Here is a 57289-nt window from a genome sequence, read left to right as displayed (position 1 = left end):
GATCAGCGCAGGAGCTGGAGCACGCCCTGGTTGGCCTGGTTGGCCTGGGCCAGCATGGCCGTGCCTGCCTGCGACAGGATGTTCGCCGACGTGAACTTGACCATCTCGGACGCCATGTCGGTGTCGCGGATACGGCTCTCGGCGGCGGACAGGTTCTCCGCAGACACGTTGAGGCTGTTGATGGTCGACTCGAAGCGGTTCTGCAGCGCACCGTACCCGGCACGTGCGGTCGAGACCGCCTGGATCTCGGTGTCGATGTCGGCGAGTGCGGCGCCGTACGTCGCCGCATTCGTCATCGTCGCCGCGTAACCCTTGATGTCCGCGCCGAGGTCGGCGAAGTCGGTCAGGGCCACCGAGATCTGGTCCTCGGCGGCGACCGCGCCCGCACCGACCTGGAACGTCAGCGTCGTGCCGCCCGAGAGCAGCTTGATGCCGTTGAAGTTCGTGCTCTCGGCGATCCGGGTGAGCTCATCACCGAGGGTGTTGATCTCCTTCTGGATCGCGTCGCGCGACTTCGCGTTGTTCGAGTCGTTCGCGCCCTGAGCGGTCAGGTCGCGAACGCGCTGCAGGATCGAGTGGACCTCGGTCAGGGCGCCTTCCGCGGTCTGGATGACCGAGATGCCGTCCTGGGCGTTGCGGGCCGCGACGTTCAGGCCGTTGACCTGCGAGCGCAGGCCCTCGGAGATCGCGAGGCCGGCGGCGTCGTCCGCTGCACGGTTGATGCGCAGACCGCTCGAGAGCTTCTCGAGCGACTTCGACAGGTCGTTCTGCGTGCTGGACAGGTTGCGGTAGGCGTTGAGCGCCGACACATTGGTGTTGATCTGCATACCCATGAGGGTTTCCTCCGTGAATTTCGTTGAACGGGGGACCATCCGTGGTCTCCCGCTCACACCTATCGGCGGAGGCGGATCGTCCGTTAGGGGAGCGGAGGAGGGACGCTCAAGCCGGCGCCGTCTTGCGGAAGACCTCCGCGATCCGGGCGCCGCTCGCCTCGGCGATCCTGCTGAAGTACGCGTCGCGCGCCCCGGCTGACACGCGCGTGGTCGTGGTGGGGGATGCGCCTTCGGCGTAGAACCTGTCGACGGCGTCGCGCAGGAGGCGGATCGCCTCCGACCGCTGCTGCGACACGGCGGAGTGCGTGACGCCCAGCTCCTCGGCGATCTCCTTGACGGACCGTTCCTCGAAGTAGACGGCCTGCACGATCCGCCGCATGCGTTCGGGCAGCGCGGAGACCGCCTGCTCGAGCACCTCGCGCCGCTCGCCGACCAGCGCCGATTCCTCGGGGAGCGGGATCTCGGCGGCCACGTCGCGGGCCGACGGGTCATCGAGCGTCGTCACCGTGCGTGCGGCATCGCCGAGCGCCTCCACGACCACGTCCTTCGCGACACCCATGGCGGTGGCCACCTCGGCGGGCGTCGCGGTTCGGCCGAGACCTGCGGTGAGCGTCTCGCGGACCTCGACGGTCTCCTTGATGCGCTTGCGGATCCCGCGGGAGGCCCAGTCCATGGAGCGCATCTCGTCGGCGAAGGCGCCGAGGATGCGTCGACGCGCGTATGCGCCGAACGGGACGCCCAGTTCGGGATCGAAGGCCTCTGCGGCAGTCACGAGCGCGAGCGCGCCGACGGCTGCCAACTCGTCACGGGGGATGTGGGTGGCACGGGAGTGGGTCTCGGCGGCGAGGTATCCGACCAGGGGGAGGTTGCTCTCGATGAGCAGATTGCGCTCAGCGCGCGACGACATGGGGGATGATCCACCTCTCTGGATGCACTCCGGAAGCTCTGAGGAGATGAATAGATGCACATATCACACTGGACATGATTTGTACATGGGGAGAACTACCCATCGCCGTTCCACATAGTAACCTTAGGGGCGCGGCAGCCGATAGTGACCTTTGGCCGCGTTGACAGGCGGGGCGATCACTGGGGAAAAGGGGATCATGGGAGCCAACGAACTATCGATACAGCTGTGGCGCGAACGCGAACTGCTCGAGATGCTGCTCTTCAAGCTCGACGAACAGCAGCTGCTCCTCGCCGCGGGGCGATCCCAATGGATCCAGTTTGCCGCCCGCGAGGTCGATCAGGTGCTCGACCGGCTGCGCGGCGCGGGACTCGCCCGCACCGTCGAGGCCGAGAGCGTCGCGGAGGAGTGGGGCGCCCCCGAGGGTGCGACCATCCGCGAACTGATCGAGCACGCGCCGGAAGGGGCGTGGCGTGAGGTGTTCGCCGATCACCTGCGAGCCTTGACCAAGCTGACCGCAGAGGTCGAGCAGATGCGGGACGCCAATGCGGAGCAACTCAGCGGAGTGCTCCGCGCGACACAGGAGACGATCGCCGCGCTGGGGCACGATACCGGCGAATACACCACGACCGGTGATCGCGCGCGCGACGACGCGGCGCGCATCATCGACACCGAGATGTGACCGGAAGGGGATCATGTCGACCTTCAGCGGATTGAACACGGCGGCCAGCGGGCTGGCGGCGGCGCGGCGCGGGATGGATGTCGTCGGACAGAACATCGCGAACCAGAAGACCGAGGGGTACACGCGTCAGCGCGTGCAGACCTCGGCGATCGCGGCCGTCGCGCACACAGGACGGTTCAGCACGGGCGCCGTGCCGGGCAACGGCGTCTCGGTCGACGGCGTCGCCCGGCTCGGGGACGCCCTGCTCGATGCCAGGGTGCGCGACGCGCTCGCGGCCTCGGGGTACTGGTCGACACGGGCGGTCGCCGCGACCACCATCGAAGCCTCGCTCGCCGAACCCACCGAGAACGGACTCGCGGCCCGGCTGTCGAAGTTCTGGTCGGGGTGGCAGGACCTCGCGAACACCCCCGACTCCGGAGCCGCAGCCTCCAGCATCCTCGAGTCGGCGAAGGAGCTCGCCTCCCACATCGCCGGCGGATACCGCTCTGTGGCGTCGAAGTGGAGCGACGCCCGGGAGGCGGCGGACCGCAGCGTGACGCAGGTGAACGCCGCCGCCGACCAGATCGCCGTGCTCAACGGACAGATCCGCGACGCTCTCGCATCCGCCCGATCGGCGAATGAACTCCTCGACCAGCGCAGCGTCCTCGCGCAGACCGTCTCGCGGATGTCCGGAGCATCGGCCACGGTCGAGGGCGACGGCACGATGACCCTGCGCATCGGCGGCAATGCGCTCGTCGCGGGGTCCGACGCCCGTCACCTCGTCCTCTCCGGGCCGACGTCGATCGACGGCGGCCAGCGTCTGTCGGTGTCGTGGGCGTCGGCGCCCGATCTCCCGGTGTCGATTGACGGAGGTGAGCTCGGTGCATCGTTGGCGATCCTCGCCCCTGCGGAAGAGGGAGGGATGCTCGCGCAACTCGCATCGACCTATGACGCGGTCGCGACCGCACTGGCGGCCGCGCTGAACACCCAGCATCGCGCCGGAGTCACCTCGTCCGGTCAGCAGGGCGGGGACTTCTTCACCCTGGCGACGACCGGGTCGGCTGCTCTCGGACTCCGCGTCGCGATCACGGCGCCGTCGGAACTCGCCCTCGCTGCTCCGGGCGCGGGGGCATGGGACGCGTCCAACGCCGATCTGATCTCGCAGATCGGCCGGAGCGCGACCGCTCCCGACGCGCTCTGGTCGGACCACGTCACCCGATTCGGCGTGGCCACCGCCGCCGACGTGCAGCGCGCGAAGGTCTCCGATTCGGCAGCCGTCGCGGCGGTCGGCGCGCAACAGTCCGTCGCCGCCGTCGACGGCGACGAGGAGACCATCAGCCTGCTCACCTATCAGACCGCCTATCAGGCCGCAGCCCGCGTGATGACCGCGGTCGATGAGGCGCTCGACGTCCTCATCAACCGCACGGGTCTCGTCGGACGTTGAGCGAAGGAGCACCGTGATCTCTCGAGTGACATCGTCAGCCATGACGCAGACGGCGATGCGCCAACTGCAGTCCAACCTCTTCGAGTTGGCGCGCCTGCACGAGCAGGCGACCTCGCAGCGGGCCTTCGCCGCCCCGTCGGACGATCCCGCGGCTGCCGCGGCCGCTCTCGCACTGCACGCCGAGCAGCGACGAACCGAGCAGTACGCGCGCAACATCGACGACGGGCTCGCCTGGGTCACCGCGGCCGACGGTGCGATCACCGCGAGCACGTCCCTGCTCGGGCGGGTCCGCGACCTCACGGCGCAGGGCGCGAACGACGGGGCACTCGACGCCGTGGCCAAAGAAGCCCTGGCCGTCGAGCTCGAGGGCCTGCGCAAGGAACTCCTCGCACAGGCGAACACCCGTCTCCTCGGACGTTCCGTGTTCGCCGGCACCTCCGACACCGCCGCTTTCACCGCGGACTACGCTCACAGCGGGGTGCCGGGAGCGGAGGTCACCCGGCGGGTGTCCGACGGTGCGGCCGTGCGCGTCGACACGGACGGGGCCACGGTCTTCGGCACGGGGGAGGATTCGGTGTTCGCGCTCGTCGACAAGATCGTCGCCGACCTGCGCTCGGGGACGAATGTCGGACCGCGACTCGCGGAGATCGACTCCCGCCGCACGGCGATGCTCGGAGTCCAGGGCTCGGTCGGCACCCGACAGGCTCAGATCGAACGCGCCAAGGAGGCGGCTGTGCAGAATTCCGTGTCCCTCGAGTCCCGCCGTGCCGCGGTCGAGGACGTCGACTCGATCGAAGTGCTCGTGCGCCTGCAGGCCCAGGAGCTCGTGTACCGCTCCGCCCTCGCCGTCAACGCCCGCGTGCTCCAGCCCTCGCTCATGGACTTCCTCCGATGACCGCGGCGCTCACCTTCGTCTCGCCGCCGCCGGGGCTCGCCCCTCACGTCGAGTTCGTGCTCGCACCGGTCGAGGGCGCCGACGGCCTGTTCGCGATGCGGGCCGTGCAGGATGCGGAGCTTCGTCTGTACCTCGTCGACCCCCGATCGGTGTTGACCGACTACGCGCCGATCCTCACCGACGAGCAGGCGGAAGGGCTCGGACTCGGCTCGGCCGACGATGCGCTGGTCCTGGTGGTCGCGCACCCTTCTGCCGAGGGTGTGAGCGTGAACCTCCTGGCGCCCGTGATCGTCAATCGCACGACCGGAGCCGCCTCGCAGGTGATCCTCGAAGATCAGGACCACCCGCTGCGCGCCCCGCTGGGCTGAGGCGCGTCCCCCGCAGGCGCGGCCGCTCTCCCAGCGGAACCACGGCTACCCTGGACATGTGATCCTTGCCGTCGACACCTCTCTGGGCACGGCTGTCGCCCTCATCGATGCGGACGGGGCGCGACGAGCCGATGTGAGCGCCGCCGACCCCCTCGGGCATGCCGAGGTCATCGGCGACCTGCTCGTGAACGTGCTCGACGAGGCGGGCGCCGGCGAGGTGACGCACGTCGTCGCCGGCATGGGGCCGGGACCGTTCACCGGTCTGCGGATCGGCATCGCCGCGGCGCGCGCCTTCGCCCTCGGACGCGGCATCCCCGTGATTCCGGTCCCCAGTCATCTCGCGGCCGCGCGCACAGCGCTCGAGACCGAGACGCAGCCGTTCGCGATCGTCACCGACGCGCGGCGACGCGAGGTCGCGATCACCGTGTTCGACGGCGTCGACGCCGACGGCATCCCGCAGGTGATCGCCGATACGGTCCTGGTCAAGGCGGTCGATGCGGATGCGCACCTCGACGGCATCCGTCGCATCGACGTCGCCACGCTCTCCGCATCCGACCTGGCCAGGGTGGGAGCACGAGCACTGGCGGCCGGACGCGCGCTCGCGGACGACGAACCCCTGTACCTGCGACACCCCGACGTCACGCTTCCCGGCGCTCCGAAGAAGGTCGGGTCATGACGCTCCGCGACGCGACACCCGCCGACCTCGCTGCGATCATGGCCATCGAAGACCGCTCTTTCCCCACCGACGCCTGGAGCAGCGAGACCATGGCGGCCGAGCTCGCCAGCCCGCACGGCCGGTACCTGGTCGATGAGCACGACGGCGCCATCATCGGCTACGGCGGGGTGCGGGCCCTGCAGGGCAGCGCGGACGCCGACATCCAGACCATCGCCCTGCTCGCGGAGCACCGCGGTCAGGGGCGCGGTCGCGCGCTCCTGCATCGCCTCCTCGCCGTCGCGGCCGAGCGCGGGGCGCGCGAGGTGTTCCTCGAGGTCAGGGCCGACAACCCCGTCGCCGAGGGCCTGTACCGAGCCGAGGGTTTCGAGGAGATCGGACGTCGACCCCGCTACTATCAGCCGGACGACGTGGATGCGATCGTGATGCGTCTGGAACTGCGTCGCCACCCGGCGTCCGGACATACGGCCGAGGAGGCGAAGGCATGAGCGAGCCGCTGGTCCTCGGCATCGAGACGAGCTGCGACGAGACCGGCATCGGCATCGTCCGGGGTCGCACCCTGCTCTCGAACACCATCGCCTCGAGCATGGACGAGCACGCCAGGTACGGCGGAGTCGTGCCGGAGGTCGCTGCACGGGCGCACCTCGAGGCGTTGCAGCCGGCGATCGATGCCGCGCTCGCCGAAGCGGGTGTGAGCCTCGCCGAACTCGACGCGGTCGCCGTCACGAGCGGTCCCGGTCTCGCCGGTGCGCTGATGGTCGGAGTCGGGGCCGCGAAGGGCCTGGCGGTCTCCCTCGACAAGCCGCTGTACGCGGTCAATCACCTGGTCGGACACATCGCGGCCGACATCCTCACGCCCGACTCCGCACCGCTGGAGTACCCGACCATCGCCCTGCTCGTCTCGGGCGGTCACACCTCGCTGCTGCACGTCCGCGACCTCACCACCGACGTCGAACTGCTCGGCGAGACGATGGACGATGCCGCGGGCGAGGCGTTCGACAAGGTCGCCCGACTGCTCTCGCTGCCCTACCCCGGCGGCCCTGAGATCGACCGCGCTGCGCTCGACGGCGACCCTGACGCGATCCGGTTCCCTCGCGGACTCTCCCGCGCATCCGACATGGCGAAGCATCGGTACGACTTCTCCTTCTCGGGGTTGAAGACCGCCGTGGCGCGCTGGGTCGAGCGCTGCGAGGCCGACGGCGTCGACGTGCCGGTGGCCGACGTGGCCGCGAGCTTCCGGGAGGCGGTCGTCGACGTGCTCGTGACGAAGGCGCTCGCCGCCTGCACCGACCTCGGTGTCCCGCGACTGCTGCTCGGCGGAGGCGTGATCGCGAATCGGCGCCTGCGCGAGGTGGCTCTTCGACGCGCGGAGGAGGCCGGCGTCACCGTGCGCATCCCGCCACTCTCGCTGTGCACCGACAACGGCGCGATGATCGCGGCGCTGGCCGCTGAGCTGATCTCGTCCGGGCGCCGCCCGTCGACTCTCGCGTTCGGGGCGGACTCGACGCTCCCGGTCACCGAGATCCAGATCGCGGAGGCGGTGCTCACATGAGTGACGGCTCCGACGCGCCCGACGCGCGGCTTTCCGCGGCTCCGGCTGCGCGCATCGAGAGTGCCAGCGACGAGGTCGTCCAGCATCCCGCCAGACCAGCACGGCTGCCGGGTGCGCGACGGGACGGGTACACGAAGCTCCCAACCGGACCGGTCGGCATCGAGCCGGTCGTGGTGACGGGACCCGACATCGATGCCCCTGACGAGTCCGAGTGGGAGCCCTCCACCGGGGCGATCCCCGCGGATGACACGCGACTGGCCCCCTGGGCCCTGCTGGCCGCGATCGTCGCTCTCGGTGCGTCGTTCTTCGTCGGTTGGGGGATCCCCGTGGCCGTCGTCGCGGTCATCGCTGCGATCATGTCGCTGCGTCGTCCCGTCGAGAGCAGGGCGATCGCGCGCTGGGCCCTCGTCCTCGGCCTCTGCGCGACGGTCTACAGCCTGGGGTGGCTGGTCTGGGCCGGCATGCAGTTCGAGAGACTGGGCTGACGGATGCTGGGGTCGGAGGAGTCCGCGGAGCTGCGCTCCCTGCAGGAACGTGCGTACGGCCGCGATGCTGCGCTCACTCCGGACGATGCCGCGAGGTTGCGGGAGCTCGAGGAGCGTCGGGTCGAGCGCGTCGCCCACCTTCCGGAGCCGCCCTCCGCCGCGCTCGCTGCCCCCTCGGATGCGGACGGCACTGCCTCTCGCGCGGATCATGTCGACCCGACCCTCGAGATCGATCCCGCGCAGGAGCAGGGCGTCGCGCAGGAGCAGCGGACGGCCCGTGAGCGGGACCCGCTCGACATCGCCGATGGTGCGAACCTCGACGCGGAGGAGGCCTCGCGGGGGAGGACGGCCTGGCGCTCGGTGCTCTCCCTGCTCCGGGGTCACTGGCGGCCGGTCGCCCTCGCGACCGCGGCCATGCTCGCGATCGGCGTGGGCGTTGGCTGGCTCGCGTTTCGGGCTCCCGATCCCGCTTCCGTCGAACTGACCGCCGAGCAGCAGGCCTGGCAGGACGAGCTGGTCGCTGGCGGCGTGTACGACGCGGGGTCGGTCCGTGCCCTCGCGGTCGAAGAGGGCGCGGTCATCTGGGCCGCGACGAAGGACGCGCGAGAGCGCACCTGCGTCATCCTGGGCACGGGCGACGTGACCGTGCCCAACTGCGAGCGCACCGAGACGGTCGCCGAGACCGGGGTGTACGGGTCCATCACGGTGCAGGCGTCGGACGACCTCCAGCGACAGGTCGGGGTGCAGATGCTCTTCACGGCGTCGGGTGAGCCGGCGGTCGCCGTGAGCTCGTACGACTACGACCCGGGGCAGAGCGGCATCACCTACGCGAACGACCGCGAGGCGGACACCGCGAAGCGTCTCGCCGACGACGGCTTCGACGCCAGCTCTCTCTGGGTGGTCGGATACGACCGCGACGTGCCGGTCTGGACCGCCGTGCAGACCGAGTCCCAGAACCCGTGCCTGATCTACGACGGCTCGACCGCGGAGTCCCCGATGACGTGCGCGGATCCGCAGACGATGCAGGAGCAGTCGTCGAGTCTGGTGCTCAGCGTCGTCGACACCGAGACCGGCGGTCAGACTCACCTCGAACTGGCATCGAACCGGGGACCCGGCTACCTCGTCATCACCCGCGAGGGAGGCGTCTCCGGTGCCGGTGGGAACTGACGCCCAAGAGCTCAGGGCGCTGCAGCAGAAGGCTTATGGGCGCGGCGGCGCCCTCACCCCGGACGAGGCTGATCGCCTCCGCGACCTCGAGGAGGCGCACCGCAATCTCGTGCACAGGGCGGCCGAGCCGCCGGCAGGCGCGGAGTCCTCGGGTGGTGTCCGACCCCCGGCGGACCCGTCCGCGACGGACTCGCTCGGGATCGCCGGCTCGCCAGGGGCCACCGACTTCCTCGGGACGGATTCGCTCGGGACGGACTCGCTCGGGACCGACGCACCCGCCGTGACGGCGGAAGGCGAGGCCCACCAGGCCGTTCCCACCGACACTTCCGGCGGTGTGCGGCGGCGGTCCGCGATGGTCGTGGTCGCGGCGGCTGCGGTGGTGCTCGCGATCGGCGTGGGCGCCGGATGGGCGCTGTTCTCTCCGCGGCTGGCGAGCGTCCCGCTGACCGACGCACAGCAACAACGCCGTGTCGAGCTCGTCGCCGAGGAGTACGATGCCGGCTCCGTCCGCGCCATCGCCCAGACCGCCGACGCACTGGCCTGGTACGCGACCAGGGGCGACGGCGAGTCGGTCTGCCTGATCCTCGATGTGGGTGACCAGTCGCAGGCGGACTGCCGTCCACCGGAGGAGCGCGAGCGCGGGCTGATGGCTTCGTTGCCGCTGCCCGCGGATGACGGCGAGGACCCCGGGGGTTCGGACTTCGTGCAGGCGACGATGTTCCTCACCGATGCGGGCGAGCCGATGGTCGGGATGCAACGGTGGGGTGTGCAGTCGGGGGTGCTCGATCTGTTCGAGGGGACGGAACGTGATCGCGCGGCGGCTCTCGTCGAGGAGGGATACGAGCTGGGCCTCTCGATCATGGGGTACTTCCGCGGCGCCCCCGTCTGGCTCGGCGACCGCGTGACCGAGCAGGGTGCGACGGAGCGGTGCCTGATCGTCGACGCCGGCGGTGCTACGGCCTGCGAGCCGTTCGAGCGGGCGCTGTCATCGGGCCTCGGCGTGCATGTGGTCGATGTCGATCCCACCGGGGGCGTCGTCGCCGCGTCGGTGCTGGACCTGCGTTTCACCACGCAGCAGACCCCCTACCTCACCGTCACCGCAGATGCCTCCTCCGCGGTCGAGGCCACCCCCGGCGATTCGCTCATCATCCAGTCGCCGCTTGGCGACCCCATCGAGGTCGAGCCCCCCGGCCACGACCCGCGCGGTTGACCCCCACCCCACCCTCGCCCCCTCCCCACCCTCGCCCCGCCGAGTGCACGGTTTGCTGCCGAACGCACGGCCTCGTGGCGTCGACATCCCGTGCTCTCGACGACAAGCCGTGCGCTCGACGGAGCAGGAGGGAGCAGGGGAGGGAGCAGAGGAGGGCTCAGGCGGCGGGGATCCGGTCGGCGAGGATGGCGCGGCGCTGATCGCCGACGCGAGCGAGGATCAGCGTCGCCTCCTGGTCGCCGCGCAGCGTGAGCTTCTTGCGGAACGCGGCAGGGTCGACGTCGACGCCGCGCTTCTTGATCTCGAGACGCCCGATGCCGTGCGCCGTGAGTGCGGCGCTGATCGCCTTCGGGTTCGCCGGCAGGGTCTCGCGCACCCGGAACGACTGCACGAACGGACTCGTCAGTGCCGCGTCCGAGGTCAGGTACGCGATGTGCTCGTCGAGCATCCCGGCATCGAGGCTCCTGGCCACCTCGCCGATGAGGCGTGCGCGGATCACGGCACCATCGGGCTCGTGCAGGAACGCACCGAGCTCGCGCACGGGTTCGTCGGGGGCGTCCGCGGGGGCGGTGAGTTCGTGCGATCGGTCGTCACGGATCACGAGAGCCGCCCGACGGACGCCTTCTCGTGCGAGGGCGCCACTCCACACGACGAGCTCGACGACGCTGCCGTCGGCGCTCACCCACTGTGCTTCGGCGTCGAAGGGCAGTGCCTCGCGGTCGTGGGCCGGACCGAGCTTGATGCCGGTGGGCACACGTGAGGCGACGTCGAACGCCCAGTCCAGGGAGGGGGAGTAATCGTCGGCGGACACTCGTCGGGTCTCGCCGTGTCCCGCGGTCCGCCGTGCCGGATCCAGCCAGACCGCGCCGGAGCCGGTGACGGGCGTCGCCTCGAAGGCGTCCTCCGCTGTGCTGTGCCGCACGACCGCGCTCTCGCCGAACGGTGCGAGGTTGTAGGCGGCGATGGCGGCCGTGACCTCGTCGGCGTCGACCGCGAGCACATCCAGACCAGCACCGGTGAAGGCGAGGGCATCCCCGCCGATCCCGCAGCCGAGGTCGGAGACGGCCGTGAGGCCCGCACCGCGGATCCGCTGGGCATGCCGCGCGGCGACGCCGAGCCGGGTCGCCTGCTCGAGTCCGGCACGGGTGAACAGCATGCGCGCAGCGAACGGTCCGAATTTGGCCGTCGCCCTGGCTCGCAGCCGAGCTTGCCCGACCACCGCCGAGACGAGCTCGGGGGAGTGGCCGGCGGCGCGGAGCCGAGAGACCGCACGGGCCACGTCGGCCGTGGACTCGATCGGTCCCACCGCATCGAGCAGTTCGAGACCGGCGGGGGTCAGCAGGGCGCGCAGCTCGGACATCTCCACGCCCTCAGCCTAATTCCCGTCCGAGCCGGTGAGCGGTGACGAGCGTGTTGGCACTCGCATTGCATGAGTGCCAGCCGACCGCCTACACTGGCATTAGCACTCTCGGGTTGAGAGTGCGAACAAGTCTTTCGTGTCAGCGTCAAGAAAGAAGAGGTAGACCGTGTCGGTTTCCATCAAGCCGCTCGAGGACCGCATCGTCATCAAGCAGGTCGAGGCCGAGCAGACCACCGCGAGTGGCCTGGTCATCCCCGACACCGCCAAGGAGAAGCCCCAGGAGGGCGAGGTCGTGGCGGTCGGCCCCGGCCGCATCGACGACAACGGCAACCGTGTTCCGATCGACGTCGCCGTCGGCGACCGCGTGCTCTACAGCAAGTACGGCGGAACCGAGGTCAAGTTCGGTGCAGACGAGTTCCTCGTCCTGTCCGCTCGCGACGTCCTCGCGGTCGTCGTCCGCTGATCAGCTGAACCCGGTTCCGTGCCTCTCAGAGGCGCAGGAACATGGTCCTCGAAAGGGGCCCGGATGCTCCGGCATCCGGGCCCCTTTCTGCGTTCGGTCATACGGCATCCGTTTCCTGCCAAACTGCGCCGCGGCCGTGCTTCGGCGCGCTCGGCACCACGCAGGCGGGCATAGGGTTGTGCGGTGACCCCCGAGACGACCCGCGCCACTCAGACTGCGGGAGTCGCGTACGCCGGAGCCGCCTACCTCCTGTGGGGAGTGCTCCCGCTCTACTTCGTGCTCCTCATCCCGACCGGGCCGTGGGAAGTCGTCGCGTGGCGGGTCCTGCTGTCGTTCGTCTTCTGCGTCCTCCTGCTCACGGTCACGCGAGGATGGGCGGCATTCGGCGTCATCCTGCGGCAGCCGAAGCTGTTGGGCTGGACCGCCCTGGCGGGCCTGCTGATCTACCTCAACTGGCAGGTGTTCCTGATCGGGACGCTCAGCGGCAACGTGATCGAGACGAGTCTCGGCTACTTCATCAACCCGATCACCACCGTGCTCCTCGGCGTGTTCGTGCTCAAGGAGCGCATCCGCAGGCTGCAATGGGCGGCTATCGCGATCGCCGCGATCGCGGTCGTCGTGATCGTGGTCGCCTACGGCGAATTCCCGTGGATCGCGCTCTCGCTCACCGCGTCGTTCGGGATCTACGGACTCATCAAGAAGAAGATCGGCCCGGCGGTCGACGCGGTCAGCGGCCTGACGCTGGAGTCGTTCTGGCTGATCCCCATCGCGGTGGTGCAGCTGATCGTCGTGGCGCAGACGCCCCCGGGTATCACGATGGGCGCGAACGGCGGGGTGCACGCCCTGCTCCTGGCATTCGCCGGGATCGCCACCGCCGTCCCGCTGCTGCTGTTCGCCGCGGGCGCCCGGCGCATCGACCTCACGGTGATCGGGATGATCCAGTTCATCACCCCGGTACTGCAGTTCCTGATCGGCGTGGTCATCCTGCACGAGCCGATGCCCGTCGAGCGCTGGGCCGGGTTCGTCATCGTCTGGATCGCGATCGGTGTCTTCGTCGCCGATCTGCTGCTCGCGGGTCGCCGAGCCCGCATGATGCCGCGCCCCGAACCCGTGTGAGCCCCCGGTTCGCGCGCCGGGGAACCCAGTGCCGGATCGTTAACGCACCGAGATACTTGCACCTCCTGCGCGTGGGCCTCACGGCCTAGTGTTAGAGCACCCGACCGTGGTCACAATCCACGTTCAGTTACGCAAGGGAGCATCATGAACGCACTGAAGGGCTCGCGCAGCGCGAGGGTCTTCGCAGGGATCGCCTTGATCAGCGCATCCGCCATCGTCATCGCGGGCTGCAGCAGCACGCCGAACGCCGAGCCCAGCGAGGGTGGTGAGAAGCCGGCCGTCGACCTGACGCTCAAGCTCGGCTCGCTGCTCCCCGCGACCGGTTCGCTCGCCTTCCTCGGTGCTCCGATGGAAGCCGGTGTCCAGCTGGCTGTCAACGAGATCAACGAGGCAGACGCCGGTGTGACCATCGACCTCACCACCGCCGACGAGGGCGACCTCGACAACAAGGCGTACGAGACCTCCATCACGAACCTGCAGAACGCCGGCATCACCGCCATGGTCGGCGCCGCATCCTCGAGCGTCACCAAGCTCATCCTCGACGGCAACGCCGGTGCAGGCATCCTCACCGTCTCCCCGTCGAACACGTCGCCGGACTTCACGGGGATCAACCCGCTGTACTTCCGCACGGCGCCGAGCGACAACCTCCAGGGCGAGGTGCTGGGCAACCAGATCGCCGAAGACGGCCACAAGACACTCGGCATCATCTACCAGAACGACCCCTACGGCACGGGCCTGTTCGAGGCCATCAAGGCCACGTTCGAGGGCACGGGCGGCGAGGTCGTCGCCGAGTCGTCCTACAACCAGGGCGACGGCCAGTTCAACGCTCAGGTGGCGGAGATCGCCGCAGCCAAGCCCGACGCGGTCGCGGTCGTCTCGTACGACCAGTTCGCGACCATCGCTCCGCTGCTCGGCAACGCGGGCATCGACACCGGTGCGCTGTACCTGGTCGACGGCAACCTGAAGGACTGGGGCACCGACATCCCGGTCAGCCTCGAGGGCTCGAAGGGCACCCGCGCCGGCGCCGAGCTGCCGCAGGACTTCCTCGACCAGCTGAACGAGGTCTGGACCGCCGACGGCAACGACCCGATCGATGCCGTCACCTACTCGGCCGAGGCGTACGACGCCGTGATCCTGATGGGCCTGTCGGCACTCGCCGCCGGTTCGGTCGAAGGCGCCGACCTCGCCGAGCAGATGCGCACCGTGTCGGGTGGCGACGGCGACGGCGAGAAGTGCACCACGTTCGCCGAGTGCGCCGACATCATCAACGGCGGCGGAACGGCCGACTACGACGGCCTCTCCGGTGAGATCACGTTCGACGAGAACAACGACCCGAAGGGCGCCGCGATCGGCGTCTACGAGTTCGACGCAGAGAACGTCACCACGCGCATCAAGTAATCGCGTAGACGAGGCCCCGGATGCTCGCATCCGGGGCCTCCGTCGTGCCCGACCGCCCCGCCCGCCGGCCTCTGCCCTGTCCACATGTCGGGAGTTCGCGCGGATGTCGGACGAAACGCCGGCCGAGCGCCCGACGGGTGCACGAACTCCCGACAGGTGCCCCGCGTCGGACCTCGGGTCGAAGCCGCGGCCCGAGCGCAAGCCCCAGACACGCGGGAAGGGGGATGCCGCGTGGCATCCCCCTTCCCGTGCGAAGGCCTCAGGCGGCGTCTGTCCCGAGCGTCCCCAGGTAGAGGCCGATGACCTTGGGGTCGTTCAGCAGCTCGCGGCCGGTGCCCTCGTAGGCGTCCTTGCCCTGGTCGAGGACGTAGCCGCGGTCGCAGATCTGCAGGCAGCGCCGCGCGTTCTGCTCGACCATGATCGTCGTCACACCCGCCTTGTTGATGTCGGAGACGCGGATGAATGCATCGTCCTGGCGTACGGGGGAGAGGCCGGCGGACGGTTCGTCGAGCAGCAGCACCGAGGGGTCCATCATGAGGGCCCGCGACATCGCGACCATCTGCCGCTCGCCGCCCGACAGGGAACCTGCGCGCTGCTTGAGGCGCTTGCCGAGTTCGCCGAAGATGCTGCTCACGAACTCCAGCCGCTCCGCGAAGATCTTCGGGTTCTGGTAGAGCCCCATCTCGAGGTTCTCCTGGATGGTGAGCGACGGGAACACGTTGTTCGTCTGTGGCACGAAGGCCACGCCGCGGCGGACGAGCTTGTCGGCCTTGAGGCCCACGATGCTCTCGCCCTTGACGGTGACGTCGCCGGAGCGGATCTCCACCATGCCGAAGATCGCCTTGAGCAGGGTGGACTTGCCCGCGCCGTTCGGACCGATGATGCCGATCAGCTCACCCTTGCGGGCGACGAGGTTCGCGCCGTTGAGGATGTTCACTCCGGGGAGGTAGCCGGCGTGCACGTCGGTCAGTTCGACGATGACATCGTCGTTCTTGATCTCGTTCCGCTCGACGGGTGCGTCGGTCATGCCTTCTCCTCCTCGGCGTCTTCGGCCTCGACCTCGGCTTCGACCTCGGTCTCGATCTGCTCACGGATCCGAACGGCGTCCTCGTCGGAGATCACCGGGAGACGGCCGGTGACGGCTCCGAGGTCGACGTCCTGGTGGGCCCCGAGGTAGGCATCCACGACAGCCGGATCCTCCATGACCTGGTCGGGCGGTCCTTCGGCCACCACGCGCCCCTCGGCCATCACGACCACCCAGTCGGCGATGTGGCGGACCATGTGCATGTCGTGCTCCACGAACAGCACCGTCATCCCCAGGTCCTTGAGGTCGAGGATGTGCTCGAGCAGCGACTGGGTCAGCGCGGGGTTGACGCCAGCCATCGGCTCGTCCAACATGACGAGCGTCGGGTCGCTCATGAGCGCGCGCGCCATCTCGAGCAGCTTGCGCTGACCGCCCGAGAGCGACGCGGCGAAGTCCTGCTCCTTGGCGTCGAGCTTGAAGCGGGTGAGGAGTTCGTGCGCACGCGCCTCGATCTCCTGATCCTGCTTGCGCCACAGGAAGGGGAACAGCCCGGCCCAGAATCCCTCGCCGCGCTGGTCCTTGGCGCCGAGCTTCATGTTCTCCAGCACCGTGAGCAGCGACAGCGACTTGGTGAGCTGGAATGTGCGCACCTGCCCCATCCTGGCGACCTTGAACGAGGGGATGCCCGACAGGTTCGTCCCGTCGAACGACCAGGTGCCGCTGTTGGGCTTGTCGAAGCCGCAGAGGAGGTTGAACAGCGTCGTCTTGCCGGCGCCGTTCGGACCGATCAGCGCCGTGATGGCGCCGCGGGGGATCTCCAGGTGATCGACGTCGACCGCTGTCAGACCGCCGAAGCGGCGTTCCACGGCATCGACGATGAGGATCGGATCGACCTTCTTCACGCCGGGGGCTGCCGGACCGGCCGCGAGGCCGCCGGTCTTGGCGCGAGGTGTGCTCTTCGCGGGCGTGACCACCGCGTCGTCGTTACTTGACAAAGGTCATCTCCCTCTTGTTTCCGAGGATGCCCTGCGGGCGGAAAACGACGATCAGCATCAGGACGACGCCGATCACGATGTACCGCACGACGTCGGCCTGTGCCCCCGACATCGGCAGGTAGCCGGCGTTCGCCATCGCGGGGAGCAGCGCTCCGAGGAAGGCGAACACCACCCAGAACAACACGGCGCCCAGTGTCGGGCCCAGCACGGTCGCCGCACCGCCGAGCAACAGGATCGTCCACAGGAAGAACGTCAGCGAGGTGGAGTAGCTCCCGGGGATCACGGCCGAGGGCAGGACGAACACGATGCCTCCGAGGGCTCCGATCACACCGCCGACCACGAGCGCCTGCATCTTGTAGGCGAAGACGTTCTTGCCGAGCGAGCGCACTGCGTCTTCGTCTTCACGGATGCCCTTGAGCACGCGTCCCCACGGGCTGCGCATGAGTGCCCAGACCACCAGGACGGCGACCGCGAGAGCGATGAGCCCCACCACGCGGACCCACAGGTCGTTCGCGTTGTAGGTCCACGGCCCGAAGCCGTAGGTTCCCGGCGGGAAGGGGTTCGCGTCGCGGAAGCTCTGGTGATAGCCCGAGAGCCCGCCGGCGGAGTTCGTCCACTTCTTGAACAGTTCCGTGACGAACAGGAGCCGGATGACCTCGGCAGCCGCGATCGTCGCGATGGCGAGGTAGTCCGCGCGCAGCCGCAGCGTCGGGATGCCGAGGAGGAGCGCGAACAGGGCGCCGCCGATCATGCCGACCAGGACACCCGCCCACCAGGGGAACCCGAAGGTGAGGATCGAGATCGCGTAGCCGTAACCGCCGATCGCCATGAAGGCCGCCATACCGAAGTTGAGCAGCCCCGTGTAGCCGAAGTGCACCGCGAGGCCGGTCGCCGCGAGGGCGTAGGCCATGGTGGTCGGGCTGAAGAGGTAGGAGGCGGTGTTGCCGAAGATGCTTCCGAAGTCCATGCGTCAGCCCAACCTTTCCTTGCGCCCGAGGATGCCCTGTGGTCGCACGAGCAGGATCACGATCAGCGCGACGAGGGCGCTGGCGTACTTGAGATCCGAGGGGACGCCCAGGAGCGTCGAGACCTCGACGGCGAGACCCACGATGATCGAGCCGATCAGGGCGCCGATCGCCGAGCCCAGACCGCCGAGCGTGATCGCGCAGAACATCAGCAGCAGCATCTGCATGCCCATGTCCCACTTCACTCCCGGCCGGAAGTACGCCCAGAGGATGCCCGAGATCGCCGCGAGGGCTCCGGCGAGGATCCACACCGTCCGGATGACCTTGTCGACGTCGATGCCGGATGCGGCGGCGAGCTGCGGGTTGTCCGAGATGGCGCGCGTCGCCTTGCCGGTGCGGGTCCTGGTGAGGAAGAAGGCCACGCCGAGGATCACGATGATGCTCGTCGCCATCCCGATCATGTCGATGTACGAGAGCGAGATCGGTCCCAGCTTGATCGGGGTTGGGCTCGCGCCCGGCAGCTGGTACGTGTTGCCGCCGATGATGTACTGCATGCCGTAGCGGAGGGCCAGCGAGAGGCCGATGCTCACGATCATGAGCTGGACCACGCCGAGGCCTCTTCGCCGCAGCGGTTTCCAGATGCCGGCGTCCAGGGCCCATCCGAGCGCGGCGCCTCCGATGACCGCGGCGATGATGCCGAGCCAGATCGGCAGCTGCCAGAACGTGGTGAACAGCAGCGCCACCACGGCGCCCCAGGTGACCATCTCGCCGTGGGCGAAGTTGGACAGCCGTGTGGTGCCGTAGATGAGCGCGGCGCCCATCGACGCGAGCCCGAGGAGGAGGCCGAAGTTCAGACCGCCGACCAGGCGGGAGAGCAGCTGGTCGAGGAACGACACCGTCACGCGTTCTCCCGCGCCGAGGAAGAAGTTGACGATCTTCGTCCCGGTGAGACCGAACTCGAGCTCGAAGGAGGCAGTCGTCCCCGATACGGGTTGGATGCCCTCGGGGAGCTGCGTCGCATCGACGATCACGCCGTCGGGGAGTGTGGACTCGTCCACCGTGAGGGTGTACGTCTCCTTCTCCGGCACGTACAGGCGCCACTTGCCCTCGGCGTCGGTCTCGGTCTCGGCTTCGAAGCCGTTGCCCTCGATCGACATCCCGACGCCCTCGACGGGCTCGTCGGCATTCGTGACGACGCCGGCGAAGTAGAAGTCGGTGACCTCCTGCCCGTCGTCCGTCGTCTCGGCGGAAGCCGATGACGGAGGGAGGAACAGGAACGCGCTGAGCGCCATGAGGATACCGAGGAAGGCGACCAGCCACGGGCGCTTTCGATGCACGGCGATTGTTGTGGGTCCCACGCAACCTCCACTGTGAGTGCTGTCTCCGCGAACTCGGGTTGAACCGCGGGGATGGGCGACGCACTTGAGCGTAATGCGCGTTCGGCGATTCACCTACCACCGGGCCCAACGGTCAGGTAACGACAGGCCTCTGGGAATGTTCTCGGGCGTGTCACGCTTAGAATCTACATACGGGCCGCAGCCCCGCATCGGCCGACGTCGACCACCCCCTCGCACTCGGACTCGCGCGACTCGCGCAGAAGGAGAATCCATGGAACAGCACGATCCCTTCGGCTTCGTCGGACTGACGTACGATGACGTGCTTCTCCTTCCCGGTCATACCGATGTCATCCCCAGCGAGGCGGACACGTCGTCGCGGATCACCCGTCGCATCTCGGTCGCGACACCGCTGCTGTCGAGCGCGATGGACACGGTCACCGAGTCGCGCATGGCGATCGCGATGGCGCGCGAGGGCGGCATCGGCATCCTGCACCGCAACCTCTCCATCGCCGACCAGGCCGCGCACGTCGACCGCGTGAAGCGCAGCGAATCCGGCATGATCACCGACCCGATCACCACGACGCAGGATGCGACGGTGGAAGAGGTCGACAACCTGTGCGCGAAGTACCGCATCTCCGGGCTTCCGGTCGTCGACGCCGACGGCAAGCTGGTCGGCATCATCACGAACCGCGACATGCGCTTCGTGTCGGGCTTCGAGCGTCAGACGACCTTCGTGAAGGACGTCATGACCAGCGAGAACCTCGTCACCGCCCCGGTCGGCGTCGCAGCGGGCGAGGTCATCGCGCTCTTCGCGAAGCACCGTGTCGAGAAGCTGCCGCTGATCGACGACGAGGGCAAGCTCGCGGGTCTCATCACCATCAAGGACTTCGATAAGAGCGAGAAGTATCCGCTCGCGACCAAGGACGACCAGGGGCGGCTGCGCGTCGGCGCGGCGATCGGCTTCTTCGGCGACGCGTGGGAGCGTGCGGAGGCACTGCGCGACGCCGGGGTCGACGTGCTCGTGGTTGACACCGCGAACGGCCAGTCGCAGGGCGTCATCGAGCTCGTCAAGCGGCTCAAGGCCGATGCCTCGTTCGAGCACATCGACATCATCGGCGGCAACGTCGCGACCCGCGAAGGCGCTCAGGCTCTCGTCGATGCCGGGGTCGACGCGGTCAAGGTCGGCGTCGGACCGGGCTCCATCTGCACCACCCGCGTCGTGGCCGGTGTCGGCGTGCCGCAGGTCACCGCGGTCTACGAGGCGTCCCTCGCCGCCCGCCCCGCTGGCGTCCCGGTCATCGCCGATGGCGGTCTGCAGTACTCGGGAGACATCGCGAAGGCGCTCGTCGCCGGTGCGGACGCCGTGATGCTCGGTTCGCTCCTTGCCGGCACCGATGAGTCGCCGGGTGAGATCGTCTTCCAGTCGGGCAAGCAGTTCAAGCAGTACCGCGGGATGGGTTCGCTCGGCGCGATGCAGACCCGCGGCAAGCAGACGTCGTACTCGAAGGACCGCTACTTCCAGGCCGACGTCCCCAGCGACGACAAGCTGATCCCCGAGGGCATCGAGGGACAGGTGCCGTATCGCGGGCCTCTCGCCGCGGTGGCGTATCAGCTGGTCGGCGGTCTGCGTCAGTCGATGTTCTACGTCGGGGCGCGCACGATCGAAGAGCTCAAGACGCGCGGCAAGTTCGTGCGCATCACCTCGGCCGGGCTGAAGGAGTCCCACCCGCACGACGTGCAGATCGTGGTGGAGGCACCGAACTACAAGAAGTGACGCCGGATCCCGCAGGGGGATCGCGTGCAGAGGAAGGGGCTGGATGCCTGTCGCATCCAGCCCCTTCCGGCGTTCCGGCCGGAGACGTTCAGCCGCACCTGTAGGTGATGCCGTCGACGTCCCACACTCCGGGGCCGAGTTCGGCGCACATGCCGACGAGGCCGGCGATGACCGTCACGAAAAGGATGATCCCGATGATGCCGAGGATCGTCAGGAGCGCACCGACGATGATGCCGGCGATGGCGAGGCCCTTCGGCTGACCGGCTCGACCGAGCTTCACGGCTGCGACGATGCTCAGGATGAGACCGACCGGCGCCGCCACGAAGGCGAGGACGAGTCCGACGATCGACAGCACGCGCCCTGGCGGGCTGGGCTGCGGCTGCGCGTACCCGGTGGTGCCGGCCGGCGGGTGGCCGGCGATGCCATCCGGGGCGGTGTTCTCGTACGGCGTGGACGCGGGTGGGGGCGTCGGGGCCGCGCTCGGCGGGGGCGGCGGCATGTCGGGGATCCGTGATTCGGGGTTCGGCGAGTCGGGAGTCGGAGGGTTCGTCATGTTCTGTCCTGTCGTCGGAGTGATCGCACCGTGCTTTCGCCTCTCGGCAGCCCGAGCGTAGCGAGCACGGCAGCGCCGGCACCATCCCCTTGACGAGCCGGCATCCGACAGGAGCACGCCCCTTCCGTCTGTGCACGGCCCGGCGTAGCGTGCCGGGTATGTGCCGAAACATCGTCCCGCTGAACAACCTCCAACCCGCTGCGACCGACGACGAGTGCCATGACGCCGCGTTGCAGTTCGTGCGCAAGATCTCCGGAGCCAACGCGCCCTCGCGTGCCAACCGAGCGGTGTTCGACCGGGCCGTCGCCGAGATCGCGCAGGCGACCAGGGTCCTGCTCGACGAACTCGTCACGACGGCGCCGCCGAAGAACCGTGACGAGGAGGCGGCCAAGCGTCGCGCGCGTTCCGCCGAGCGCTACGAGGCGATCAGGGTCTACCAGCAGGAGAAGCGGGCCGCTGCGGCGCGGTCGTGACGAGCGGCCGCCGCGCATCTGTATGCCACAATCGACATACCCCGCTCGACTTTCCCTGCGGCCCCGGCGATGAAGGCGCCGAGATCGCGTGATCGATCCCCATCGATTAGGGAACCTCCCCAAGGAGAGCTCTACATATGCCTGAGGACGCTCCTCGCATCCTCGTCGTCGACGACGACGCCGATGTCGCCCTGCTCGTGAAGACCGTGCTGGAACGGCGGGCCGGCTGCGTCGTCGACGTCGCTGAAGACGGACAGACCGCGATCGATCGGGTCACCGCGGTGCGTCCCGACGTCGTCGTGACCGACATCGAGATGCCGGGGCTCAGCGGCCTCGAGCTCCTCGCCGAGCTCCGACGCACCGTGCCGACCGTTCCCGTGGTCGTGATGACCGCACACGTGTCGGTGGAGTACGCCGTGTCGGCGCTGCGTGCGCAGGCCGATGAGTTCCTCACGAAGCCGCTCGACAACGGCAAGCTCGTCGAGTCGGTCACGCGGCTGGTGGAGGAAGGACGCAGGCGGCGCGAAGAGGCGCGCCCGCGCGACGTGGTCCTGGCGATCGGTGCGCATCCCGATGACGTCGAGATCGGGGTGGGGGGCCTGCTGGCTGCCCACGCGAAGGCCGGCGACGCGATCACCATCCTCACCCTCTCCCGTGGTGCGCGAGGCGGCGACGCCGACAGCAGGCAGGACGAGTCGCTCGCGGCGGCGGAGATGCTGGGTGCACGACTCTTCCTCAAGGACCTCACCGACACCGAGATCTCGGGAGGGGGATCGACGGTCCGCCTCATCGAAGAGGTCGTGAACGAGGTCAAGCCCACCATCGTGTATACGCATTCGAGTCACGATCGGCACCAGGACCACCGTGCCGTCAGCGAGGCGACGGTAGTGGCCACGCGGCGCGTCGGCACCGTCGCGTGCTACCAGAGCCCGTCGTCGACGATCGACTTCCGCCCGACCCGATTCGTGCGGATCGATCCGTATCTCGACGACAAGCTGCGTCTGCTCGAGCGTTTCCAGTCTCAGACGGCGAGCCGCGATTACCTCGCGCCCGAGTTCGTCACGGCGACCGCACGCTACTGGTCGCGGTTCGGCGGCGGGACCGCCGTCGAACCGCTCGAGGTGGTGCGCGAGACCGCCGAGTTCATCGGCGCCCACGAACTCACCCGACGGGAGAGCTGAGATGACCACGCGTGTCCTGGTGACCGGAGCGGGAGGCCCCGCCGGTGTCGCCGTCATCCGTTCGCTCCTGCGACGTTCCGACCTGACCGTGTTCGCCGCCGATATGGATGGGTGGGCCAGCGGCATCTATCTGGTGCCCCCTGCACAGCGCCGGCTCGTCCCCCCTGGCCGCGACGATGACTTCGTGCCGGCGATCGCACGGATGGTCGAGGCGGACGACCTCGATCTCGTGATCTCGACGGTCGACGTCGAACTCATCGCGCTGTCGGAGCGGCGGGAGGAGTTGGCCCCGGCGGTTCTGGCGGCCCCCTCCGCCGACACGCTGAACACCGCGTTGGACAAGATGGCGCTTGCCGAGCGCTGCGCTCCGACCGGCCGCACCCCGCGGACGGTCCTCGCGGGCAGCGATGCCGCGGCCGTCGATTGGGAGTTCCCGGTCTTCGCGAAGCCGCGCCAGGGCGCAGGAAGCCGTGGCGTGCGACTCGTCCCTGATCGCGCCGCGCTCGACGCCCTGCCGACGGACGAGGGCCTGATCGTGCAGGACTTCCTCCCCGGTGAGGAGTACTCGGTCGACGTGATCGCCGACGCGGCGGGCAACGTAGTCGCGGCCGTGCCGCGCACCAGGGCGAGAGTCGACTCCGGCGTCGCGATCGCCGGACGCACGGTGCGCGACGAAGAGCTCGAGGAGACCGCGGCCGTCATCGCGCGGGCGATCGGACTCGTGGGCGTCGCCAACGTGCAGTTGCGCCGTGACCGCGCGGGACGAGCCGTGCTGCTCGAGGTCAACCCGCGCTTCCCCGGTGCCCTGCCGCTGACGATCGCGGCCGGCGTCGACATCCCCTCGCTGGTGACAGACCTGTTCCTGGGTCGCGAGCTGCCGGTGCGGGTGCCGTTCCGCGAGGTCGCGTCCGTCCGCTTCCTGGAGGACGTGATCGTCGAGGTCGACGACCTGCTCGTCTCCGCGCATGCCGGGCACCAGGAGGAACTGTGACGCACGCGGTGCTCCACGGTGATCACCACGTCCACTCGACGTTCTCGGACGACGCCGTCTCGACGCTCGCCGAGAACGTCGACGCGGCGGTGGGCGCGGGGCTGCGCACACTCCGCCTTGTGGATCACGTGCGCCAGAGCACGACATGGGTCCCCGAGTACCTGGCAGCGGTCCGCGCGCTCAGCGTCCCGGACGGACTCACGGTGCTCTCCGGCGTCGAGGCGAAGATCCTCGATGCGTCGGGCGCGCTCGACATCCCGGCGCTCCCTGATGGCATCGATCGGATCCTCATCGCCGATCACCAGTTCCCCGGGGTCGACGGACCCCTCGGCCCCTCGACCGTCCGGGAGCGCATCGCCGCCGGGTGGGCGACCGACGACGTCCTCGACCAGTTCGTCGGCGCGATCGTCGCCGCGATGGATCGGTATCCGGGCAATCAACTGGCGCACTGCTTCTCGCTTCTGCCGAAGATCGGCCTCGCCGAGCACGACCTCGGCCAGGAGCGGATCGACGCGTGGGCGCGAGCGGCCGCCGCGACCGACACTCTCGTCGAGGTCAACGAGAAGTGGGGGTGCCCCGGTGCCGAGGCGCTGTCGGCTCTGCGCCTCGCGGGTGGCGAGATCGTCGCGTCCACCGACAGCCACGAGGCGGCCGACGTCGGCCGATACTCCCGAGTGATCCCGCTGCTCGACGCCGTGGAGATGGACTGATGGCCGATCTGCCCTGGTGGGAGACCGCGCTCGTCATCGTGCTGCTGCTGTCCGTCCTCGTCGGCACGCTGCCCGTCATCAACACGGGACTGCAGTTCCTCATGCTCCCGCTGCACGCGTTCCGCAACCACTACGGCAAGGCGGCCCCGTACCACCCGAACATCGCGGTCATCATCCCGGCCTGGAACGAGGGGCTCGTGATCGGCCCGGCGATCGAGCGGCTGCTCCAGCTGGAGTACCCGGCAGAGCGCCTGCGCGTCTTCGTGGTCGATGACGCCTCGACGGATGACACACCCGCGATCGTCGCCGCCAAGGCCGAGGCGTACCCGGGCCGTGTCGCACACCTCCGGCGCGAGAAGGGCGGCGAGGGCAAGGCGCACACCCTCAACCACGGCCTCGACGTCGTGCTCGCCGACGAGTGGACCGAGGCCGTGCTCATCATGGACGCCGACGTGATCTTCGCGCGCGACTCGCTGCGCAAGCTCAGCAGGCACCTCGCCGATGAGAAGGTGGGCGCGGTGACGGCCTACATCGCCGAGGGCAGTCGCGACCGCAACTACCTCACGCGCTTCATCGCGATCGAGTACGTGATCGGCCAGCTCTCCGCACGTCGGGTGCAGAACGTGGGCGGAGCGATCGCGTGCCTCGCGGGCGGTGCGCAACTGCACTCCAGGGCGAACCTCGAGGCGATCGGCGGACGGATCCCCACCGGCACCCTCGCCGAGGACACGATGACGACGTTCGAAGGTCAGCTCAAGGGGCGCCGGATGGTGTTCGAGCCGCACGCGGTCGTCCTGGCGGAGGAGCCGCGGACGATCGACAGTCTGTGGAAGCAGCGCCTGCGCTGGGCGCGAGGCAACGTGCAGCTCACCTCGATCTACCGCCACCTCTGGTTCCGTCCGAGCCGAGAGCACAACCTCGGCAGCTTCGCGTTCGGCCTGGCGTGGTTCACGATCCTGCTGCTGCCCGCGTTCATGCTCCTGGCCGCGGCCGGCATGCTGGCATTGCTCTTCCTGCACAGCGACATCGCCGAGTTCGTCTTCCGCTTCATGTGGATCTCCGCGGCGTGCATCTACCTGTTCTCGATCCTCTACTCGGTGCAGCTGGATCCGCGTACGGGGAGGCACTCCTGGCGCGAGGCGATCATGTTCCCCGGTCTCGGTGCGCTCATCCTCATGGCCATCGCGCTGTTCCCGTGGGCCTTCGAGTCGGTCCTCGCCGGGTTCGGGCTGGCCCTCACCGAGCAGTCGCGCATCCTCTGGGCCGTGATCTTCTATCTGTGGGGGCCGATCTCGATGTTCGGGATCTGGCTCGCGCGCGCGGTCGAGAAGCTTCCCGGTGGACGCTTCTTCGCCGGGCTGCTGCTCTACATCTGCGGCTACGGCTCGCTGCTGTGCGCCATCACCGTGGACTCCTACATCAAAGAGTGGCGTCGCGCGGACGCCTCGTGGATCAAGACCGAGAAGATCGGACGTGTCGACTCATGACCGCAGCCCCTTCATACGAATCCGAAGTGGAGGAGATCGTCGAGGACGCCAGGAAGGAGCGGCGCCTGATCCCGCAGGCGGTCATCGCGTTCGTCGTCGTCGTCCTCGTCGTCGTCGTCCGAGAGCTGTTCCTTCGATGACCGGGAGACCGCTGGCCCTGGTCGTCGAGGACGCCCCCGATCAGGCTGCGCTGCTGCGCCGTTACCTCGATCGCGAGGGCTTCGACGTGTTCGTCGCTCGCGACGCCGAGTCCGCGATCGCGGCGTTCCCTGACATCGATCCCATCCTCGCCGTGCTCGATCTGCTGCTCCCTGGCATCTCGGGGCAGGAGTGTGCGCGTCTGGTGCAGGAGCACTTCCCCGATTGCTTCCTCGTGATCAGCTCGGTGCTCGACGCCGCCGACTATCCGCCGGCCGATGCCGCGCTGCCCAAGCCGATCACCGGCGCCGACCTGCATGCCATCGTGGAACGGGTGCAGCGATGAGGGCCACCCCGCTCGACCGCGCGGAGAACCGCTGGTACCAGATCTTCGACAACCCCAGTCCCCTCATCAAACAGCTGCCGTCGGTGGCCGCGGTCATCGTGGCCGGGCTGATGGCGTGGGCGAACCCCGATCTGCCGTTCACCCACCTGGGGGCCGCGCTCATCGGCATCGGCGTGGTCCTCGTCGCGACGATGCAGGCTGCCGTGCTCAGTGCGCGTCACGTGTACGACGGCTGGGTCGTGCTGCTCGTCCCCATGATCGACATCATCGGGCTCGGACTGTTCCGCGCGGGGACGGGCGGTGCGTCGTCGATCTTCGGCTCGCTGGTGCTGCTGCCCGTGGTGTGGCTCGCCGCGGCGCCCGGCATCCGCTGGGTGTTCGTCGTCGGCGGGCTGACATCGATCGCGCTGCTCATGCCGTACTTCGCCGACCCGCCGTCGACCTCGGTCGAATGGCTGCGAGGGGTGGTCGGCCCGTTGGTGTTCTCGGCGGTCGCCGCTGTCGTCAACGAGCTGTCCCGGCAGCAGCGCATGCGCATCGAGCAGGCCGAGGAACTGGTCGCCGAACGCACGAGGGCGCTGTCCGAGAACGTCGCGATGATCGTGCAGCTCCGCGACAAGGAGCGCCAGTATCGGGAGCTGCTGGACTCTTTCGAGAGCCTCTGGTCGTCGATCACGGCGCAGGCGGTGATCGCGACCGACTGCACCGGTACCGTCACGGCCTGGAACCCCGGAGCGGAACGCCTGCTCGGACTCCCCGTGACCGAGGCGCTCAAGGATGTGCGCATCGACCGGTTCTTCTCCACCGCGGTGCTGTCGATGCTGGCGGCGGAGAACGCCGACCACCCGGCACCGATCGGTGAGCGCCCGCACGGGTACGGCGAACTCCCGGCTGGCATCCAGGCCCTCTTCGCGCAGGCCGACGCGGGGGTGCCGGTCGACGGCGACATCGAGGTGACGACGGCGGGAGGAAGCACGGTCCCCGCGCGTGTGACGGTGAGCCCGCACAAGGATGGTGCCGGCGCGCAGCAGGGGTATCTGTTCGTGCTCACCGACGAGACCAGAGCGGTCGAGGTCGCCCGGATGAAAGACGAGTTCGTCGGCATGATCTCGCACGAGCTGCGCACGCCGCTCAGCGCGATCATCGGATTCCTCGATCTGCTCCAGAACGATCCCGGTCAACCGCTCACGGTCGACCAGCAGGAGTTCGTCGACATCATCGAACGCAACGCGAAGAGGTTGCTCAACCTCGTTGGCGACCTGCTCTTCACGGCCCAGGTCGAGTCGGGTCGGTTCCCGCTCGACCGCGAAGAGAGCGACGTCGCCGAGCTGGTCCGCTCCGCGGTCGCCTCCGCCGGCCCGCACGCGCAGCGCGAAGGCATCGAGCTCGTGGCGGAGGTGGGTCCTGCGCGGATCCCCGTCCTGCTCGATGCGGGTCGGGTCGGGCAGGCCATCGACAACCTGCTGTCGAACGCGATCAAGTTCACGCCGCGGGGCGGGACGGTGACCGCGCGCGTGCGGTCGATCGACGGGGGCGTCGAGCTGTCGATCGCCGGCACCGGCGTCGGCATCCCCGAGGACGAGCAGGGGATGCTCTTCACCCGCTTCTTCCGCGCATCGACGGCGACACGCAATGCCGTGCCCGGGGTGGGCCTCGGACTCACGATCACGCGCGCGATCGTGATCGCGCACGGCGGCACGATGGACGTGACGAGTCAGGAAGGGGTGGGCACCGAGTTCCGCTTCGTGCTTCCTGCGTCTCCCCGCACCGAGGTCCTCCTGAGCCTGAGTCGCGCCGACTGACGTACCCCTCGCTCCACGATGCCTGATAGCCTGGTCGGCTCGGCATGCGCGGGCGGAAGGACGGCCACGCACCGTGGGCTACATCGATGTCTCCAGCGTCTCCCTGACACTCCCCGACGGCAGACCTCTCCTCGACGAGGCGACGTTCCGCGTCGGAGCCGGTTCGACGAGCGCGCTGATCGGCCCGAACGGCGCGGGCAAGACGACCCTGCTGCGCATCATCCGTGGCGATCAGACCGCGGACGACGGCGTCGTGACGATCGACGGCGGGCTCGGCGTGATGGACCAGTTCGTCGGGCACGGCGAGGCGGGCGAGACGGTGCACCAGCTGCTTGTCCTGGTCGCTCCGGCGCGCATCCGTGCGGCCGCCGAAGCGCTCGAGGCGGCGGAGAACGCGCTGATCGAGCGCGATGAGCACGACACGCAGATGGCGTACGCGTCGGCGATCGCCGAGTACGCGGATGCCGGCGGCTACGAGCACGAGACGGTGTGGGATCAGTGCACCGTCGCCGCCCTTGGCGTCCCGTACGAGCGCGCCAGATTCCGTGAGCTCACCACGCTCTCCGGCGGTGAGCAGAAGCGTCTCGCCCTCGAGGCGCTGCTGCGCGGACCCGACGAGGTGCTGCTGCTCGACGAGCCGGACAACTACCTCGACGTGCCGACGAAACGGTGGCTCGAGGAGCAGCTGCGCCAGACGCCGAAGACCGTCCTGCTCGTGTCGCACGATCGCGAACTCCTGGCTCGGGCGGTCGATCGGCTGATCACACTCGAACCTGGCGGCGCCGGAGCGACCGCGTGGGTGCACGGCGGCGGTTTCTCCACGTACCAGCAGGCCAGGAGCGACCGCATGGATCGGCTCGACGAACTGCGTCGTCGGTGGGATGAACAGCACGAGAAGCTTCGCACCCTCGTCGCGAACCTCAAGGTGAAGGCCTCGGCGAACGACGGATTCGCGTCCCGGTACCAGGCGGCGCAGACACGGCTGCGCAAGTTCGAGGAGGCGGGTCCGCCCGAGGAGCGCCCGCCCGCGCAGGACTTCGACATGAGACTGCGCGGCGCGCGCACCGGCAAGCGCGCCGTGGTCACCCGGGGGCTGGAGCTGACCGGCCTCATGCGGCCGTTCGACGTCGAGGTCTGGTACGGCGACCGTGTCGCGGTGCTCGGGTCGAACGGCTCGGGCAAATCGCACTTCCTGAGGCTGCTGGCCCGAGGGGGAAGCGACCCGGATGCGACCCTCGGACACATCACTTCGACGGGGGAGCAGCTGCGCGCGGTCGATCACACGGGCACCGCGACCCTCGGCGCACGTGTCGTCCCCGGTCTGTTCGCGCAGACCCACGCGCATCCGGAGTTCGTCGGTCGCACCCTCCTGGAGATCCTGCACCGCGGCGACGACCGCAGAGCAGGCATGCCGCGGGATGCCGCGAGCTCCGCCCTCGATCGCTACGGTCTCGTGCGGCAGGCGCAGCAGACGTTCGACTCGCTCTCGGGCGGCCAGCAGGCGCGGTTCCAGGTGCTGCTGCTGGAGCTGTCCGGCGCGACGCTGCTGCTGCTGGACGAGCCGACCGACAACCTCGACCTCGAGTCAGCCGAGGCGCTGGAGCAGGCGCTCGCTCGGTTCGAGGGCACCGTGCTGGCCGTCACGCACGACCGCTGGTTCGCGCGGTCGTTCGACAGGTTCCTGGTGTTCGGCTCCGACGGCGAGGTGTACGAGTCGGACGCACCCGTCTGGGACGAGAGCAGGGTGTCGCGCGCCCGCTGATCGTCGTCGCGGGACCTCGGTCGGGATGCCGGCGGGACCTACGCGGCCGACCCGGGTTCGGCGCGGAGTGCGGGCAGCCGGAAGGGCGGTGCCGCCCGTGCGTCGGGATCGAGGACGAGATCGGCTAGGACCCCGCCGATGCCGGGAGCGAACTTGAAGCCGTGGCCGGAGAAGCCCGCGCCCACGACGGTGCGTCCGCGGCGGTCCAGCACGAAGGCGCCGTCGTCGGTCGACGTGTACGTGCAGCTGATCGGGACGGCCGACGCGGGGTCGAGGCCCGGCATCCACTCCCGTACGTACTCCGCGAGGGCGCGCTGCTGGGTCGGACGGTGCGGGCGGGCGTCGGGGTCGACCTCGTCGCCGACACCGTGGAAGCCCACTTTCACGCCCTCGCCCGGAGTGGGCATCCCGTACACGGTCGCGGGAGAGGACGCGGGATCCGTGTAGTGGTTGAACGACGGCCACGACGCGAGCCCGCGGGGCCGGAAGTGCGCAGGGGTCTCCTCGGTGACGGTGAGCCGCGGCAGGCCGAATCGTCCGAGGAGCCTTCCCGTCCAGGCTCCCGCGGTGACGACGACGGCCTCGGCGCGCAGTCGGCTGTCGCCGCCGAGGTCGAGCACGACGCCGTCCGCGTCTTCGCCGATGTGAGCGACCGGTGTGCTCCAGCGCACCTCGCCGCCCCCGGCGACGATCCGCCGTTCGAGCTCGTGCAGCGCTGCCGCCGCGCGGACGACCCCGGCGTCGGACGACCACAGCACGTCGCCGTCGAAGCGCATGCCGGGCCAGCGGCGCGCGGCGTCCGCCGGAGGCAGGATCTCCGACGGGATGCCACGCTCTTCGAGCCCGACGCGGATCGCTGCGAGGTCGAGGTGGCCGTGCGTGACGAGGCCGTGCAAACGCAGGAGGGGCTCGCCGTCGACCTGACCGAGGGACTCCCAGCCGGCGCGGGCGCGCTGGAGCAGGTCGAGGTAGTGCTCCTCCGCGTAGGCGTTGTTGAAGTTGCGGGTCGCGCCGTGCGAGGCGCCTTCGCTGTGTCCGCGCGCGAACCGCTCGACGACGACGGGCCGACGGCCCCGACGAGTGAGCTCCCATGCCGTCGCCAGCCCCATCACGCCGCCGCCGACGACGACGATGTCCACGGTCTCGGTCCTCATGCTGCCTCCCGCTCTCGGATCCAGTCTCCCAGCACGGGGGCGTCCGGCCGCCGGGTAGGCTGGAGGGGTGACCATGGAGATCGAGCTCGGCCGAGGAAAGCGCGCGCGCCGCGCGTACACGTTCGATGACATCGCGGTGGTGCCCTCCCGGCGCACGCGCAACCCGGAGGACGTCTCGACGGCGTGGACGATCGACGCCTTCGGCTTCGAGATCCCGGTGCTGGGAGCGCCGATGGACTCGGTCGTGAGCCCCCAGACCGCCATCATGCTCGGGCAGCTCGGCGGACTCGGCGTGCTCGACCTCGAAGGCCTGTGGACGCGGTACGAGAACCCGGAGCCCCTGCTCGCGGAGATCGCCGGCCTCGACGAGAGCAAGGCGACCGTGCGGATGCAGGAGCTGTACGCCGAGCCGATCAAGCCCGAGCTCATCACGCGTCGCCTCGCCGAGATCCGTGAGGCCGGTGTTACGGTGGCCGGTTCGCTCACCCCGCAGCGCACGCAGGAGTTCTACGACACGGTGGCCGCGGCCGGCGTCGACCTGTTCGTGATCCGCGGCACGACGGTATCGGCAGAGCACGTGTCCAGCGTCGCCGAACCCCTGAACCTCAAGAAGTTCATCTACGACCTCGACGTCCCCGTGATCGTGGGCGGCGCCGCGACCTACACGGCCGCGCTGCACCTCATGCGCACGGGGGCCGCCGGCGTGCTCGTCGGCTTCGGCGGGGGAGCGGCGTCCACGACGCGCGCGACCCTCGGCATCCACGCGCCGATGGCGACCGCCGTCTCCGATGTCGCCGCCGCGCGCCGCGACTACCTCGACGAGTCGGGCGGGCGCTACGTGCACGTGATCGCCGACGGCGGCGTCGGCACGTCCGGCGACATCGTCAAGGCGCTCGCGATGGGCGCGGACGCCGTCATGCTCGGTGTCGCACTCGCCCGCGCGACCGACGCGCCGGGCCGCGGATTCCACTGGGGTCCGGAGGCGCATCACCCGAAGCTGCCCCGTGGCCGTCGGGTCGAGGTCGGCGGCATCGGCACGCTCGAGGAGATCCTCTACGGTCCCGCCCCTGTCGCGGACGGCACGGCGAACCTCATCGGCGCGCTGCGCAAGTCGATGGCGACCACCGGTTACTCCGACCTCAAGGAGTTCCAGCGGGTCGAGGTCGTGCTCGCCCCCTACGAGGCCTGAGGCGCAGCGCTCGACCGTGACGACTCCTGCTCTGTTCCCCCCGACCCTCCGCGAGGTCATGCTCCGGGGACGGTGGATCGGGATGCTCCTGCTCTGCCTCCTCGTCGCCGGGGTCTTCGCCTGGCTCGGCCAGTGGCAGCTGGAGCGTGCGATCGAGACGGATCCGCCTGCCCCCGGCGCCACGGAGCAGGTGCAGGAGCTCGATGAGGTCGTCACGCCCGGCGAGTATCTCCCTGAGCCCCTGGTGGGCCAGCGCGTGGAGGCATCGGGGACCTGGGTCCCCGGCGACTTCATCGTCGTGTCGAGCCGGTTCAACGACGGCGTGCAGGGCTACTGGGTCACGGGTCAGCTGCGGGTGGCCGAGCGCACCTCCATCGCCGTCGCGATCGGCTGGGCGCCCGACCGGGAGACCGCGGATGCCGCCGTGGCGGAGCTCGAGGCCGGCAGCGACGGCACGGAGGTCCCCGTGGCGGGGCGCCTCATCTCCGACGAGGGTCCCCAGGTGCCGCCGCAGTCGGATCCGTATCAGTTGGACCGGATGTCGTCCGCCGCGCTGCTGAGCCGCTGGCACGACATCGAGCAGCTCGACGTGTATCGGCCGTACCTCGCCTCGACCACGGCATCCGCCGGCCTGGTCGACATCTCCTCGCCCGCTCCCGAAGAGATGTCACCGGTCAACTGGCTCAACGTCTTCTATGCGGTCGAGTGGGCCATCTTCGCGGGCTTCGCGTTCTACCTCTGGTACCGCCTCGCCAAGGATGCCTGGGAGCGCGAGGTCGAGGAGTTCGAAGACGCTGCGGCCGCCGAGACCCCTTGATCGCACGCGCATCCGCGCGCGAAACGATGCGCACCTGAGCGCGACCTCCCTTCGATAGCGACGTTCGTCAGGGGTCGTCTGAGCCATCCGGTGAGCGCTGGATGACGAATCGGGAAACTCCGTTGAGGATGTCCTGACCGCTCCGTATGCTCGCTCCATGTGAGCACGCTGGGAATTTCTCCTGTGTGCCGTGTCAGTCCTGAGAAGCGTCGAACCCGATCGAGGAGACAGCACCGATGATGTCCGCTCCAGACGGCGAGAACCGCATGGTTCCCGCCCCGCACCGTAGAAGTCGGGGGCGCATCGGCGCTCTCGCTGTGACCTGCGTGGCCGCGCTGAGCCTCGGCTCTCTCGCGGCTGTGCCCGCCGTCGCCGGCACCGAGGGAACGGGGGTGGTGATCAACGAGGCGTACCTCTCCGGAGGTAGCGCAGGAGCGGCGTTCAAGAACAAGTTCGTCGAACTGTACAACCCGACGTCCGCGCCGATCACCCTCGACGGCATGTCGCTGCAGTACCGCTCGGCCACGGGGACGGCCGCCTTCAACGGCGTCGCGCCGCTCACCGGCGTCATCCCCGCCGGCGGCTACTACCTCGTGCAGGGCAACAGCAACGGTGCGAACGGCGCGGAACTCCCGACCCCCGACGCGGTCAGCTCGCTGACTCCGAGCGGAACCAACGGCACGCTCGCGCTCGTCGAGGGCACCGCCGCCGTGACCCTCACCCCCGGCTCCGTCGTAGGCGTCGACGGAGTGGTCGATCTGCTCGGCTACGGCACGTCGAACACGTTCGAGACGAAGGCGGCGACGCCTCCGACCGGCAACACCGACGTGAAGTCGCTCAACCGTGCCGCGGGTGCGGACACCGACGACAACAGCGCGGACTTCACTCTCTCTGCGACGATCACCCCCCAGAACTCCGGCGGCACCGACCCGGGTACGGACCCCGGCACCGACCCGGGCGCTGAGCCGACGAAGGCGACGATCGCCGAGGTCCAGGGGACGACGGGCGTCTCGCCCCTCAGCGGCAAGACCGTCCAGGTCGAGGGCGTCGTGACGGCCGACTACCGCACCGGCGGTTACAAGGGCATCGTCATCCAGACGCAGGGCTCCGGTGGCGACACCGATGCCACTCCCGGTGCCTCCGACGGCGTCTTCGTGTTCCTGAACGCGCTGAGCCCCGCGCTCGCGATCGGCGATCTCGTGTCTGTCACGGGTTCGGTGAGCGAGTACTTCGGTCAGACGCAGATCAACCCGGCCGCTGCGGCCGACGTCTCCGTGGTGACGGCCGGCGTCGGCGTCCCCGCCGTCACACCGCTGCCGGACTCGGTGCGCGGTGCCGACCGCGAGCAGTACGAGAACATGTATGTGGCGCCCGAGGGGACCTACCGCCTCGCCTCCAGCCACCAGCTGTACAACTTCGGCACGCTGTGGCTGAACGCCGGTGCCGACCTCGCGGTGAAGAGCACCGAGACCACGCGCCCGGGCGACGAGGCAGCCGCCATCGCCGCAGCCAACCGCGCCAACCGGATCCTGCTCGACGACGGCTGGTCGATCCAGGTGTCCAACAGCGGTCACCCTGGCGAGCAGCCGTACTTCACGAAGGACACGGTGGTGCGCAACGGCGACACGGTCGACTTCGGTGACAACGGCTACGTGCTGCAGTGGGGCTTCGACGACTGGCGTCTCCAGCCCGTCGTGCCGATCGACGACTCCTCGTCGGCCGACCTCAAGGTGGGCTTCGAGGCGACGAACCCCCGCCCCGCGTCGGCGCCAGAGGTGGGCGGCGACGTGCAGGTCGCGTCGTTCAACGTGTACAACTACTTCACGACGCTGAAGAGTGAGAACTCCGACGCCCGCGGTGCGGCGAATGCTGCGCAGTTCGCCATCCAGAAATCGAAGATCGTCGCGGCCATCAACGGCCTGGACGCCGAGATCGTCTCTCTCATGGAGATCGAGAACTCGGTCAAGCTGGGCAAGCCGATCGACACGGCGCTCAAGGATCTGGTCGCCGGTCTCAACGCCGATGCGGGCAGCGACGTGTGGGACTACGTGCCCACTCCCGCAGCGCTCAATGACGCCGCAACGACCGACTACATCACCAACGCGATCATCTACAAGAAGGATGCGGTCAAGACGGTGGGCGACAGCGCCACCGTCACCGATGAGACCGTGTGGGGCAACGCCCGCGAACCGATCGCGCAGGCGTTCGACATCGACGGGCGCGTGGTCACGGTCGTGGCGAACCACCTCAAGTCGAAGTCGCCGCCCGAGGGTGCCGGCGCGGAGCCGGCCGACGGCCAGGGCTTCTTCAACGCCGATCGCGTGAAGCAGGCGGACGCGATCCTCGCCTTCACCGACGAGCTCGAGGAGTCGAGCGGCAGCAGCGACATGCTGCTGATCGGCGACTTCAACGCCTACGGCAAGGAAGACCCGATCGACGTGTTCACCTCGCAGGGGTGGAGCGACCTGGTCGCCGACAAGACCGACGGGCAGTACACCTACACGTTCGACGGCGAGCTCGGCTCGCTCGACCACGTGATCGCCTCGCCGTCGCTCGTCTCGTCGATCACGGGCGCGGGTGTGTGGGGCATCAACTCGCCGGAGTGGAGCGACCGCGGCTACGCGTTCGGCGCCACCGAGGAGGGCACCCCGTACCGCTCCAGCGACCACGATCCGATCATCGTCGGCGTCTCGTCCGAGATCCCGCCGGTGAACATCGACGTCGTCACGGTGAACGACTTCCACGGGCGGATCGAGGCCGACGGTGCTGCCGCCGGCGCCGCCGTCCTCGCCGGTGCGGTCAAGCAGTTCCGTGAGGAGAACCCGAACACGATCTTCGCCGGAGCCGGCGATCTGATCGGTGCATCGACGTTCACCTCGTTCATCAACGACGACAACCCGACGATCGACGCCCTCAATGCGGCCGGTCTCGATGTCAGCGCTGCGGGCAACCACGAGTTCGACCAGGGCTGGGAAGACCTGCGCGATCGCGTGCAGGAGCGTGCCGACTGGGAGTACATCTCGTCGAACGTGTTCGTCACCGAGACCGGTGAGCCGGCTCTCGCACCGGCCTGGGTCAAGGAGCTCGACGGGGTGAAGGTCGGCTTCGTCGGCGCGGTCACCGAAGATCTCGACTCGCTCGTCTCGCCCGAGGGCATCAAGGACCTCGAGGTCCGCAGCATCGTCGACTCCGTGAACGCGGTGGCCGACGACCTGCGCGACGGGGACGAGTCCAACGGTGAAGCCGATGTCGTCATCCTGCTCGTGCACGAAGGCGCCTCGAGCGTCGAACTGTCGAGCATCACGCCCGACTCGCCCCTCGGCGAGATCGTCTACGGAGTCGATGAGGATGTGGACGCGATCGTGTCCGCCCACACCCACCTCGCGTACAACCACGTGATCGACGGCCGCCCGGTCGTCTCCGCGGGGCAGTACGGCGAGAACCTCGGGCTCATGAACATCAAGGTCGACCCGAAGACGAAGGACCTGATCTCGATCACCAACGAGATCAAGCCCCTCACCGTGGCAGGCAAGCCGCTGTACCCGGCCGTGCCCGAGGTGCAGGCGATCGTCGACCAGGCCAAGGCGGAAGCCGATGTGCTGGGCGCGATCAAGGTCGGCGACATCACCGCCGACTTCAACCGGGCGCGCCAGAGCGACGGCAAGACTGAGAACCGTGGCGGCGAGTCCACCATCGGCAACTTCGTCGCCGACGTGCAGCAGTGGTCCACGGGTGCCGACCTGGCGCTCATGAACCCCGGGGGCCTGCGGGCGAACCTCACGTACGCCTCGTCGAACGCGAACGACCCGGACGGCAACGTCACCTACCGCGAGGCGGCGACGGTCCAGCCGTTCGCCAACACGCTGGTGACGCTCACGCTCACGGGTACGCAGCTGAAGGGCGTGCTCGAGGAGCAGTGGCAGCCGGCCGGATCGGCCCGTCCGTTCCTCAAGCTCGGCGTCTCGAAGGGGCTCGTCTACACGTACGACCCCGCGGCGGCACAGGGTTCGCGCATCACGTCGATCACCCTGAACGGGGTGCCTGTCGATCCGGACGCGGACTACACGGTCGCGGCCAACTCGTTCCTCGCGGCGGGTGGAGACAACTTCTTCACCTTCAAGGAGGGCGAGGGCAAGCGCGACACCGGCAAGATCGACCTGCAGTCCATGGTCGACTGGTTCGACGCCAACAAGACCGCGAGCCCCGACTACGCCCAGCGCGCCGTCGGTGTGGCGGTCAGCCCGGCGGACGCCGACGGCTACAGCGCCGGCGACCAGGTGACCGTGTCGCTCTCCTCGTTGGCGTTCAGCGCGGGGGAGCCTGCTCCGGGCGACGTGTCGCTCTCGCTGGGCGACACGGTGCTCGCGACGGGTGCGGTCGATCCCACGGTCGTCGACACCACCGATGAAGCGGGCCGTGCCTCGCTCACCTTCACGGTTCCGTCCGGCGTGTTCGGGGACCAGGTCCTGACGGTTGCGGTCGCCGGCACCGGAACCACGGTGCAGGTGCCGTTCACGATCGCCGGTGAGGCCGAGTTCGCCGGGACCATCGACCTCGGGTCGTCCAAGGTGGCCGCGGGCAAGAAGCTCCAGGTCACCGGAGAGGGCTACGTGCCCGGCGAGACCGTGACGATCGAGCTCCGCCCGAAGAAGGGTGCTGCCGCGCAGGTGGGCACGGTCCAGGTGAAGGCGGACGGCACGTTCAGCACGCAGGTCACGGTGCCGAAGAATGCGCAGCCGGGGAAGTACACGGTCGCCGCGGCGCAGGCCGACGGAGATGCGGCGACCGCCACGGTCACCGTGAACCGGGCCGGGGGCATCATCGGCGTGATCATCGACTGGCTGTGGGACCTCATCAGCGGCTGGTTCTGATCCGACGATCGGGTGACACGACGGAGGCCGTCGGGAGAGATCCCGGCGGCCTCCGTCGTCTCCGTTCCGTCTCAGACCGCCACAGTGACCGGAGCCCACACGAAGCCGTCGGGGTCGACGGCCGCGCCGAGAACGCCGTTGATCGTGATCCGGTGCGAACCGGATCCTTCCGCCGGGACACCCGCGTCCTTCGCGAGCGACGCGTGCCGATACAGTCCGAGCCCGATGGGGCTCGCCCCCGTGTCGAACTGTACGTAGCTGCGCCCGAAGCTCTTGCCCACCGGGATGCCGCGCTCCGCGTAGAAGGTCTTCGAGGCCACCACGTCGTCGGCGCCGAGCAGGAGCACGATCTCGTCGACCGCGCGGCTCGGGGGAGCCGTGTCCTTCTTGGTCGAGGTGGCGATCTTCCAGATCGCGCCGTCCGGCGCCTGGACCGTGCCGCCGACGCCCCAGAGCGACTTGGACACGGGCTTGATCACCGAGGCGCCTCCCGCGACGGCCGCGTCGACGAGGGCGTGCACGTTCGCCGGTTGCGAGACGACGAGCGACAGGGTGTAACCGCGGAAGCCCGCGGTCTCGGCATCCGCGGTGCGGAATCGGAGGCGGTCGCCGAGGCCGAACGCCTCCGTGTAGAAGGAGCGGGCGGCGCCCACATCCGGGACGTCGAGGGTGAGGGAATCGATGGTGGTGTTCATGTCGACGACGCTACGAGTGCCGCGTCGACCGCGCTTCTCGATTCCTGACCGATGCGTCGACGTCCGGATTCGACTCGATTTCCCGGCGACTAGACTGGAGGCATGCCCGAACCGAAAGTCGCCAGCTTTCCGGCGATCCGCGGTGCGCTGAAGTTCTACCAGATCGCGTCGATCATCACAGGAGTCATGCTGCTCCTGCTGCTGACCGAGATGGTGCTGAAGTACACGCCGATCCACCTCGAGCTCTTCCTCGGGGGGTCCGGGGGTCCGCTCTGGTTCGCCGGGGTCCTCGCAGGACCGGACTGCCAATGGTGGTCGCTGTTCGCCCCGATGACCAACTCGTGCGAGATGACCTCGCTCGGCGACGGGTTCAACCTGTCGCTGTTCATCCTCGTCGCGCACGGCTGGTTCTACGTCGTCTACCTCTTCGCGTGCTTCCGCATGTGGAGCCTGATGCGCTGGCCGTTCCCGCGCTTCATCCTGCTCGCCCTCGGCGGGGTCATCCCGCTGCTGTCGTTCTTCATGGAGGCCGTCGTCGCCCGTGAAGTGAAGACCTATCTCGCCACCCGAGAGGCCGAAGAGGCCTCAGCCCCCGCCCCGGAAGGTGTCCGTTGACCGAACAGTCCGAGACCCAGCAGCGCCCGGCGCTCGTCGTCGACTTCGGCGCGCAGTACGCGCAGCTGATCGCCCGTCGAGTCCGTGAAGCGGGCGTGTACAGCGAGATCGTGCCGCACACGGCCACGGCCGCGGAGATCGCCGCCAAGAACCCGGTTGCGATCATCCTCTCCGGCGGGCCCTCGTCCGTGTACGAAGAGGGTGCCCCGAAGCTCGACCCGGCGGTCTTCGACCTCGGTGTCCCTACGCTCGGCATCTGCTACGGCTTCCAGTACATGGCACAGACGCTCGGCGGCGAGGTCGCGCACACCGGGCTGCGCGAGTACGGCGCGACGGATGCGGTGATCTCCGGCGACGGCGGCACTCTGCTGAGCGGACAGCCGACCGAGCAGAACGTCTGGATGAGCCACGGCGACCAGGTCGCCACGGCACCGGAGGGCTTCGAAGTCCTCGCGACGACCGAGGCCACCAAGGTCGCCGCCTTCGCGAACGAGGAGCGCGGCTTCTACGGCGTGCAGTGGCATCCCGAGGTCAAGCACTCCGATCACGGCCAGCGCGTGCTCGAGAACTTCCTGCACAAGGGTGCAGGGCTCGCGTCCGATTGGAACAGCGGCAACGTGATCGCCGAGCAGATCGAGCGCATCCGGGAGCAGGTCGGCGACGCCCGCGTCATCTCCGCACTCTCCGGCGGCGTCGACTCCGCCGTCTCCACCGCGCTCGTGCACAAGGCGATCGGCGACCAGCTCACCGCGGTCTTCGTCGACCACGGGCTCCTCCGCAAGGGCGAGCGGGAGCAGGTCGAGAAGGACTACGTCGAATCCACCGGCGTGCGCCTGATCACGGTCGACGCGGCCGACACCTTCCTCGGTCACCTCAAGGGTGTGACCGACCCCGAGGAGAAGCGCAAGATCATCGGCCGCGAGTTCATCCGCGCGTTCGAGAAGGTGCAGCTCGACCTCGTCGCGGAGGCCAAGGCTTCCGGCGGTGCTCCGGTGAAGTTCCTCGTGCAGGGCACGCTCTACCCCGACGTCGTCGAGTCCGGCGGCGGTGCGGGCACCGCGAACATCAAGTCGCACCACAACGTGGGCGGCCTCCCCGACGATCTCGACTTCGAACTGATCGAGCCGCTGCGCGCCCTGTTCAAGGACGAGGTCCGCGCGATCGGCCGCGAGCTCGGCATCCCCGAGGCGATCGTGGGGCGTCAGCCGTTTCCGGGGCCCGGTCTCGGCATCCGGATCATCGGTGAGGTCACCGCTGACCGTCTCGAGATTCTGCGTGAGGCCGACGCCATCGCCCGCGAGGAGCTGACGAAGGCGGGGCTCGACCAGGAGATCTGGCAGTGCCCGGTCGTGCTCCTCGCCGACGTGCGCTCGGTGGGCGTGCAGGGAGATGGCCGCACCTACGGCCACCCGATCGTGCTGCGTCCGGTGTCGAGTGAAGACGCCATGACCGCCGACTGGACGCGCCTGCCGTACGACGTGCTGTCGAAGATCTCGAACCGGATCACGAACGGCGTCCGCGACGTCAACCGCGTCGTGCTCGACGTCACGTCGAAGCCGCCGGGGACGATCGAGTGGGAGTAGGGAGCGCGATGCTCCCGGATGCGGCGCCGGAGCTTCCCGACGCCGAGTATCTGGTGCTGTCCAGCCGGCTGATCCCGGGGATGGACGGCGGGTACACGATCGCGACGCTCGCACGCGCCCGACAGCTGGCCGGCGCCGGTGTGGCCGACGGCGCAGGGCCGCAACTGCTCACGTTCGATCCCGGCTCTGCGGCCGACCACGCCGAGCATCGGCGCACGTTCGCGGAACAGGGGGCGCTGGTCGACCCTTCCCGCATGCGCAATCTCTTCGACGAGGCCGTCGACCCTGACGGCGGTGCAGCGCGGTGGCTGCTCGATGCGTCCGATGCTGCGGTGGCCGCTGATCCCGATGTCGAGTATCGGGTGCTGACGGACGCCGATGGACGCGCCTTCGCAGCGCTCCCGGTGATACCAGGCAACCCGGACTGGCACCTCACCGAGGAGCCCGTGCTCGTATACGACGCCGACGGCGCGGTGGCCGGAGCACTGCACGGCTTCCGGGGCCTGTATCGCGCCTGGCTCGAGCATGTGACCGCGGCCTTCGGGGACCGCCTGATCATCGTGATCTGCGAGTCACGCCAGCTCGGCGAGCTCGTGGCGGACTGGTCCGACCCGCGGGTGCGCATCCTGCACACGATCCACACCATGCACGTCGAGGCGCCGTACACGCCCGACGCGACCATGAACACGCTCTGGACCCGCTGGTTCCGTCTCGCCGACCGCTTCGACGCCGTGATCTGGCCGACCGCGACCCAGCGCGACGACGTCGTGGCACGGTTCGGCCCGGCGGCGAACCACGTCGTGGTGCCGAACCCCATCGCGCCGGTCGCGACCCGCCACGACCTCCGTGAGGACGGACTCGTGATCGTGCTCGGACGGTTGGCACCGGGGAAGCGCGTCGATCACGCGATCCGCGCCTTCGTGGCAGCGGACGTGCCCGGGACCCGGTTGGAGATCTGGGGCGGCGGACCGGAGCAGGAGCGGCTGCAGACACTGATCGACGAGCTCGAGGCCGGCGACCGGGTCGTCCTCGCCGGATACACCGATTCGCCGGGCACGGTCCTCGACAGGGCGTCCCTCCTGGTGACCTCCACCGCTTTCGAAGGACAGCCGCTCGGCGTCGTCGAGTCCCTGCTGCACGCCACGCCCGTGATCTCGTACGACGTGCGCTACGGCATCCGCGATGTGCTGCAGCAGGGCGGGGGAGTCCTGGTGCCCGGGGGAGACGTCGAGGCGCTGGGAGAGGCGATCCGTGCCCTTCTGACCGACCAGGGGCGGCTCGCGGCGTTGAGCGCCGAGGCGCCGGCCGTCGCCGCCGCCTGGAGCCCGCAGCGATCGCTCGCAGCTCTCACCTCCGTGATCGCGGCGGCTGCCTCCGCCCCTCCGCGCCGCTGACGCGGCCGCGCCGCGACCCGAGCGCTGGTCGCGCCGCGCGAAGAATTCTCGGAGAAAGTTCTGCCGAGCATGTCGATCCGCGGCATTCCCGTTCGACGTCATAGATGAGAGGGTCGAGACACGGCCCCTTCGAACAAGGAGAACATCATGAAGTTCATGCTCATCATGCGCGCTAACGACGACGCCGTCGAGGCATACAAGCAGATGCCGTTCGAGCAGGTCATCGAGGCCATGGGCAGGTACAACGAGTCGATGATCAAGGCCGGCGTCCTCGTCGCAGGCGAAGGGCTGACGGACGCCGCAGAGGGTTTCGTGGTCGACTTCAGCGCTGAGAAGCCGCTCATCACCGACGGCCCCTACGGCGAGACCAAGGAGCTCTTCAACGGGTTCTGGATCGTCGAGGTGTCGTCGCGCGAAGAGGCTGCCGAGTGGGCGAGCCGTGCACCCCTCGGACCGGGGTCTTTCCTCGAGGTGCGTCGAGTGACCGGTGCGGAGGACTTCCCGGCCGACAACGAGTGGATCGAGAAGGAAGCCGGCTGGCGCGAGGAGCAGGCCCAGCGCGCACAGCAGTGATGGACGCTTCCGCACGCAGCGAGACGGCGCGTTCCGCCACCGACATCGGGTCGGCGGAGCGCGCCGTCGCCGCCGTGTGGCGCATCGAGTCCGCCCGCATCGTCGGCGCCCTCACGCGGATGGTCGGCGACTTCGGGCTCGCCGAGGACCTCGCGCAGGAGGCACTGGTCGATGCGCTCCGCCAGTGGCCGGCCGAGGGGGTGCCGCGCAACGCGGGTGCCTGGCTCACGGCGGTGGCGAAGCGGAAGGCCATCGACGGCTGGCGACGTGCGGAGCGTCTGGACGCCCGCGTCGCCGTCCTCGCCCACGACCTGGAGCGGGAGCAGGACGAGGCGCCGGATCTGCTGTGGGATCCGGATGCCGTCGACGATGACGTGCTGCGACTCATGTTCATCGCATGCCACCCCGTGCTCTCGCGCGAAGCGCAGGTGGCGCTCACCCTGCGGGTGGTCGGCGGACTGTCGAGCGAGGAGATCGCGCGGGCCTTCCTGGTGCCGACCGCGACCGTGCAGCAGCGGATCGTGCGCGCCAAGAAGACCCTCGCCGCCGCGCACGTCCCGTTCGAGGTGCCGCCCCGCGAGGAGCATGCGGAGCGGGTCGGGGCGATCCTCGGGGTGCTGTACCTGATCTTCAACGAGGCGCACGCCGCCAGCAGCGGCCCCGAGTGGATGCGACCCGAGCTGAGCGATGAGGCCATCCGGCTCGGACGGGTGCTCGCCGCGCTCATGCCGCGAGAGCCCGAGGTGCACGGCCTCGTCGCGCTGATGGAGCTGACCGCGGCACGGTTCGCGGCACGGGTGGACGGCAACGGCGACCCCGTGCTGCTCGCCGACCAGGACCGTCGGCGCTGGGACCGAGGGCGCATAACGCGCGGTCGAGCTGCGCTGGCGGCGGCGGATGCCCTCGGACGCGGTCGCGGCGCCTACGGGCTCCAGGCCGCGATCGCCGAGTGTCATGCGGTGGCGGAGTCCGTCGACGGCACCGACTGGGACAGGATCGTGCTGCTGTATGAGGCGCTCGGACGCATCTCACCCTCGCCGGTGGTCGAACTCAACCGGGCTGCGGCCGTGGCTATGGCGACGGGGCCGGCCTCGGCCCTGCGCATCATCGATCAGCTCTCGGCCTCCGGTGCGCTGCGCGGCTATCACCTGTTGCCGGCGACCAGGGGCGAACTCCTGAGAAGACTCGGGCGGGAGGACGAGGCGCGCAGCGAGTTCGCCATCGCTGCGGCGATCGCGGGGAACGATCGGGAGCGCGCCCTCCTGGAGCGCAAGGCCCGCGGCGCACAGAGATGACCCGCCCCCTTCGGGAGCTCTCGCTGCCGAAGGGGACGGGCGTGGGGAGGTGGGGGAGCGTCAGTCGTTGACCTTCTGGCCGCGCCCGGCGATCAGGCCGTAGATCAACAGCACGATGATGGAACCGGCGATGGCGAGGAGCCAGGTGCCCAGATCCCAGAACTCGGTGAGGGGGCGGTTGAGGATCAGGCTGCCGAGCCAGCCTCCCAGAAGAGCACCGACGACACCGAGCAGCAGAGTGATGAACCAGCCGCCGCCCTGCTTCCCGGGGAGGATCAGCTTGGCGATGGCTCCGGCGATGAGGCCGAGAAGAAGAAAGCCGAGAAAACTCATGGTCAGCTCCTGTAGATCGGGAGCCCCGGGGTACCGGGGCTTCTGATATTCAGGATGCTCCCGTGGCAGGGTGCATGCCAACCCCTTGCGCGGCGCGGCCCGGGTATGGCAAGAGGCCCGCCTCCCAGGGAGACGGGCCTCTCGTGGCGCGGATCGTGTCGCGTCAGTTATTGCCGCGGGCGATCGCGATGATGCGGAGGATCTCGACGTAGAGCCAGACCACGGTGACCATGATGCCGAAGGCGCCGAGCCAGCCGTACTTGCGCGGGGCGCCGTTGCGCACACCCTGCTGGATCTGGTCGAAGTCGAGCACCAGCGAGTACGCGGCCATGATCACGACGAGGACGCCGATGATGAGGCCGAGCGGGATGCCCATGATCTCGGCGCTGAACAGGCCGAAGGCGTTGGTGTTGATGCCCGTCCACATGAGGACGAGGTTCAGCAGCGAGAAGACCAGGTAGCCGATCATCGCGATCATGAAGATCTTGGTGGCCTTCTTGGAGGCGCGGATCTTGCCGCTCGCGAAGAGGGCGAGGGTCACGCCGACGACCGAGATGGTCGCGAGGGTCGCCTGGAAGACGATACCCGGCCACTGCACCTCGAAGAAGGCCGAGATGCCACCGATGAAGAGTCCTTCGAACGCGGCGTAGGCGAAGATCAGCGCGGGACGCACCTTCTTGCGCGAGGTGAACGTGATGACCATCGCGAGCACGAAGCCGCCGAGTGCGCCGACGATCCACGGGAGGATGTTGACGGCAGCCGGGTTGTAGGGGTCATAGCGGGGGACGTCGAGTCCGCCCAGCGTCAGCACCCAGCCGATGGCTGCGGTGACGAGCAGGATGCCGAAGAGTCCGGCCGTCTTCCAGACCGTGTCCTCGACCGACATGCGGTCGGTCTCGATGGCGCCGGCCGGCGGCGCGGCGTACATGCCCTCGAGCTGTGCGTTGGCTGCAGCGTCCATCGCCCCGTGCTGGAGCGAGGCGCTCTGCGCGCCCTGAGCAGCCTGGGGTCCGCCCGGGTAGGTCGCGACATTGCGCGGGTCCTGCTGCTGGAAAGCAGGATTGTTGAAAGCGAAGTTGCTCATTGGTGGGCCTCACTCCAAAGGGGGGTAGTAGGTCGCTTTCCTCCACGATACCCGGGTGGCGACACTCCCGGGGTGTTCTACGCTGAGAGCGTGCCCAGGAAATCCCCCCTCGTCATCGGGCATCGCGGTGCGCCCGGCTATCGACCGGAGCACAGCCGCTCCTCGTACGAACTGGCGCTCGCCATGGGGGTGGACGCCGTGGAACCCGATGTGGTCGCCACCAAGGACGGCGTCCTCATCGTGCGGCATGAGAACGAGATCTCGGGCACGACCGACGTCGCCGAGCACCCGGAGTTCGCCGACCGGAAGACCACCAAGCGTGTCGATGGGAACGCCCTGACCGGGTGGTTCACCGAGGACTTCACGTGGGCGGAGCTGTCGACCCTGCGCGGGCGCGAACGTCTGCCCGATGTGCGGGCCTCGAGCGCGAGCTTCGACGGGTCGCAGGCCATCCTGCGCCTTCGGGATGTGCTCGACATCGTGCGGGACGGGTCGGTCGAGCACGGCAGGGAGATCGGCGTGGTGCTCGAGGTCAAGCACGCCACCTACTTCGCGAGCATCGGCCTCGACCTCGCCCCGTTGATCGACCGCGAGCTGCGCGAAGCGGGGTGGGCCGACGGAGAGCTGCCGTTGATCATCGAGTGCTTCGAGTCGACGGTGCTGGGTCAGTTGCGTGAGCGCGGGATCGCCGCGTCGTACGTCTATCTGATCGAGGCGGCCGGGCGACCCTATGACCATCTGGTCGCGGAGGGCAAGCAGGCGCTCACCTACCCGGCGACCGTCACCGCACAGGGCCTCGACGGGCTCGTCGGACGCGTCGACGGCATCAGCGTGAACAAGAAGATGCTCCTCGCGCGGGGTAACTCGATCGTCGCGGATGCGCACGCGCGCGGGCTCACGGTCTTCACCTGGACGTGTCGACCGGAGAACGCCTTCCTCGCCCCCGAGTTCCGCGGGTCGGGCGGGCGTGGTGCGTACGGCGACTACGAGGCCGAATGGGGAGTGATCGCCCGTCAGGGCATCGACGGGGTGTTCGTCGACCACCCGGACCTCGGCGTCGCTTTCTTCCGCGGCTGAGCGATCACCGTCCCATGAGCCGACGCTCAGAGGGTCCGGTCGAAGGCGCCTCTCCGCGTCGAGACGATCTCCTTGCCGAGCGGCATGAGCGAGACGGGGACCATCTTGAAGTCCGCGATGCCCATCGGGATGCCGATGATCGTGACGCACAGCAGGATCCCCGAGACGATGTGTCCGATCGCGAGCCACCATCCGGCGAGGATCACCCACAGCACATTGCCCAGGAACGACCCGACTCCCGCCGTGGGCTTGCTGACGACCTCGCGTCCGAAGGGCCAGATCGCGTACGCGGCGATGCGGAACGAGGCGATCGCCCAGGGGATGGTCACGATCGGGATGCACAGCACGATCCCGGCCACGACGTACCCGAGGAACAGGGCCCATCCGGCGAGGATGACCCAGATGATGTTGAGGATCGTGCGCATGAGCCGATTGTTCCACCCGACGCTCGGCGTGGCTGAGCATCCGCCCGGAGGTCCCCGGCGCGACGGGACTCTGATGCCAGACTGACCGCATGACCGGAATCGTGGTGCAAGACGTCAGCAGGGCATTCGGGACGGTGCAGGCGGTGAGGGGAGCGACGCTGCGGGCGGAGCCCGGTCGCGTGACCGGACTCGTGGGACCCAACGGCGCGGGCAAGACCACCCTGCTCCTGATGCTCGCCTCGCTGCTCGCCCCCGACACCGGAACGATCCGCATCGGCGACGTCGATCCCGCCGTCGATCCGCTCGCCGCTCGCCGTCTGCTGGGGTGGATGCCGGATGCGCTGGGCGCGTGGCCGTCGCTCACCGCGCGCGAGACCATCGTCACGACCGCGCGGCTGTACGGCATCGAGAAGGCCGATGCCGCAGCTCGTGCGCAGCAGCTGCTCGCCCTCGTCGGGCTGGGCGACCTGGCTGACTCGCCCGCGAAGGTGCTCTCCCGCGGGCAGAAGCAGAAGCTGGGTCTGGCGCGCGCGCTCGTGCACGATCCGCGGGTCCTGCTCCTCGACGAGCCGGCCTCCGGTCTCGACCCGGAGGCACGTTTGCAGCTGCGCGTGCTGCTGCGCCGTTTCGCCGCCGAAGGTCGCACGGTGCTGATCTCGAGCCACATCCTCTCCGAGCTGGAGGAGGTCGTCGACGACGCGGTGTTCCTCGTCGCCGGCGCCGTGGTCGACGCCGCACCGGCCCAGGCCGCGGTGCGCGCCTGGCGGATCCGACTGGCGGGGGTGACGCCCGAACGACTGAACGCCGACGTGTGGCAGGTCGCATCGAATCTCGGACTCGCCCCCGAATCGCTCGCCAGCGATCGCGGTGCCGTCCTCGTCGGGTTCGACGGGGAGGAGGCGGCTGCCCAGTCGCTGCGCCGCCTCGTCGAGGCCGGCCTTCCGGTCGCGGAGTTCGCTCCGGCGCAGAGCGACCTCGAGCACACGTTCCTCGCGCTGCGTCATACCCCGACCAGCGCGGCGACCCCCACACCACCGCCGCCTGCGCCGCCCGCGGCGCCACCGGCACCCACCGGCCGGAGCGCGACGGAGGCGGGAGCATGAGCGCCGCGAACATCGGGATCATCGCCCGCCTCGAACTGACCCAGCGGCTGCGCAGCGTCGGCTGGTACGTCCTGCTCGGTGTGTTCGCGCTCGTCCTCCTCGGCGTCACCGGGCTCGCGTTCGCGGTGTACTCCTGGGGCGACTTCGTCGGCGCCGGCGTCTACTCCATCGTCGTCAACATCGTGCTCCTGTTGGTGGTGCTGGTCTCGCCGACCCTGAGCGGCAACGCCATCAACGGCGACCGTGACGCGGCGACCCTCGCCGCCATTCAGGTGACAGCGGCATCCACCGGCGACATCATGCTGGGCAAGCTGCTGGCCGCCGTCGCGACCGGGGGCGCCTTCCTTGCGGTCGCACTGCCGTTCCTCGCGCTGTCGCTGCTGGGCGGGGGAGCGAACCCGCTCGTGCTGCTCGTGTCGCTGCTCGTGCTCGCCGCCGAGATCATCGTCGTCGCGGCGATCGGCGTCGGCCTGAGCGGACTCATCGCACGCCCGCTGTTCTCTGTCGCGACCACGTACCTCGTGGTCTCGGCGCTCGTGTTCGGAACGCTCATCGCGTTCGGTCTCGGCGGTCTGGCCGTGCGCAGCGAGGGGACGAGCTACTCGCGGCCGTATGACGCGAACGGCGCGGTCGACTGCGAGAACTGGGAGGTCACCACCACCTACGAGGTGCCGCGCTTCGACCTCGTCTGGTGGGCGCTGGCCGCGAACCCGTTCGTGGTGCTCGCCGACGCGACCCCGACCGAGTTCTCGCCAGAGGGGTATCCCGTCGACCTGTTCGGGCAGATCAAGACCGGTGTGCGCGCTGCGCAGCAGTCGCCGCTCGAGCAGCGCTGGGACGAGTGCGATCCGGACGGCGGATACGTCACGCCGCAGGACATGATGGAGTCGTCGGTGCCCAGCTGGTTCGTCGGGCTGGGCGTGCAGGTCGTGATCGCGGGCTCGCTGTTCGCCGGAGCCTGGGCACGGACGCGGACGCCGGCACGCCGCCTGCCGCCGGGGACCCGCATCGCCTGAGACGAGGTGCGGCGAGGAAGTCGCCACCTCCCGTTCACCTCCCGTGCACCCGGGGGTCTTCCTGCGGCCACGCGGGATCGATGGTCTGAGCGCGTACCCGTCTGCCTCACCGCCGATGCGCTCCGTCCGCGGAGCCCGCCGGCCGAGCCCCCAGGAGTCCTCCATGCCCCGCCTGCAATCCGCAGCGGCGGTCGTGGCGGTGTGCGCCCTCAGCGCTGCCGCCCTGCTCGCCACACCCGCCGCCGCGATCGGCGCCGACCTCGGCAGTCGTCCCGCCGCATCGCTCCCGGCTTCTCCGACGCTGGTCCTCAACGAGATCGTCTACGACGACGCGGCGACGGGCCTCGCCGATCAGGTCGAGATATACAACGCCGGCACCGCCACGGTCGACCTGACCGGGTGGACCATCGCCGACGAGAAGCGCGACAGCTTCGGTGCGGCGCCGGAGGGGACATCCCTCGCTCCGGGGGAGTTCCTGGTGCTCGTGAAGGACGTCGACTTCGACTTCGGACTCGGCAAGGGCGACGAGGTGGTGCTGTTCGATCCGACCAGCACCGAGGTCGACTCCTTCGCCTACGAGAACACCGCACCGCTGTCGGTGTGGGCGCGATGCCCCGACGGCACGGGGGACTGGGCGCACGCGACGGCGGCGACGCCGGGGGCACCGAACGATTGCAGCGTCGCCCCCGTCGAAGGGTCGATCCTCATCAACGAGGTCGACTCGCAGCCCGCGGACTGGGTCGAGTTCTACAACCCTGGCACCGAGGCGCTCGACATCTCGGGCTACGAGATCCGCGACAACTCCGATGACCACCGCTGGCAGTTCCTCGCCGGCACGCACATCGCGGCAGGTGGATTCCTGGTCGTCGAGGAGGGCACGATCGGCCTCGTCGGAGGTGTCGAGACCGCATTCCGCGACCCGATCGGCATTGGCAGCGCCGACCGCATCCGTCTCTTCGATGCCACGGGCGCCCAGCTCGACGACACTCTGCCGTGGCAGGGGCACGCGGCGATCGGCGGCGACTTCGCTGCCGCCACGCTCGCCCGCTGCCCCGACGGCGTCGGTTCCTTCGTGCTCGCGCACCCGACGCCAGGGGCCGCGAACTCGTGTGTGATGCCCGATGTCGTGATCAACGAGATCGAGTCGAACGGCGACGCCACCGACTGGGTCGAGGTCGTCAACACCGGAGCGACGGGGGTCGACCTTTCGGGCTGGACCATCATGGACAGCGACCCGACCGGTCACGCGGCCGAGACCACGCCGCTGCCCGCCGGCACGATGCTGGAGCCGGGTGGCTACTTCGTGTTCGACCAGCCGGCGAACTTCATCTTCGGCCTCGGCAACGGCGACACCGTGACGATCCGCGATGCGAACGGCAACACGGTCGACGAGCACGTGTACGCGGCCCACGCCGACGGCGTCCTGGCGCGGTGCGCCGACGGCACGGGCGACTTCGTCGACGTGGCCGTGTCGACGAAGGGGCTCCGCAACGCCTGCGGCAACCCCGTCCGCATCAACGAGGTCGAGTCCGACGGCGGGTCGCCCGACGACTGGATCGAGCTCGTGAACCCGACCGACACCGACCTCGACGTCTCGGGCGTCGTGGTGAAGGACGACGACGATGCCCACGCCTACGCCATCCCGGCCGGCACCTCGATCGCGGCGGGTCAGTACCTCGTGATCGAGCGGGAGCAGCTGGGCTTCGGTCTCGGCGGCGGTGACGCGGTTCGCGTGTTCGACGGCGATCTGCTGGTCGACGAGACCACCTGGGGCGAGGGCCACGCGGCCGCCACCTGGGGTCGCTGCCCCGACACCACGGGCGCCTTCGCGGCGACCACCGAGTCGACGAAGGGCGCAGCCAACGTCTGCGCGGGCGAGATCGCGTTCTCCCCGTGGCCCGGTTCGGCCGAGGTCCGCGTGCTCGACGCCGCGCCGACGTTCCTTGAAGACAGCTCGGGCTTGGACGTGCAGGAGACGGCTGACGGCGTATTCCTCTGGGCGGTCGACAACGGCGAGGGCCGCATCTGGAAGCTCGAGGCTCGCGCCGACGGCTCGGTCGACAAGGTGGACGGCTGGGACGAGGGCAAGCGCGTGCGCTTCCAGAAGGATGCTGCCGACCCCGGTGCTGCCGGTCCCGACACGGAGGGCATCACGGTCGACGGAGACGGTTTCGTCTACGTCGCCTCGGAGCGCGACAACGGCGCGAAGGGTGTGAACCAGAACGTGGTGCTCAAGGTCGATCCCGAAGCGGCCGCGGGCGACCTGGTCGCCCAGCAGGAGTGGGACCTCACGGCGCTGCTCCCTGCGGTCGGCGCGAACCTGGGCATGGAGGCGGTGCAGTGGGCGCCCGATGCGGCTCTCGCCGGGAAGCTGTTCGACGACAACACCGGTGCCGCGTACGACCCCGCGGACTACGACGGTCACGGAGCCGGGCTGTTCCTCGTCGCGGTCGAGGACAACGGGCACGTCTACGCCTTCGCGCTCGCCGCTGACGGCACGGCGACCCTGGTCTCGGAGATCGCGCCGGGCCTCGCCGGAGTCATGGCGCTCGACTACGACACCGTGCGGAACACCCTGTGGGCCGTCTGCGATGACGGGTGCCACGGCCGGTCGGCGGAGATCACCCTGAACGGAACCGCGCAGCCCGGGATCGCCCACTACGAGCGCCCGGCCGGCATGCCCGACATCAACAACGAGGGCTTCGCGACCGCGCCGGCCTCGCTGTCGGTCGACGGTCAGCGACCGGTGTGGTGGTTCGCGGACGGCTTCGCCTCGGAGTCGCTGCGCACGGGGACGCTCCCCGGCGTCGGGGGAGAGAACCCCGGCGGGGAGAACCCCGGGGGAGAGAACCCGGGCGGCGAGAACCCGGGCGGGGAGAACCCGCCCGTGCCCGGCGCGGAGCTGGTCGACGGCAACCGCAACGGCGTGACGGTCGACCCGTCCGTCGCGGCCCGTGGACAGAAGGTCACGGTGACGGTCGGCGAGGAGTCGGCGGGTGCGGAGGCCGCGGTCTGGATGTACTCCGACCCCGTCCGAGTCGCGACCGGGACGCTCTCGGCTGCGGGCGCCCTCACCGTCACGATCCCCGCCGACGCGCCGCTCGGGGCGCACCGGATCGCCGTCTTCGCGGCCGACGGCGCTCTCCTCGGCTGGGCCGACATCCGCATCGTCGCCGGTGCGGGCGGGCTCGCTGCGACCGGAGCCGAACTTCCGGTCGGGGCCGCCGCGCTCGCGATGGCGCTCCTCGCCGCGGGGACGCTCGTGCTGATCCGCCGCAGGCGCGCGGCGGCCTGAGCGCCGAGGTGGGGCCGCGGTCCGTCCGCGCGCCCCACCCCGTCGTTCAGCGACCCGTGCCCCGGTGTCGGTGCCGCCGCCTAGACTCATAAGGCCATGACCGAAGCCCCCCTCATCGTCCCCGGATCCGTCGGCCCCTCGTCCGCGGGAGCCCCGGCACAGGACGACCTCCTCGCCGGACTCAACCCGCAGCAGCTCGAGGCCGTCACCTACCGCGGCCCCGCTCTGCTGATCGTCGCGGGAGCGGGGTCGGGCAAGACCAGCGTGCTCACCCGTCGCATCGCCTCCCTGCTGCGCAGCCGCGAGGCGTGGCCGAGCCAGATCCTCGCGATCACCTTCACGAACAAGGCGGCCGGAGAGATGCGCGAGCGCGTCGAGGGGCTCATCGGCGACGCCGCCCGCGGCATGTGGATCTCGACCTTCCACTCGGCCTGCGTGCGCATCCTGAGACGCGAGGCGCAGCAGTTCGGCTTCACGAAGAACTTCACGATCTACGACTCCGGCGACTCCAGGGCACTGATCAAGCGTCTGGTGAAGGAACACGAGGCCGACGCCTACGGGCTCACCCCCGCCGCGGTCCAGGGCCGCATCTCCAAGCTCAAGAACGAGCTCTCCGACGCCGAGGCGTATGCGCGTCAGGCCAATATGAGCGACCCGGCCGAGCGCGTGTTCGTCGAGGTCTTCGCCGACTATCAGCGACAGCTGCAGAAGGCCAACGCCTTCGACTTCGACGACCTCATCGGCCAGACGGTGTACCTCTTCCGCGCCTTCCCCCAGGTCGCCGACACCTATCGCCGACGGTTCCGGCACATCCTGGTCGACGAGTACCAGGACACGAACCACGCGCAGTACGCCCTGATCCACGAACTGACGCGACCCGTGTCGGGTGCAGGCTCCGCGCCGGACCCGTATGCCTCGAACGGCATGATGATCTTCGAGCCCGATCCGGAACCCGCCGGCGCGGGCGAGCCGGGGGCGTCGCTCACCGTGGTCGGCGACTCCGACCAGTCGATCTACGCGTTCCGTGGAGCAGACATCCGCAACATCAGCGAGTTCGAGCGGGACTTCCCCGGGGCGAAGGTCGTGCTGCTCGAGCAGAACTACCGCTCGACGCAGAACATCCTGTCGGCGGCGAACGCGGTCATCGGCAACAACTTCGATCGCAAGGACAAGAAGCTCTGGAGCGACAAGGGCGACGGCGACGCCATCATCGGCTTCACCGGCTATTCGCAGCACGACGAGGCGCAGTTCGTCGCCGATGAGGTCGAGGCGCTCCGCCGCGCGGGTATGCCTTACTCGGAGATGGCGGTGTTCTACCGCACCAACTCGCAGTCGCGCGCGCTCGAGGAGATCTTCATCCGCTCGGCCGTGCCGTACAAGATCATGGGCGGCACGAAGTTCTACGAGCGGGCCGAGATCAAGGACGCGCTGGCGTACCTCGTGGCGGTGGCCAACCCCGCAGATGAGATGTCGGTGCGGCGGATCCTCAACAAGCCGCGTCGTGGCATCGGCGACGTGACCGAGACCGCCATCGCCCGGTTCGCCGAGGAGCACGGCATCACGTTCCGCGACGCACTCTCGATGCCAGGGCAGCTCGGTGTGGGGCCGAAGATCCAGGCGGCCATCGCCCAACTCGACGCGGTGCTCACCGAGGCGACCGCGATCATGCTCCCGCCGTCCGGCGAGGTGCCGCCGTCGACATCGGTGGCCGACGGGCTGAGCCTGCTTCTGGCGAAGAGCGGCTACCTCGACGCGCTGCGCGCCAGCCGCGACCCGCAGGACGAGGCGCGCGTCGAGAACCTCGACGAGTTCGTGGCGGTCACCCGTGACTTCGCCCGCAACAACCCGGAGGGCACGATCACCGACTTCCTCACCGAGGTCGCTCTGGTGTCCGACGCCGACGACCTTGACGACGAGTCCGGATCCGTCTCCCTCATGACCATGCACACGGCGAAGGGCCTCGAGTACGACGCGGTGTTCGTCACCGGTGTCGAGGAAGACCTCATCCCACACCGCATCTCAGCGGGAGAGCCTGGCGGTCCGCAGGAGGAGCGTCGGCTGTTCTACGTGGGCATCACCCGCGCACGCAAGCGGCTGCACCTGTCTCTCGCGATGACCCGTGCCCAGTTCGGCGAGGTGACCGTGGCGATGCCGAGCCGCTTCCTGCAGGAGATCCCGGCAGGGCTCATCGACTGGCGGCAGTCGCCTGGCGACGTGAACTCGCGCGGCGGTATGCAGTCGCGTGCCTTGAACGCGCGCCGCCAGGGCGGTTTCGGCGGATCCGCGTCGAACGACAGGTTCGCGGTCAAGGCGCTCCCCGGACGCGACTCCCTGAAACCGCTGTCGACGGCGATGGACAAGTTCCCCAACCGGGTCACGGCCAAGATGCGTGACAACGGCGACCTCGAACTCGCCGCGGGCGACCGCATCCGTCACGTGGACTTCGGCGAGGGCCGTGTGGACGCCGTGACCGGAGAGGGGGCCAAACGGATCGCGCACGTCCGGTTCGACTCCGCAGGGCAGAAGAAGCTGCTCATCAAGGTCGCTCCGATCGAGAAGATCTAGCATCGACCGCCGCTCGGTTCGCGCGCGGCGCAATCGCGCGGAACCCGGTGGGATGCCGGTTAGGCTGGCTCATATGGCCCTCTTCTCCCGCCGCAAGAAGTCCGGTGACGATGCCGTCGCCCCCACCGCCGATGCCCCGCAGGAAGCGGGCGGGACCGAGGCCCCCGCCGCCGTCGATGCGGGTGCGTCCACCGAGCAGCCTGAGGTCGAGGCGCCCTCGATCGGCATCTCGGTGCAGGCCTTCCGCGGCGTCGGCGCGGAGGCGGGCCCCGAAGTCGCGCTCCCTGACGCCGATGCGAAGCCCGCGGAGGCTCCTGCCCCGCGTCAGACGGCACCGGCCCCTGCGCCGCAACCGGCCGCTCCCCAGGAGCGACGCCTTCCCCTCGCTCCGGCGCTGCCGCCCGAGCAGACCGAGACGGTCGCGGGCATGAAGGACAACGTCCTGCTGCGCGAGGCGCTGACAGAGATCGAGGCCGGTGCGACCAACGACCAGCTCCTCGGCGTGATGCGCCAGGCACTGCAAGGTCACCTGTACATCCGCGTGAACGGCGATGCCCGCGCGCAGATCAGCGAGGGCAAGCCGCTCTCTGTCGCGGTGGTGCGCGACAACGACGACCGTCAGTTCATGCTGGCCTTCAGTTCGGCACGCGCGGTGCGCGACTCGGTGCAGCTCGAGGCCGACCCCGCGGCGACCTCGGCGGTGGCGCAGCCGGTGACCTCCGTGCTGCAGCAGGTCGTGTCGGGCGACTTCGCCGGACTGATCGTCGACAACGCATCCGCGCCGCATCGCGTCGTCTTCCCGACCGAGCTGCTGCAGAAGACGCTCGAGCAGGCCGACGTCGACATGGCGGTCAAGACGATCCTCGCCGCACCGCGTGAGCAGGACTCTGCGGTCAAGGTCGGCGCGGCGCTGGCGACGAAGCGGATGTGGGTGGCGGTGAACGACGGCACCGGCTCGGGGCAGGTCGGCATCGCCGAGGCGCAGACCGCGGACGGTCGGCGGTACCTGCAGCTCTTCTCGCACCCGCTCGAGGTCATCGCCCTCGGCCGGGGCGACCGGCCGCTCCCGTTCGAGCCGGAGCAGTTGGCCAAGGTCCTCACGAGTCACTCGGAGATGGCAGGCGTGATCGTCGACTCCGCGGGGCCGTCGCTCGTCGTAGAACGGGACGCACTCGCCCCCGTCCTCGTGCTCGCGGTCGACCTGGACGACTGAGCGACGCTCGCCTGGTTGCGGTCGTGCCCTGCGGGGTTCCGTCTGTCGGGGCATCGCTCTAGGGTCGGAGCATGGCCTCAGAACGCGTGACCCTGACCGTCGCCGACTCCGACGCGGAGCGCGAGGTGACGCTCTCCAGTCCCAACCGCGTGGTGTGGCCGGACCTCGGGATCACGAAGGCCGAACTCGCCGAGTACGTGCAACTCGTCGCGGTGCCGTTCCTCGCGGCCAACGGCAACCGCCCGGTCTCGCTCGAGCGATTCCGTGACGGGGTCGGTGCGTCTGGCGGCCCGCGGGCGGAGGGCTTCTTCTCGAAGAACCCGCCCAAGGGCACGCCGGACTTCGTCGACGCGGTCACCGTCACCTACAACAGCGGGCGCCAGCATCCGCAGATCGTCCTGAACCGCACGAGTGCGATCGTCTGGGCGGTGCAGATGAACACGATCGTCTTCCATCCGTGGGCGTCGCTCGCCACCGACGCCGACAACCCCGTCGAACTGCGCATCGATCTCGACCCGCAGCCGGGGACGGATTTCGCGGACGCCGTCGTCGCCGCGCATACGCTGCGCGAGGTGCTGCGCGAGGCAGGCCTGGAGGCGTTCGCCAAGACGAGCGGCAATCGCGGGCTGCACGTCTTCGCGCCCATCGAGCCCACCCATGAGTTCCTCGATGTGCGGCACGCCGTGATCGCCGCGGGACGCGAGCTGGAGCGGCGGCTGCCGGAGCAGGTCACGACGAACTGGTGGAAGGAGGAGCGCGGGGAGCGGATCTTCGTCGACTTCAACCAGGCCAATCGCGACCGCACCATGGCCGGGGCCTACAGTCCACGGGCGTTGCCCGGTGCGACGGTGTCGACGCCGGTCTCGTGGGACGAGCTCGACGGCCTGGACCCCCGCGCGTTCACGGTGCGGAGCATTCCGAAGAG

Annotated in this window: 51 protein-coding genes (1 of these 51 cut by a window edge); 38 read left to right on the top strand and 13 right to left on the bottom strand. The window is 69.3% G+C overall.

The genetic code is table 11. The annotated features are described in order from the left end of the window. Positions 1-2: 2 nt before the first annotated feature. A complete protein-coding gene (locus AB0E56_RS15775; protein ID WP_359800540.1) occupies positions 3-833 on the bottom strand; it encodes a flagellin in 831 nt (276 codons plus the stop codon). 106 nt (positions 834-939) lie between these two features. Further along, positions 940-1740: a sigma-70 family RNA polymerase sigma factor gene (locus AB0E56_RS15770; protein ID WP_359800538.1), complete on the bottom strand. Its 801-nt coding sequence runs from the start codon at positions 1738-1740 to the stop codon at positions 940-942. Between the two features lie 196 nt (positions 1741-1936). Between AB0E56_RS15770 and AB0E56_RS15765 the strand changes: the two genes are divergently transcribed. From AB0E56_RS15765 to AB0E56_RS15720, 10 genes are read left to right on the top strand one after another with little or no spacing between them, the layout of a single operon-like run. Continuing rightward, positions 1937-2419, top strand: a complete 483-nt coding sequence (locus AB0E56_RS15765; protein WP_359800536.1) for a flagellar protein FlgN — start codon at positions 1937-1939, stop codon at positions 2417-2419. Between the two features lie 13 nt (positions 2420-2432). Beyond that, positions 2433-3842, top strand: coding sequence for a flagellar hook-associated protein FlgK (gene flgK, locus AB0E56_RS15760; RefSeq protein ID WP_359800533.1), 1410 nt, complete (start codon positions 2433-2435; stop codon positions 3840-3842). Between the two features lie 13 nt (positions 3843-3855). Next, positions 3856-4737, top strand: a complete 882-nt coding sequence (locus tag AB0E56_RS15755) for a flagellar hook-associated protein 3 (RefSeq protein ID WP_359800531.1) — start codon at positions 3856-3858, stop codon at positions 4735-4737. Beyond that, on the top strand, positions 4734-5105 hold the full coding sequence (locus AB0E56_RS15750; RefSeq protein ID WP_359800530.1) for a flagellar assembly protein FliW: 372 nt from the start codon (positions 4734-4736) through the stop codon (positions 5103-5105). The genes AB0E56_RS15755 and AB0E56_RS15750 overlap by 4 nt, the downstream gene beginning before the upstream one ends. Before the next feature lie 58 nt (positions 5106-5163). Beyond that, on the top strand, positions 5164-5781 hold the full coding sequence (gene tsaB, locus AB0E56_RS15745; protein ID WP_359800528.1) for a tRNA (adenosine(37)-N6)-threonylcarbamoyltransferase complex dimerization subunit type 1 TsaB: 618 nt from the start codon (positions 5164-5166) through the stop codon (positions 5779-5781). Continuing rightward, positions 5778-6266 carry a ribosomal protein S18-alanine N-acetyltransferase gene (gene rimI / locus AB0E56_RS15740; protein WP_359800526.1) on the top strand — a complete coding sequence of 163 codons (489 nt, stop codon included), beginning with the start codon at positions 5778-5780 and terminating at the stop codon, positions 6264-6266. The genes tsaB and rimI overlap by 4 nt, the downstream gene beginning before the upstream one ends. Then, positions 6263-7330 carry a tRNA (adenosine(37)-N6)-threonylcarbamoyltransferase complex transferase subunit TsaD gene (tsaD, locus tag AB0E56_RS15735; protein WP_359800524.1) on the top strand — a complete coding sequence of 356 codons (1068 nt, stop codon included), beginning with the start codon at positions 6263-6265 and terminating at the stop codon, positions 7328-7330. The genes rimI and tsaD overlap by 4 nt, the downstream gene beginning before the upstream one ends. After that, entirely contained in the window at positions 7327-7815 is a 489-nt protein-coding gene (locus AB0E56_RS15730; RefSeq protein ID WP_359800522.1) for a hypothetical protein, read from the top strand. Before tsaD ends, AB0E56_RS15730 begins: the two co-directional genes overlap by 4 nt. A gap of 3 nt (positions 7816-7818) precedes the next feature. Then, on the top strand, positions 7819-8982 hold the full coding sequence (locus tag AB0E56_RS15725) for a hypothetical protein (RefSeq protein WP_359800521.1): 1164 nt from the start codon (positions 7819-7821) through the stop codon (positions 8980-8982). Beyond that, complete coding sequence (locus AB0E56_RS15720; RefSeq protein WP_359800520.1) at positions 8966-10192, top strand: hypothetical protein; 1227 nt, start codon at positions 8966-8968, stop codon at positions 10190-10192. Before AB0E56_RS15725 ends, AB0E56_RS15720 begins: the two co-directional genes overlap by 17 nt. Positions 10193-10349: 157 nt before the next feature. On the opposite strand, the gene AB0E56_RS15715 is transcribed toward AB0E56_RS15720, so the two are convergent. Then, positions 10350-11558 carry an SAM-dependent methyltransferase gene (locus AB0E56_RS15715; RefSeq protein ID WP_359800518.1) on the bottom strand — a complete coding sequence of 403 codons (1209 nt, stop codon included), beginning with the start codon at positions 11556-11558 and terminating at the stop codon, positions 10350-10352. Between the two features lie 160 nt (positions 11559-11718). On the opposite strand from AB0E56_RS15715, the gene groES reads away from it, so the two are divergent. From groES to AB0E56_RS15700, 3 genes are all read left to right on the top strand, one after another. Beyond that, positions 11719-12015, top strand: a complete 297-nt coding sequence (gene groES / locus AB0E56_RS15710; RefSeq protein WP_047524164.1) for a co-chaperone GroES — start codon at positions 11719-11721, stop codon at positions 12013-12015. 183 nt (positions 12016-12198) lie between these two features. Continuing rightward, positions 12199-13131 carry an EamA family transporter RarD gene (gene rarD, locus AB0E56_RS15705; RefSeq protein WP_359800515.1) on the top strand — a complete coding sequence of 311 codons (933 nt, stop codon included), beginning with the start codon at positions 12199-12201 and terminating at the stop codon, positions 13129-13131. A 144-nt stretch (positions 13132-13275) separates the two neighbouring features. Further along, on the top strand, positions 13276-14529 hold the full coding sequence (locus AB0E56_RS15700; RefSeq protein ID WP_359800513.1) for an ABC transporter substrate-binding protein: 1254 nt from the start codon (positions 13276-13278) through the stop codon (positions 14527-14529). Positions 14530-14788: 259 nt separating this feature from the next. Here AB0E56_RS15700 and AB0E56_RS15695 read toward each other — a convergent pair whose 3' ends face one another. From AB0E56_RS15695 to AB0E56_RS15680, 4 genes are all read right to left on the bottom strand, one after another. Then, positions 14789-15556: an ABC transporter ATP-binding protein gene (locus AB0E56_RS15695; protein WP_183152121.1), complete on the bottom strand. Its 768-nt coding sequence runs from the start codon at positions 15554-15556 to the stop codon at positions 14789-14791. After that, positions 15553-16455, bottom strand: a complete 903-nt coding sequence (locus tag AB0E56_RS15690; protein WP_359801255.1) for an ABC transporter ATP-binding protein — start codon at positions 16453-16455, stop codon at positions 15553-15555. The genes AB0E56_RS15695 and AB0E56_RS15690 overlap by 4 nt, the downstream gene beginning before the upstream one ends. A gap of 82 nt (positions 16456-16537) precedes the next feature. After that, entirely contained in the window at positions 16538-17515 is a 978-nt protein-coding gene (locus tag AB0E56_RS15685) for a branched-chain amino acid ABC transporter permease (protein ID WP_359800511.1), read from the bottom strand. A 3-nt stretch (positions 17516-17518) separates the two neighbouring features. Then, positions 17519-18871, bottom strand: coding sequence for a branched-chain amino acid ABC transporter permease (locus AB0E56_RS15680; protein ID WP_359800509.1), 1353 nt, complete (start codon positions 18869-18871; stop codon positions 17519-17521). A gap of 250 nt (positions 18872-19121) precedes the next feature. Between AB0E56_RS15680 and guaB the strand changes: the two genes are divergently transcribed. Next, positions 19122-20624 (top strand): IMP dehydrogenase, encoded by a 1503-nt coding sequence (guaB, locus tag AB0E56_RS15675; protein WP_183152124.1) that lies wholly within the window; start codon positions 19122-19124, stop codon positions 20622-20624. Between the two features lie 88 nt (positions 20625-20712). On the opposite strand, the gene AB0E56_RS15670 is transcribed toward guaB, so the two are convergent. Then, positions 20713-21177: a DUF4190 domain-containing protein gene (locus AB0E56_RS15670; protein WP_359800508.1), complete on the bottom strand. Its 465-nt coding sequence runs from the start codon at positions 21175-21177 to the stop codon at positions 20713-20715. 158 nt (positions 21178-21335) lie between these two features. Here AB0E56_RS15670 and AB0E56_RS15665 point away from each other — a divergent pair, with 158 nt between their 5' ends. The 9 genes from AB0E56_RS15665 to AB0E56_RS15625 all read left to right on the top strand — a co-directional run bounded on the left by AB0E56_RS15665 (position 21336) and on the right by AB0E56_RS15625 (position 30067). Continuing rightward, positions 21336-21650 carry a DUF2277 domain-containing protein gene (locus AB0E56_RS15665; protein WP_359800506.1) on the top strand — a complete coding sequence of 105 codons (315 nt, stop codon included), beginning with the start codon at positions 21336-21338 and terminating at the stop codon, positions 21648-21650. 137 nt (positions 21651-21787) lie between these two features. Then, the gene (locus AB0E56_RS15660) at positions 21788-22831 is read left to right on the top strand and encodes a response regulator (RefSeq protein ID WP_359800505.1); all 1044 of its coding nucleotides are present in this window, start codon (positions 21788-21790) and stop codon (positions 22829-22831) included. A 1-nt stretch (position 22832) separates the two neighbouring features. Next, positions 22833-23822 (top strand): ATP-grasp domain-containing protein, encoded by a 990-nt coding sequence (locus tag AB0E56_RS15655; RefSeq protein WP_359800504.1) that lies wholly within the window; start codon positions 22833-22835, stop codon positions 23820-23822. Then, the gene (locus AB0E56_RS15650) at positions 23819-24532 is read left to right on the top strand and encodes a PHP domain-containing protein (RefSeq protein WP_359800503.1); all 714 of its coding nucleotides are present in this window, start codon (positions 23819-23821) and stop codon (positions 24530-24532) included. Before AB0E56_RS15655 ends, AB0E56_RS15650 begins: the two co-directional genes overlap by 4 nt. Beyond that, the gene (locus tag AB0E56_RS15645; protein ID WP_359800500.1) at positions 24532-26019 is read left to right on the top strand and encodes a glycosyltransferase; all 1488 of its coding nucleotides are present in this window, start codon (positions 24532-24534) and stop codon (positions 26017-26019) included. The genes AB0E56_RS15650 and AB0E56_RS15645 overlap by 1 nt, the downstream gene beginning before the upstream one ends. Then, positions 26016-26159, top strand: coding sequence for a hypothetical protein (locus AB0E56_RS15640; RefSeq protein ID WP_359800499.1), 144 nt, complete (start codon positions 26016-26018; stop codon positions 26157-26159). The genes AB0E56_RS15645 and AB0E56_RS15640 overlap by 4 nt, the downstream gene beginning before the upstream one ends. Beyond that, positions 26156-26503: a response regulator gene (locus AB0E56_RS15635; protein WP_359800497.1), complete on the top strand. Its 348-nt coding sequence runs from the start codon at positions 26156-26158 to the stop codon at positions 26501-26503. Before AB0E56_RS15640 ends, AB0E56_RS15635 begins: the two co-directional genes overlap by 4 nt. Continuing rightward, on the top strand, positions 26500-28305 hold the full coding sequence (locus AB0E56_RS15630; protein ID WP_359800494.1) for an ATP-binding protein: 1806 nt from the start codon (positions 26500-26502) through the stop codon (positions 28303-28305). The genes AB0E56_RS15635 and AB0E56_RS15630 overlap by 4 nt, the downstream gene beginning before the upstream one ends. Positions 28306-28378: 73 nt before the next feature. Next, positions 28379-30067, top strand: a complete 1689-nt coding sequence (locus AB0E56_RS15625; protein WP_359800492.1) for an ATP-binding cassette domain-containing protein — start codon at positions 28379-28381, stop codon at positions 30065-30067. A 38-nt stretch (positions 30068-30105) separates the two neighbouring features. Here the strand turns inward: AB0E56_RS15625 and AB0E56_RS15620 are convergent, their stop codons facing one another. Then, a complete protein-coding gene (locus AB0E56_RS15620) occupies positions 30106-31221 on the bottom strand; it encodes an FAD-dependent oxidoreductase (RefSeq protein ID WP_359800491.1) in 1116 nt (371 codons plus the stop codon). Positions 31222-31294: 73 nt separating this feature from the next. On the opposite strand from AB0E56_RS15620, the gene AB0E56_RS15615 reads away from it, so the two are divergent. The 3 genes from AB0E56_RS15615 to AB0E56_RS15605 all read left to right on the top strand — a co-directional run bounded on the left by AB0E56_RS15615 (position 31295) and on the right by AB0E56_RS15605 (position 38098). Beyond that, positions 31295-32410, top strand: coding sequence for a GuaB3 family IMP dehydrogenase-related protein (locus AB0E56_RS15615; RefSeq protein WP_359801252.1), 1116 nt, complete (start codon positions 31295-31297; stop codon positions 32408-32410). Positions 32411-32468: 58 nt separating this feature from the next. Beyond that, entirely contained in the window at positions 32469-33227 is a 759-nt protein-coding gene (locus AB0E56_RS15610) for an SURF1 family cytochrome oxidase biogenesis protein (RefSeq protein WP_359801250.1), read from the top strand. A gap of 236 nt (positions 33228-33463) precedes the next feature. Next, positions 33464-38098: an ExeM/NucH family extracellular endonuclease gene (locus AB0E56_RS15605; RefSeq protein ID WP_359800490.1), complete on the top strand. Its 4635-nt coding sequence runs from the start codon at positions 33464-33466 to the stop codon at positions 38096-38098. 71 nt (positions 38099-38169) lie between these two features. Here the strand turns inward: AB0E56_RS15605 and AB0E56_RS15600 are convergent, their stop codons facing one another. Then, positions 38170-38793, bottom strand: coding sequence for a glyoxalase (locus AB0E56_RS15600; protein ID WP_359800489.1), 624 nt, complete (start codon positions 38791-38793; stop codon positions 38170-38172). A 102-nt stretch (positions 38794-38895) separates the two neighbouring features. Between AB0E56_RS15600 and AB0E56_RS15595 the strand changes: the two genes are divergently transcribed. From AB0E56_RS15595 to AB0E56_RS15575, 5 genes are all read left to right on the top strand, one after another. Next, on the top strand, positions 38896-39408 hold the full coding sequence (locus AB0E56_RS15595) for a DUF3817 domain-containing protein (protein ID WP_359800486.1): 513 nt from the start codon (positions 38896-38898) through the stop codon (positions 39406-39408). Further along, positions 39405-40991, top strand: a complete 1587-nt coding sequence (guaA, locus tag AB0E56_RS15590) for a glutamine-hydrolyzing GMP synthase (RefSeq protein ID WP_359800485.1) — start codon at positions 39405-39407, stop codon at positions 40989-40991. The genes AB0E56_RS15595 and guaA overlap by 4 nt, the downstream gene beginning before the upstream one ends. Positions 40992-40999: 8 nt before the next feature. Next, positions 41000-42385, top strand: coding sequence for a glycosyltransferase (locus tag AB0E56_RS15585; protein ID WP_359800483.1), 1386 nt, complete (start codon positions 41000-41002; stop codon positions 42383-42385). Positions 42386-42532: 147 nt separating this feature from the next. Continuing rightward, complete coding sequence (locus AB0E56_RS15580) at positions 42533-42958, top strand: YciI family protein (protein ID WP_359800482.1); 426 nt, start codon at positions 42533-42535, stop codon at positions 42956-42958. Further along, positions 42958-44253, top strand: coding sequence for an RNA polymerase sigma factor (locus tag AB0E56_RS15575; protein WP_359800480.1), 1296 nt, complete (start codon positions 42958-42960; stop codon positions 44251-44253). The genes AB0E56_RS15580 and AB0E56_RS15575 overlap by 1 nt, the downstream gene beginning before the upstream one ends. Positions 44254-44313: 60 nt before the next feature. On the opposite strand, the gene AB0E56_RS15570 is transcribed toward AB0E56_RS15575, so the two are convergent. Both AB0E56_RS15570 and AB0E56_RS15565 read right to left on the bottom strand, forming a co-directional pair. Then, on the bottom strand, positions 44314-44586 hold the full coding sequence (locus AB0E56_RS15570) for a GlsB/YeaQ/YmgE family stress response membrane protein (RefSeq protein WP_017203627.1): 273 nt from the start codon (positions 44584-44586) through the stop codon (positions 44314-44316). A gap of 163 nt (positions 44587-44749) precedes the next feature. Then, positions 44750-45670: a Bax inhibitor-1/YccA family protein gene (locus AB0E56_RS15565; RefSeq protein WP_359800478.1), complete on the bottom strand. Its 921-nt coding sequence runs from the start codon at positions 45668-45670 to the stop codon at positions 44750-44752. A 90-nt stretch (positions 45671-45760) separates the two neighbouring features. Between AB0E56_RS15565 and AB0E56_RS15560 the strand changes: the two genes are divergently transcribed. Beyond that, on the top strand, positions 45761-46747 hold the full coding sequence (locus AB0E56_RS15560; protein ID WP_359800476.1) for a glycerophosphodiester phosphodiesterase family protein: 987 nt from the start codon (positions 45761-45763) through the stop codon (positions 46745-46747). Between the two features lie 26 nt (positions 46748-46773). On the opposite strand, the gene AB0E56_RS15555 is transcribed toward AB0E56_RS15560, so the two are convergent. Continuing rightward, the gene (locus AB0E56_RS15555) at positions 46774-47172 is read right to left on the bottom strand and encodes a YccF domain-containing protein (RefSeq protein WP_359800475.1); all 399 of its coding nucleotides are present in this window, start codon (positions 47170-47172) and stop codon (positions 46774-46776) included. 89 nt (positions 47173-47261) lie between these two features. Between AB0E56_RS15555 and AB0E56_RS15550 the strand changes: the two genes are divergently transcribed. From AB0E56_RS15550 to ligD, 6 genes are all read left to right on the top strand, one after another. Next, positions 47262-48275, top strand: a complete 1014-nt coding sequence (locus AB0E56_RS15550; protein ID WP_359800472.1) for an ABC transporter ATP-binding protein — start codon at positions 47262-47264, stop codon at positions 48273-48275. Further along, entirely contained in the window at positions 48272-49291 is a 1020-nt protein-coding gene (locus AB0E56_RS15545; protein ID WP_359800471.1) for an ABC transporter permease, read from the top strand. The genes AB0E56_RS15550 and AB0E56_RS15545 overlap by 4 nt, the downstream gene beginning before the upstream one ends. A gap of 163 nt (positions 49292-49454) precedes the next feature. Continuing rightward, entirely contained in the window at positions 49455-52586 is a 3132-nt protein-coding gene (locus tag AB0E56_RS15540; RefSeq protein ID WP_359800469.1) for a lamin tail domain-containing protein, read from the top strand. 96 nt (positions 52587-52682) lie between these two features. Beyond that, entirely contained in the window at positions 52683-55151 is a 2469-nt protein-coding gene (locus AB0E56_RS15535) for a UvrD-helicase domain-containing protein (RefSeq protein ID WP_359800467.1), read from the top strand. Between the two features lie 73 nt (positions 55152-55224). After that, positions 55225-56364: an SseB family protein gene (locus tag AB0E56_RS15530; RefSeq protein WP_359800465.1), complete on the top strand. Its 1140-nt coding sequence runs from the start codon at positions 55225-55227 to the stop codon at positions 56362-56364. 71 nt (positions 56365-56435) lie between these two features. Further along, on the top strand, positions 56436-57289 hold the 5' portion of the coding sequence (gene ligD / locus AB0E56_RS15525) for a non-homologous end-joining DNA ligase (RefSeq protein ID WP_359800464.1). Its footprint extends 217 nt past the window's final position; 854 of the gene's 1071 nt are visible here — the first part of the coding sequence; its start codon is at positions 56436-56438; the stop codon falls past the right edge of the window.

Origin of the sequence: Microbacterium sp. NPDC028030, assembly GCF_040637855.1 — a bacterium.
Classification (GTDB): domain Bacteria; phylum Actinomycetota; class Actinomycetes; order Actinomycetales; family Microbacteriaceae; genus Microbacterium.
This window is presented reverse-complemented; position numbering and strand designations above follow the sequence as displayed.

Coding starts and splice junctions, on each gene's coding strand:
- AB0E56_RS15775 (WP_359800540.1), bottom strand. CDS start 833: ATGGGTATGCAGATCAACACCAATGTGTCGGCGCTCAACGCCTACCGC.
- AB0E56_RS15770 (WP_359800538.1), bottom strand. CDS start 1,740: ATGTCGTCGCGCGCTGAGCGCAATCTGCTCATCGAGAGCAACCTCCCC.
- AB0E56_RS15765 (WP_359800536.1), top strand. CDS start 1,937: ATGGGAGCCAACGAACTATCGATACAGCTGTGGCGCGAACGCGAACTG.
- flgK (WP_359800533.1), top strand. CDS start 2,433: ATGTCGACCTTCAGCGGATTGAACACGGCGGCCAGCGGGCTGGCGGCG.
- AB0E56_RS15750 (WP_359800530.1), top strand. CDS start 4,734: ATGACCGCGGCGCTCACCTTCGTCTCGCCGCCGCCGGGGCTCGCCCCT.
- rimI (WP_359800526.1), top strand. CDS start 5,778: ATGACGCTCCGCGACGCGACACCCGCCGACCTCGCTGCGATCATGGCC.
- tsaD (WP_359800524.1), top strand. CDS start 6,263: ATGAGCGAGCCGCTGGTCCTCGGCATCGAGACGAGCTGCGACGAGACC.
- AB0E56_RS15730 (WP_359800522.1), top strand. CDS start 7,327: ATGAGTGACGGCTCCGACGCGCCCGACGCGCGGCTTTCCGCGGCTCCG.
- AB0E56_RS15725 (WP_359800521.1), top strand. CDS start 7,819: ATGCTGGGGTCGGAGGAGTCCGCGGAGCTGCGCTCCCTGCAGGAACGT.
- AB0E56_RS15700 (WP_359800513.1), top strand. CDS start 13,276: ATGAACGCACTGAAGGGCTCGCGCAGCGCGAGGGTCTTCGCAGGGATC.
- AB0E56_RS15695 (WP_183152121.1), bottom strand. CDS start 15,556: ATGACCGACGCACCCGTCGAGCGGAACGAGATCAAGAACGACGATGTC.
- AB0E56_RS15685 (WP_359800511.1), bottom strand. CDS start 17,515: ATGGACTTCGGAAGCATCTTCGGCAACACCGCCTCCTACCTCTTCAGC.
- guaB (WP_183152124.1), top strand. CDS start 19,122: ATGGAACAGCACGATCCCTTCGGCTTCGTCGGACTGACGTACGATGAC.
- AB0E56_RS15670 (WP_359800508.1), bottom strand. CDS start 21,177: ATGACGAACCCTCCGACTCCCGACTCGCCGAACCCCGAATCACGGATC.
- AB0E56_RS15665 (WP_359800506.1), top strand. CDS start 21,336: ATGTGCCGAAACATCGTCCCGCTGAACAACCTCCAACCCGCTGCGACC.
- AB0E56_RS15660 (WP_359800505.1), top strand. CDS start 21,788: ATGCCTGAGGACGCTCCTCGCATCCTCGTCGTCGACGACGACGCCGAT.
- AB0E56_RS15655 (WP_359800504.1), top strand. CDS start 22,833: ATGACCACGCGTGTCCTGGTGACCGGAGCGGGAGGCCCCGCCGGTGTC.
- AB0E56_RS15645 (WP_359800500.1), top strand. CDS start 24,532: ATGGCCGATCTGCCCTGGTGGGAGACCGCGCTCGTCATCGTGCTGCTG.
- AB0E56_RS15640 (WP_359800499.1), top strand. CDS start 26,016: ATGACCGCAGCCCCTTCATACGAATCCGAAGTGGAGGAGATCGTCGAG.
- AB0E56_RS15635 (WP_359800497.1), top strand. CDS start 26,156: ATGACCGGGAGACCGCTGGCCCTGGTCGTCGAGGACGCCCCCGATCAG.
- AB0E56_RS15630 (WP_359800494.1), top strand. CDS start 26,500: ATGAGGGCCACCCCGCTCGACCGCGCGGAGAACCGCTGGTACCAGATC.
- AB0E56_RS15620 (WP_359800491.1), bottom strand. CDS start 31,221: ATGAGGACCGAGACCGTGGACATCGTCGTCGTCGGCGGCGGCGTGATG.
- AB0E56_RS15615 (WP_359801252.1), top strand. CDS start 31,295: ATGGAGATCGAGCTCGGCCGAGGAAAGCGCGCGCGCCGCGCGTACACG.
- AB0E56_RS15610 (WP_359801250.1), top strand. CDS start 32,469: ATGCTCCGGGGACGGTGGATCGGGATGCTCCTGCTCTGCCTCCTCGTC.
- AB0E56_RS15605 (WP_359800490.1), top strand. CDS start 33,464: ATGATGTCCGCTCCAGACGGCGAGAACCGCATGGTTCCCGCCCCGCAC.
- AB0E56_RS15600 (WP_359800489.1), bottom strand. CDS start 38,793: ATGAACACCACCATCGATTCCCTCACCCTCGACGTCCCGGATGTGGGC.
- AB0E56_RS15595 (WP_359800486.1), top strand. CDS start 38,896: ATGCCCGAACCGAAAGTCGCCAGCTTTCCGGCGATCCGCGGTGCGCTG.
- AB0E56_RS15585 (WP_359800483.1), top strand. CDS start 41,000: ATGCTCCCGGATGCGGCGCCGGAGCTTCCCGACGCCGAGTATCTGGTG.
- AB0E56_RS15580 (WP_359800482.1), top strand. CDS start 42,533: ATGAAGTTCATGCTCATCATGCGCGCTAACGACGACGCCGTCGAGGCA.
- AB0E56_RS15575 (WP_359800480.1), top strand. CDS start 42,958: ATGGACGCTTCCGCACGCAGCGAGACGGCGCGTTCCGCCACCGACATC.
- AB0E56_RS15570 (WP_017203627.1), bottom strand. CDS start 44,586: ATGAGTTTTCTCGGCTTTCTTCTTCTCGGCCTCATCGCCGGAGCCATC.
- AB0E56_RS15565 (WP_359800478.1), bottom strand. CDS start 45,670: ATGAGCAACTTCGCTTTCAACAATCCTGCTTTCCAGCAGCAGGACCCG.
- AB0E56_RS15555 (WP_359800475.1), bottom strand. CDS start 47,172: ATGCGCACGATCCTCAACATCATCTGGGTCATCCTCGCCGGATGGGCC.
- AB0E56_RS15550 (WP_359800472.1), top strand. CDS start 47,262: ATGACCGGAATCGTGGTGCAAGACGTCAGCAGGGCATTCGGGACGGTG.
- AB0E56_RS15545 (WP_359800471.1), top strand. CDS start 48,272: ATGAGCGCCGCGAACATCGGGATCATCGCCCGCCTCGAACTGACCCAG.
- AB0E56_RS15540 (WP_359800469.1), top strand. CDS start 49,455: ATGCCCCGCCTGCAATCCGCAGCGGCGGTCGTGGCGGTGTGCGCCCTC.
- AB0E56_RS15535 (WP_359800467.1), top strand. CDS start 52,683: ATGACCGAAGCCCCCCTCATCGTCCCCGGATCCGTCGGCCCCTCGTCC.
- AB0E56_RS15530 (WP_359800465.1), top strand. CDS start 55,225: ATGGCCCTCTTCTCCCGCCGCAAGAAGTCCGGTGACGATGCCGTCGCC.